53 protein-coding genes (1 of these 53 running past the window's edge) are annotated in these 57,671 nt (G+C 43.8%); 26 read left to right on the top strand and 27 right to left on the bottom strand.

The genetic code is table 11. The features are described from left to right. Window positions 1-877: 877 nt before the first annotated feature. Window positions 878-3,316: a TonB-dependent receptor domain-containing protein gene (locus tag LN893_RS01345; RefSeq protein WP_229967530.1), complete on the top strand. Its 2,439-nt coding sequence runs from the start codon at window positions 878-880 to the stop codon at window positions 3,314-3,316. Window positions 3,317-3,496: 180 nt separating this feature from the next. Further along, the gene (locus LN893_RS01350; RefSeq protein WP_229967532.1) at window positions 3,497-4,588 is read left to right on the top strand and encodes a COX15/CtaA family protein; all 1,092 of its coding nucleotides are present in this window, start codon (window positions 3,497-3,499) and stop codon (window positions 4,586-4,588) included. A gap of 42 nt (window positions 4,589-4,630) precedes the next feature. On the opposite strand, the gene LN893_RS01355 is transcribed toward LN893_RS01350, so the two are convergent. From LN893_RS01355 to LN893_RS01365, 3 genes are all read right to left on the bottom strand, one after another. Then, window positions 4,631-5,068, bottom strand: coding sequence for an acyl-CoA thioesterase (locus tag LN893_RS01355; RefSeq protein WP_229967534.1), 438 nt, complete (start codon window positions 5,066-5,068; stop codon window positions 4,631-4,633). A gap of 54 nt (window positions 5,069-5,122) precedes the next feature. Then, a complete protein-coding gene (locus LN893_RS01360) occupies window positions 5,123-5,560 on the bottom strand; it encodes a nucleoside deaminase (RefSeq protein ID WP_229967536.1) in 438 nt (145 codons plus the stop codon). Between the two features lie 195 nt (window positions 5,561-5,755). After that, window positions 5,756-6,472 (bottom strand): CPBP family intramembrane glutamic endopeptidase, encoded by a 717-nt coding sequence (locus tag LN893_RS01365; RefSeq protein WP_229967538.1) that lies wholly within the window; start codon window positions 6,470-6,472, stop codon window positions 5,756-5,758. 164 nt (window positions 6,473-6,636) lie between these two features. Between LN893_RS01365 and LN893_RS01370 the strand changes: the two genes are divergently transcribed. Beyond that, on the top strand, window positions 6,637-6,888 hold the full coding sequence (locus tag LN893_RS01370) for a hypothetical protein (protein ID WP_229967540.1): 252 nt from the start codon (window positions 6,637-6,639) through the stop codon (window positions 6,886-6,888). 86 nt (window positions 6,889-6,974) lie between these two features. Here the strand turns inward: LN893_RS01370 and LN893_RS01375 are convergent, their stop codons facing one another. Both LN893_RS01375 and LN893_RS01380 read right to left on the bottom strand, forming a co-directional pair. After that, on the bottom strand, window positions 6,975-7,520 hold the full coding sequence (locus tag LN893_RS01375) for a hypothetical protein (protein ID WP_229967542.1): 546 nt from the start codon (window positions 7,518-7,520) through the stop codon (window positions 6,975-6,977). Window positions 7,521-7,716: 196 nt separating this feature from the next. Beyond that, a complete protein-coding gene (locus LN893_RS01380) occupies window positions 7,717-7,992 on the bottom strand; it encodes a hypothetical protein (RefSeq protein WP_229967544.1) in 276 nt (91 codons plus the stop codon). A 169-nt stretch (window positions 7,993-8,161) separates the two neighbouring features. Here LN893_RS01380 and LN893_RS01385 point away from each other — a divergent pair, with 169 nt between their 5' ends. Beyond that, complete coding sequence (locus LN893_RS01385) at window positions 8,162-8,647, top strand: DUF4126 family protein (RefSeq protein WP_229967545.1); 486 nt, start codon at window positions 8,162-8,164, stop codon at window positions 8,645-8,647. 94 nt (window positions 8,648-8,741) lie between these two features. On the opposite strand, the gene LN893_RS01390 is transcribed toward LN893_RS01385, so the two are convergent. After that, the gene (locus LN893_RS01390) at window positions 8,742-9,809 is read right to left on the bottom strand and encodes a fatty acid desaturase family protein (RefSeq protein ID WP_229967548.1); all 1,068 of its coding nucleotides are present in this window, start codon (window positions 9,807-9,809) and stop codon (window positions 8,742-8,744) included. 414 nt (window positions 9,810-10,223) lie between these two features. Between LN893_RS01390 and LN893_RS01395 the strand changes: the two genes are divergently transcribed. Both LN893_RS01395 and LN893_RS01400 read left to right on the top strand, forming a co-directional pair. Beyond that, the gene (locus tag LN893_RS01395) at window positions 10,224-11,825 is read left to right on the top strand and encodes an alpha-amylase family glycosyl hydrolase (RefSeq protein WP_229967550.1); all 1,602 of its coding nucleotides are present in this window, start codon (window positions 10,224-10,226) and stop codon (window positions 11,823-11,825) included. A gap of 352 nt (window positions 11,826-12,177) precedes the next feature. Continuing rightward, on the top strand, window positions 12,178-13,536 hold the full coding sequence (locus LN893_RS01400; protein WP_229967552.1) for an ammonium transporter: 1,359 nt from the start codon (window positions 12,178-12,180) through the stop codon (window positions 13,534-13,536). A gap of 87 nt (window positions 13,537-13,623) precedes the next feature. On the opposite strand, the gene LN893_RS01405 is transcribed toward LN893_RS01400, so the two are convergent. Then, window positions 13,624-15,561: an ABC-F family ATP-binding cassette domain-containing protein gene (locus LN893_RS01405; protein WP_229967554.1), complete on the bottom strand. Its 1,938-nt coding sequence runs from the start codon at window positions 15,559-15,561 to the stop codon at window positions 13,624-13,626. A 401-nt stretch (window positions 15,562-15,962) separates the two neighbouring features. Here LN893_RS01405 and LN893_RS01410 point away from each other — a divergent pair, with 401 nt between their 5' ends. The 3 genes from LN893_RS01410 (at window position 15,963) to LN893_RS01420 (ending at window position 22,015) form a co-directional block, all read left to right on the top strand. Continuing rightward, the gene (locus LN893_RS01410) at window positions 15,963-16,514 is read left to right on the top strand and encodes a 2'-5' RNA ligase family protein (RefSeq protein ID WP_229967556.1); all 552 of its coding nucleotides are present in this window, start codon (window positions 15,963-15,965) and stop codon (window positions 16,512-16,514) included. Window positions 16,515-17,034: 520 nt separating this feature from the next. Next, window positions 17,035-19,242, top strand: coding sequence for a catalase (locus tag LN893_RS01415; protein WP_229967558.1), 2,208 nt, complete (start codon window positions 17,035-17,037; stop codon window positions 19,240-19,242). A 178-nt stretch (window positions 19,243-19,420) separates the two neighbouring features. Then, entirely contained in the window at window positions 19,421-22,015 is a 2,595-nt protein-coding gene (locus LN893_RS01420) for a M1 family metallopeptidase (protein ID WP_229967560.1), read from the top strand. A gap of 59 nt (window positions 22,016-22,074) precedes the next feature. Here the strand turns inward: LN893_RS01420 and LN893_RS01425 are convergent, their stop codons facing one another. The 3 genes from LN893_RS01425 to hslV all read right to left on the bottom strand — a co-directional run bounded on the left by LN893_RS01425 (window position 22,075) and on the right by hslV (window position 24,557). Continuing rightward, window positions 22,075-22,665 (bottom strand): outer membrane beta-barrel protein, encoded by a 591-nt coding sequence (locus tag LN893_RS01425; RefSeq protein ID WP_229967562.1) that lies wholly within the window; start codon window positions 22,663-22,665, stop codon window positions 22,075-22,077. A 173-nt stretch (window positions 22,666-22,838) separates the two neighbouring features. Next, window positions 22,839-23,810, bottom strand: a complete 972-nt coding sequence (locus LN893_RS01430) for a deoxyhypusine synthase family protein (RefSeq protein WP_229967564.1) — start codon at window positions 23,808-23,810, stop codon at window positions 22,839-22,841. Window positions 23,811-24,017: 207 nt separating this feature from the next. Further along, on the bottom strand, window positions 24,018-24,557 hold the full coding sequence (hslV, locus tag LN893_RS01435; protein ID WP_229967565.1) for an ATP-dependent protease subunit HslV: 540 nt from the start codon (window positions 24,555-24,557) through the stop codon (window positions 24,018-24,020). 406 nt (window positions 24,558-24,963) lie between these two features. On the opposite strand from hslV, the gene LN893_RS01440 reads away from it, so the two are divergent. Both LN893_RS01440 and LN893_RS01445 read left to right on the top strand, forming a co-directional pair. Next, the gene (locus LN893_RS01440; RefSeq protein WP_229967567.1) at window positions 24,964-25,680 is read left to right on the top strand and encodes a DUF4397 domain-containing protein; all 717 of its coding nucleotides are present in this window, start codon (window positions 24,964-24,966) and stop codon (window positions 25,678-25,680) included. A 106-nt stretch (window positions 25,681-25,786) separates the two neighbouring features. Then, the gene (locus LN893_RS01445) at window positions 25,787-26,386 is read left to right on the top strand and encodes a hypothetical protein (RefSeq protein ID WP_229967569.1); all 600 of its coding nucleotides are present in this window, start codon (window positions 25,787-25,789) and stop codon (window positions 26,384-26,386) included. An 88-nt stretch (window positions 26,387-26,474) separates the two neighbouring features. Here LN893_RS01445 and LN893_RS01450 read toward each other — a convergent pair whose 3' ends face one another. The 3 genes from LN893_RS01450 to LN893_RS01460 all read right to left on the bottom strand — a co-directional run bounded on the left by LN893_RS01450 (window position 26,475) and on the right by LN893_RS01460 (window position 29,300). Further along, window positions 26,475-26,756, bottom strand: a complete 282-nt coding sequence (locus LN893_RS01450; RefSeq protein ID WP_229967571.1) for a hypothetical protein — start codon at window positions 26,754-26,756, stop codon at window positions 26,475-26,477. 110 nt (window positions 26,757-26,866) lie between these two features. After that, window positions 26,867-28,552 (bottom strand): pyruvate dehydrogenase complex dihydrolipoamide acetyltransferase, encoded by a 1,686-nt coding sequence (locus LN893_RS01455; RefSeq protein WP_229967574.1) that lies wholly within the window; start codon window positions 28,550-28,552, stop codon window positions 26,867-26,869. Between the two features lie 103 nt (window positions 28,553-28,655). Beyond that, complete coding sequence (locus tag LN893_RS01460; RefSeq protein WP_229967576.1) at window positions 28,656-29,300, bottom strand: histidine phosphatase family protein; 645 nt, start codon at window positions 29,298-29,300, stop codon at window positions 28,656-28,658. 62 nt (window positions 29,301-29,362) lie between these two features. Between LN893_RS01460 and LN893_RS01465 the strand changes: the two genes are divergently transcribed. The 9 genes from LN893_RS01465 to LN893_RS01505 all read left to right on the top strand — a co-directional run bounded on the left by LN893_RS01465 (window position 29,363) and on the right by LN893_RS01505 (window position 38,229). After that, window positions 29,363-29,782, top strand: a complete 420-nt coding sequence (locus LN893_RS01465; protein ID WP_229967578.1) for a hotdog fold thioesterase — start codon at window positions 29,363-29,365, stop codon at window positions 29,780-29,782. A 4-nt stretch (window positions 29,783-29,786) separates the two neighbouring features. Continuing rightward, window positions 29,787-31,001, top strand: coding sequence for a chorismate-binding protein (locus LN893_RS01470; RefSeq protein ID WP_229967580.1), 1,215 nt, complete (start codon window positions 29,787-29,789; stop codon window positions 30,999-31,001). Window positions 31,002-31,288: 287 nt separating this feature from the next. After that, a complete protein-coding gene (menD, locus tag LN893_RS01475; protein WP_229967582.1) occupies window positions 31,289-32,986 on the top strand; it encodes a 2-succinyl-5-enolpyruvyl-6-hydroxy-3-cyclohexene-1-carboxylic-acid synthase in 1,698 nt (565 codons plus the stop codon). A gap of 113 nt (window positions 32,987-33,099) precedes the next feature. After that, window positions 33,100-33,567, top strand: a complete 468-nt coding sequence (locus tag LN893_RS01480; protein ID WP_229967583.1) for a DoxX family protein — start codon at window positions 33,100-33,102, stop codon at window positions 33,565-33,567. Window positions 33,568-33,674: 107 nt separating this feature from the next. Further along, window positions 33,675-34,499, top strand: coding sequence for a 1,4-dihydroxy-2-naphthoyl-CoA synthase (gene menB / locus LN893_RS01485; RefSeq protein WP_229967586.1), 825 nt, complete (start codon window positions 33,675-33,677; stop codon window positions 34,497-34,499). Between the two features lie 196 nt (window positions 34,500-34,695). After that, entirely contained in the window at window positions 34,696-35,805 is a 1,110-nt protein-coding gene (locus tag LN893_RS01490; protein ID WP_229967588.1) for an AMP-binding protein, read from the top strand. A gap of 61 nt (window positions 35,806-35,866) precedes the next feature. Further along, window positions 35,867-36,736, top strand: coding sequence for an NHL repeat-containing protein (locus LN893_RS01495; RefSeq protein ID WP_229967590.1), 870 nt, complete (start codon window positions 35,867-35,869; stop codon window positions 36,734-36,736). Between the two features lie 81 nt (window positions 36,737-36,817). Next, window positions 36,818-37,750, top strand: a complete 933-nt coding sequence (locus LN893_RS01500) for a DUF1835 domain-containing protein (protein ID WP_229967592.1) — start codon at window positions 36,818-36,820, stop codon at window positions 37,748-37,750. Window positions 37,751-37,821: 71 nt separating this feature from the next. After that, window positions 37,822-38,229 (top strand): T9SS type A sorting domain-containing protein, encoded by a 408-nt coding sequence (locus LN893_RS01505; protein WP_229967594.1) that lies wholly within the window; start codon window positions 37,822-37,824, stop codon window positions 38,227-38,229. Between the two features lie 75 nt (window positions 38,230-38,304). Here the strand turns inward: LN893_RS01505 and LN893_RS01510 are convergent, their stop codons facing one another. From LN893_RS01510 to LN893_RS01555, 10 genes are all read right to left on the bottom strand, one after another. Then, on the bottom strand, window positions 38,305-39,186 hold the full coding sequence (locus tag LN893_RS01510; protein ID WP_229967595.1) for a sugar phosphate isomerase/epimerase family protein: 882 nt from the start codon (window positions 39,184-39,186) through the stop codon (window positions 38,305-38,307). Window positions 39,187-39,308: 122 nt separating this feature from the next. Next, window positions 39,309-40,193 carry a hydroxypyruvate isomerase family protein gene (locus LN893_RS01515; protein ID WP_229967596.1) on the bottom strand — a complete coding sequence of 295 codons (885 nt, stop codon included), beginning with the start codon at window positions 40,191-40,193 and terminating at the stop codon, window positions 39,309-39,311. A gap of 33 nt (window positions 40,194-40,226) precedes the next feature. Next, the gene (locus LN893_RS01520; RefSeq protein WP_229967597.1) at window positions 40,227-40,898 is read right to left on the bottom strand and encodes a 3-keto-disaccharide hydrolase; all 672 of its coding nucleotides are present in this window, start codon (window positions 40,896-40,898) and stop codon (window positions 40,227-40,229) included. 82 nt (window positions 40,899-40,980) lie between these two features. After that, window positions 40,981-41,412 carry a c-type cytochrome gene (locus LN893_RS01525; protein ID WP_229967599.1) on the bottom strand — a complete coding sequence of 144 codons (432 nt, stop codon included), beginning with the start codon at window positions 41,410-41,412 and terminating at the stop codon, window positions 40,981-40,983. A gap of 23 nt (window positions 41,413-41,435) precedes the next feature. Next, a complete protein-coding gene (locus LN893_RS01530) occupies window positions 41,436-42,491 on the bottom strand; it encodes a sugar phosphate isomerase/epimerase family protein (RefSeq protein WP_229967602.1) in 1,056 nt (351 codons plus the stop codon). An 8-nt stretch (window positions 42,492-42,499) separates the two neighbouring features. Next, on the bottom strand, window positions 42,500-43,657 hold the full coding sequence (locus LN893_RS01535) for a Gfo/Idh/MocA family protein (protein WP_229967604.1): 1,158 nt from the start codon (window positions 43,655-43,657) through the stop codon (window positions 42,500-42,502). A 116-nt stretch (window positions 43,658-43,773) separates the two neighbouring features. Further along, on the bottom strand, window positions 43,774-44,349 hold the full coding sequence (locus LN893_RS01540; protein WP_229967606.1) for a gluconate 2-dehydrogenase subunit 3 family protein: 576 nt from the start codon (window positions 44,347-44,349) through the stop codon (window positions 43,774-43,776). A 137-nt stretch (window positions 44,350-44,486) separates the two neighbouring features. Further along, window positions 44,487-45,959 (bottom strand): Gfo/Idh/MocA family protein, encoded by a 1,473-nt coding sequence (locus LN893_RS01545; protein ID WP_229967608.1) that lies wholly within the window; start codon window positions 45,957-45,959, stop codon window positions 44,487-44,489. 33 nt (window positions 45,960-45,992) lie between these two features. Next, entirely contained in the window at window positions 45,993-47,672 is a 1,680-nt protein-coding gene (locus LN893_RS01550; RefSeq protein ID WP_229967610.1) for a GMC oxidoreductase, read from the bottom strand. A 505-nt stretch (window positions 47,673-48,177) separates the two neighbouring features. Next, a complete protein-coding gene (locus LN893_RS01555) occupies window positions 48,178-49,221 on the bottom strand; it encodes an NAD(P)-dependent alcohol dehydrogenase (RefSeq protein WP_229967612.1) in 1,044 nt (347 codons plus the stop codon). 211 nt (window positions 49,222-49,432) lie between these two features. On the opposite strand from LN893_RS01555, the gene LN893_RS01560 reads away from it, so the two are divergent. The 3 genes from LN893_RS01560 (at window position 49,433) to LN893_RS20935 (ending at window position 51,851) form a co-directional block, all read left to right on the top strand. Next, entirely contained in the window at window positions 49,433-50,257 is an 825-nt protein-coding gene (locus LN893_RS01560; protein WP_229967614.1) for an aminotransferase class IV, read from the top strand. A gap of 145 nt (window positions 50,258-50,402) precedes the next feature. Next, the gene (locus tag LN893_RS01565) at window positions 50,403-51,587 is read left to right on the top strand and encodes a carbon starvation CstA family protein (RefSeq protein ID WP_439651163.1); all 1,185 of its coding nucleotides are present in this window, start codon (window positions 50,403-50,405) and stop codon (window positions 51,585-51,587) included. A 12-nt stretch (window positions 51,588-51,599) separates the two neighbouring features. After that, on the top strand, window positions 51,600-51,851 hold the full coding sequence (locus tag LN893_RS20935; protein WP_439651164.1) for a hypothetical protein: 252 nt from the start codon (window positions 51,600-51,602) through the stop codon (window positions 51,849-51,851). A gap of 173 nt (window positions 51,852-52,024) precedes the next feature. On the opposite strand, the gene LN893_RS01570 is transcribed toward LN893_RS20935, so the two are convergent. The 3 genes from LN893_RS01570 to LN893_RS01580 form a co-directional block, all read right to left on the bottom strand. Then, window positions 52,025-52,744 (bottom strand): carboxypeptidase-like regulatory domain-containing protein, encoded by a 720-nt coding sequence (locus LN893_RS01570; protein WP_229967616.1) that lies wholly within the window; start codon window positions 52,742-52,744, stop codon window positions 52,025-52,027. 204 nt (window positions 52,745-52,948) lie between these two features. Continuing rightward, the gene (locus LN893_RS01575; RefSeq protein WP_255709837.1) at window positions 52,949-53,218 is read right to left on the bottom strand and encodes a ketopantoate reductase family protein; all 270 of its coding nucleotides are present in this window, start codon (window positions 53,216-53,218) and stop codon (window positions 52,949-52,951) included. A gap of 3 nt (window positions 53,219-53,221) precedes the next feature. Then, window positions 53,222-53,878: a ketopantoate reductase family protein gene (locus LN893_RS01580; RefSeq protein WP_229967618.1), complete on the bottom strand. Its 657-nt coding sequence runs from the start codon at window positions 53,876-53,878 to the stop codon at window positions 53,222-53,224. Between the two features lie 179 nt (window positions 53,879-54,057). Here LN893_RS01580 and LN893_RS01585 point away from each other — a divergent pair, with 179 nt between their 5' ends. Continuing rightward, window positions 54,058-55,161 (top strand): hypothetical protein, encoded by a 1,104-nt coding sequence (locus LN893_RS01585; RefSeq protein WP_229967620.1) that lies wholly within the window; start codon window positions 54,058-54,060, stop codon window positions 55,159-55,161. 70 nt (window positions 55,162-55,231) lie between these two features. Here the strand turns inward: LN893_RS01585 and LN893_RS01590 are convergent, their stop codons facing one another. Continuing rightward, window positions 55,232-56,428 (bottom strand): MFS transporter, encoded by a 1,197-nt coding sequence (locus tag LN893_RS01590; protein WP_229967624.1) that lies wholly within the window; start codon window positions 56,426-56,428, stop codon window positions 55,232-55,234. 124 nt (window positions 56,429-56,552) lie between these two features. Between LN893_RS01590 and LN893_RS01595 the strand changes: the two genes are divergently transcribed. Continuing rightward, window positions 56,553-57,614 (top strand): Gfo/Idh/MocA family oxidoreductase, encoded by a 1,062-nt coding sequence (locus LN893_RS01595; RefSeq protein WP_229967626.1) that lies wholly within the window; start codon window positions 56,553-56,555, stop codon window positions 57,612-57,614. Between the two features lie 46 nt (window positions 57,615-57,660). Further along, window positions 57,661-57,671: the 5' portion of a prephenate dehydrogenase gene (locus tag LN893_RS01600; protein ID WP_229967628.1), read on the top strand. The gene runs 832 nt beyond the window's last position; 11 of the gene's 843 nt are visible here — the first part of the coding sequence; the start codon lies at window positions 57,661-57,663; its stop codon lies off the right edge, out of view.

Below are 57,671 nucleotides of genomic sequence, written 5' to 3' on the forward strand. Positions count from 1 at the left end.
TAGGTTTATACGAACTAAGAACCTTAAGTTGACGGCATTGCGCGTTACTCCCCCTTCTACTCTATTATTAATTGCACCAAACGCTCACCATAACACCTTGCATATTCTGCCTTACGGATCAACATCTATTAGGTTGCAAAAAAATTATTTTTTTAGATAAAACCATTTAGTAATACCTCAACACACCTAATTGCTTAGCTAGCAACTTTTTTTAGAACATCATTTCAGAGAACTAGGTGCTTAGCACTTGATGTAATATTGTTTCTTTCATCTGTTGCTTTTTGGACATGTAAGGATTGGCAACGACTAGTTCTTATACCAACAAATTTTTACAGAATTACTTTTTTAAGTAATCCTACAATATGAAATTTTTGAAAGAAAAATTTTGAACAGAATTTTTATTGACTCATTTAAATTGTACTTATCTTTTAAAATAATATGTTAAAACACTAATCCACGTACTGAGCAGCTACTACATACACGCTGTGTTTAGAGTGAGGACTCTGATTCGCTTTTTACATCCTAAATAATTCTCTCCCTTTCTTCAAAAGAGAATTAAGATTTTCATATGAATAAGGCTATTCCCGAAGCTTCATCTGTGCTTGTAGCAAAACCCCATAGTCGGCAAAAATTTTTAATAGTTTGTCGATTATATCTCTGGATTGGTTGGTTTTAAACTCCAGTTCATCTAATGTCAGAAAAGGCCGAGCAACCATCCCCCACCAGAAAGCATCATAATGGTAAAAGTCAGGCAGATATGTTTAACAGCACTTAAATTTTTTAGACTTACATATATAAGCAACGCATTAGCCTACACAGTAAAACCATGAAAATAAATCCGATGCCTAATTCTACCACTCATTCACAAAATAAAACCATGAAAAACCTATACCATTTCCTCCTCAGCATAATTTTCCTATCTGTTTCCATGCAAGCTGCTTCTGCGCAGTCAGATCCTATGCTAACAGGTATCATAGTAGACGATAAAGCCCAGGGCGTGGGCTTTGCCAACATTGCTGTGTTAGATGCCAGTACTAAAAATGTGGTAACAGGCACTATAGCAGACATAGACGGCAAGTTTGAGTTAAAAGCACTGCCAAAAGGTAACTACCTGCTCAGCCTAACAGGTCTCGGCTATTTACCTACGCAAACAGAGGCTTTTGTAGTAGATGATCTTTCCTTTAAGAAAGACTTTGGCAAACTCATGCTAATGCCAGACGTGAAAACACTAAAAGAAGTGACTGTGCAGACAATGCGCCCTACCATTGTAAACGAAGCCGATAAAATGGTGGTGAGCGTGGAAGGCACTGCGCTAGCCTCTGGTAGCACAGCCTTCGAAGTGCTGGCCAAATCGCCTGGCGTTTGGGTAGACCAGGATGGGAATATTCAGCTAAATGGTAAAGCAGGTGTGCAAGTTATGATTAACGGAAGGCCATCCTACCTATCAGGTAAGGACCTTCAGAACCTGCTGCAAGGCATGTCCGCTGAAAACCTGAAAGACCTGGAGATCATCACGAATCCTTCTTCCAAGTATGATGCGGAGGGAGCATCTGGCATCATTAACATCAACCTGAAGAAGAACACCTTGTTTGGCATGAATGGCAGTGCTTATGCTGGTTACCAATATAACAAGTTAAGTTCTTACAATGCAGGAGCCGACATTAGCCACAAGAAAGGCAAGTGGAATTCATTTGGCAACTTGGACATGGCCAAACGGATGAACTACCGCGACATGACGATGGACAGAATCTTAAACGTTGATAACGGGAAAGTCTACCTCGAACAGGAAAGCTATGAAGAAGTTGAGCGTTATACTCCGAGCCTGCGCCTTGGAACAGACTATGATATAAACGATAAACATAGCATAGGTGCTGTGGCAAGGCTTAGCTATACCGACTATAACAATTTCTTTTTAACAGACTCTTACTTAAGAGATGGCAACGCAGCCAACGATTTATACATAGATGCCAACAACGCATCAGAAAGTGCTACTACAAATGGCACCTTTAATCTGCACTACACTGGTAAGCTAGATACAGTTGGAACCACACTATCTGCCGATCTGGATTATGCCCAGGTAAACAGCAAAGAACACTATAATTTTCTGAATACTATAGATAGCCTTGGTAACAACGCTCCTACTCAGCGTATGCTGCTCAAAAGCAACAACCCAAACAGATACAGCATTTATGCTGCTAAAACCGATTTTACCACTGCCGTAGGCAAAAAGAGTAAACTTGAAGTAGGTTTAAAAGCCAGCTATGTTGTCTCTGATAATGAACTACGCTTCTACAAATCGTCGGACGGTATAGATGTACTGGACCCTACAAGAAGCAACCACTTTATTTACAAAGAAAATATTTATGCCGCCTATACCAGCTTCTCAACCAAATTCGGGGAAAACTGGAGCCTGAAAGCTGGTTTGCGAGCAGAACAAACTGAATCTAGAGGAAGATCGGTTACCCTTAACCAAGAAACCAAAAGAAGTTACCTGGACCTTTTCCCTACTTTCTTTCTACAGCAAAAAGTAAGCGATAACTACCAGCTCAGCTATAAGTATAGCCGAAGGATTAACCGTCCTTACTACGAGTCCCTGAACCCGTTTATCTTTTTCCTCGACCCCTATACTTGGTCACAGGGCAACCCTTACCTGAGGCCACAGTACACAAACAATTTTGAAGTGACTCAGACTATAAAGCAAAGTTATAATCTGGTATTGGGCTATGCTGTTACAAAAGGCTTTATGGCCGAGGTGCCCACCTACAACAGCGAGGACAATACAACGGTGTTTCAGCAGCAAAACGTTGACGAAATGATAAATGCCAGCGCCACTTTGGTAGCACCAGTAAGCATTTCAGACAAATGGCAGATGAATAATACGGTTACTTCTTATTACCAGAAGTTCACAAAAGTTATAGATGATCAACCTGTACTAAATGAACAGTTTGCAGTTGTAGCACAATCTAATCAGAACATCCAACTCCCACACGGTATCAAAATGGAAGTGAATGCTGGCTATCAAAGTCCTACGGTTTACGGCTTGTATACTGTGGGTGACCAGTGGTGGGTTGATGCAGGTTTTAAAAAGTCTTTCATGAACGACAAGCTGGACCTGACGCTCAATTTCACCGATATATTCAGAAGCCGTTTGTTATTTGTAGAGACTGTACTTGACGGAAATGTAAACTCTATAAACCAATACCAAGGAGCACAAGGCGTAAGGCTGAATCTGCGCTACAGATTCAGCAAAGGCAAAGAGTTTACAACCAAAAAACGGAATGTTAACCTCGAAGAGCTAGACCGTACAGGTAATTAAAAACTTTAAATTTAAAATACAAAGAAGCCCTTGCTACAGCGTGTAGCAGGGGCTTCTTTGTATAAATCAGGAGCTAATATCTGTTCTGACAAATGACAAATGTCAGTATGTAAAAGAAGGTTCATCATCTGGAACCAAATGCTTGTAGCCGTACTTTGTAAGGTTATAGAGTTTAGTTTTATGCAACATAAGAATTTAGATAAACCCATAGTGCTGTGGCTGCTCAGCAGTGTGCTGCTCATCCTGGCAATGGTGGTTATTGGTGGAATAACAAGGCTGACGGGTTCAGGCCTTTCAATAGTGGAATGGAACGTTATTTCTGGAACCCTGCCTCCGCTTTCCGAAGCTGAATGGCTGATTACGTTTCAGAAATACCAACAGTTTCCTGAATACCAGAAGCTCAATACCACCATGACTCTTTCTGGATTCAAACAGATTTTTTGGTGGGAATACCTGCATCGGCTTCTAGGGAGAGCCATCGGTGTGGTATTTATACTGCCATTCCTGTACTTTCTGGCTAAAAGAAGAATTGCGCCGTGGTTGTTTAAAAGGCTCCTGTTTATACTGCTGCTAGGGGCAACCCAAGGGCTGATGGGTTGGCTTATGGTAAAAAGCGGCCTGGTAGATATGCCGCATGTGAGCCACTACAGACTAGCTGCGCACCTGTGCTTGGCACTTGCGCTTATCTCCACCATCCTTTGGACAGTGGCAGACGTGGTGCAGCTAAGGCCTAAGCAAAACGGCTCAACTCCAAAACTACAAATGCTTTCGAAGCTAGTGCTGGCTCTGCTCCTGCTGCAGATTATACTAGGAGCTTTTGTGGCTGGCCTGAAAGCTGGTTTCTACTACAACACCTATCCACTTATGAATGGCGAAATTTTCCCTTCGCAACTGTGGCCTTACCTTAGCTGGACAAGCCTATGGTCTCATGGCACCGTTGTGCAGTTTTTGCACCGCTGGATAGCTATTGTAGCCTTTGCAGCTATCGTGCATTTATGGCGGGTTTCGAGGCGTGGTAATCTTAACTACTATAGCCAAAACCTGATCACGCTGTTGCTGCTTACCACGCTCTTGCAGGTTGCATTGGGTATCACAACCTTAATGCTGGCGGTTCCTCTGGCTTTAGGAGTGCTACACCAGGTGGTGGCGTTTGTGCTTTTCTCAGTAGCTGTGTTGGCAACGCATAGCCTACGAAATAAGAATGTACAAAAAACACCTGATCCACTCTCTGCATTCCATAATCAACAGGAGAGGCAGGTGGCAATAAGGTAATCAAATCGGCAGTTGCTTTCAAGAAAGCAACTGCCGATTTATTTAGGCCGAGAGCTCTTCGTAGTCTTTGCTCTTTGTCAAGTGCGAAAACTTCTCAGCTAGATCTTCAGGTAATTGTGCCAGCTTTCTTTTTACAATGTCTATCCAGGCACCGTCAACGTTTACAACAGCGGCCTTTACGCCATCACCTCTGTAAATTTCGTGCCTGATAGACCAGCGGGAACCATCAGGCCTGCTTTTGGTTAGCTCCAGCGTCACTTTTATGTTATCGTTAATTCCTACTTCGCGCAGATATACCAACTCCTCCCGAAACAGGATTGGTCCGATCTGCAGTTTCTGGAAAACTTTAAAATCAAGCCCCAAGCTATCCAGTACAGCAATACGCGCTTGAGCGGCAAAGTCGGCATAGGCAGAATGACGAAGGTGCATGTTCGCATCCAAGTGCGACCACATCACCTTGCCTTCATAAGTGTTGTTCATAGTGTTTATTTATGTTATCTAATTTAACTTTTAGGATTTTGAAGCATATTTGCATTAAACACCTATATCCTCATTCCACAGGCTTGGCTTTTCCTTTATAAACTGCTGCATCAGGTTATAGCACTCTTCGCTGTCCACCACCTGCACATCTACACCTCTTGATTTCAGCAGTTCCTCCTCACCCAAAAATGTTTTATTTTCACCAATTACAACTCTCGGTATTCCATAAAGCAGCATAGTTCCAGAGCACATCGGGCAGGGAGAAAGAGTCGTGTACATCGTGCATTCCTGGTACACTGAGGCTGGCTGGCGTCCCGCATTTTCCAAGGCATCCATTTCACCGTGCAGCACTACGCTTCCTTCCTGCACACGCTTGTTATGGCCTCTGCCAATTATTTTGCCCTTGTGAACCAGCACCGATCCAATCGGAATCCCTCCTTCTTCGTAACCTTTTCTTGCCTCCTCTATGGCAACTTGCATAAATTCATCCATATCTGTTTTTTCTTTAAAAGCTTGAAGTTTAGGTCTAGAAGATAATATACAGATTTCTAAGCAGAGAAGGTACAGGTTCAAGATACATATATAGACATTCTGTATCGCAAAAGCCTCAATTACCTGAAAATGAAGCCCTAGTTTAACAAATTATTTCTGTGGTTTATAAAAAGCCATCATCTATAGCTTATCAGGTTACCGAGAAACCTTTGATTTTATCTTGCTTACTTTACCCACTTTAGGTTTCAATTTAGCTAGAAAAACAACCAGAATGACACTGAAAGCAATGATTGGAAGCCTTAGGTAAAGCATGCTTTCAAGGTTGCTCAGGTACATGGTGTGAATGTTGGTAACAGCTGTAAAAAAGCCACTGCCCTGCTCGTTAAAGACATGGTGCTGTATAAAATACCAACCCCAGTGCAAACCAATCGGTAAAGCCAGAGAACCCGTTCTGGAGTAGGCATAGGCAAGCATCAGTCCCCACAGCCCCATGTAAAACAACACCCATAGCATCAGTAAAGGATTGCCGAACACACCAAAGCTAAACCAGTGATACATACCAAAGGCAACCGCACTGAGCATGTTTGCTTTTCTATCCCCTAGAAGTGTGATGGCTTTATAAAGCAAGTAGCCTCTAAACAAAAGCTCTTCGTAGAAGACAGTTTGGAAGCTGTTGAACAAGTCACGAAAGACAATGGAATTAAGCATACTTTCATTTGGCAACCACACAAATTGCGCGACAAAGGCAAGCAGCAGTGCTAGTAATATTGCCAAGAAAGCCGTCACTAAGAAACCTAGTAAAATCTCAAAACCTCTTTCTACTGTAGGAGAAAGCCCTAGGACACGCAGGTTCTTCTTCTCCAGCCGAAGCAAAAGCCAGGAAGCGAGCAGTAGTAGGAAGTTTCCAATCATGGGTGCTATGAATGATATTGTGGCAGCAGCTAGTACCCTTTAAGTAAAACAAAAATTCAGTTTACTCCTACTCTTTCATCCCCTAGTTAAATCTCTTTCCAAAATAAGCATATCTTAATACAACCTATAACAGTATGAGAAGGAACTGAAAAATGTTTAGACAAATGAAGCAACGTGAAGTAACAGACGAAAATGCTACAACTTGGGTTTGTGTGCAGGCCTATAGTGGTGGTTTAGGAGGTGAGAAAACAAAAGATCAGGCTGAGAAATTAACTGAAGATACGGATGGCAAAGTACCTGTAGTTTGCACACCAGATGGTGGCGCGCAAAGCATCAGGCTAAAGCTGCCAAAAAACTGGCTGGAAGAACTGAACGACGACAGTCTGCTGAGGGCGATTTCCGCCGCTAAAGATTAACCATTTTGAAGAATAGTCTACAACTTCTGCTGTATAGCTCGCAGCAAAGTTCTTCTTCGTAAACAGCAGAATTTACTGCGAACTGTTTAGTCATGAGGTTTATTTATGTAGTCATAGAATAAACCCGCCGCAATGGCATAAACGCTGTGATGGAATACATCCGTCGCTATTTGCTTAGGTGTCCAGTTAGTTATAGGCTCTGAAGCATTGGCCGCAGGTAGTATAACCTGAGCAGCACCCCATACGGCTGCAAAATGTATTGCTGTGGCAGGGCATCCCGTAACGCCAGCAACGGAAAGTAATCCGCGGGGCATACCCCATGAAGTGCCGTACTGCCAGTGTATCATTTGCGTAAAGCGAGCAGTATGCTCCTCTTTTACTTCTTTGTTTGTTTTGTCAGGCGCAACAGGTTCGCCCTTCAATTCTGAAGCTTCCTCTTTATCGCTTGGTACAACTCCTAGTACCTGCCCAGCTACCGTTGCTGGAGATGAACTTTGCTGTCGCTTCGTAAGCTGCATCTCGATCATCTGTGAAATTGTAATGGCTGCCGTGCCCACTAGTCCTGCCAGTATACCTTTCCCGATGGCATCTCCTACTGTAGCCAATGCCTGCTGTACTTTGTCGTTTTTCATAGCTTATTTTGGATGAAGCAGTGTTAGTTGCCGCTGCTATATGTTATACATATTCAATCTTATACGGCAGTCCCTTAGCTTGTGGTTCTCCTTCCTCAGGTTAAACCTAAGAATCTCTTAACGCTATTCATAAAAGTTGGCAGACACTAAAGCAGGTTTTAGATTTTATATTCAGAAGGAAATACATATAGCGCAACTATTTGCCTATATCACATTTAAAGTACACTTCATCATAACCTGGCGCAGGCTTATCATCAATTCTGGCAATTCTGTCCAGCCTTATTTCTTCGCCTGTGGTAAGCACCAAATACTCCTCCTCTTCTTTTGTTACCAGCTCTTTTAAAGTAGCATGTCTGGTAAAAAACTCGTTTATGTCGCTGAAGAACTGGATACGTGCTGCGGCTCGTTTGGCTGCCAAGGCCTTTAGTTCTTCATGAAAAGTAGTATCAATTGGTTTATAGGAAGTGCTCATGTGTCAGAGTCTTTTATTTCTTAATTTCAAAATATTATCCTGGTGCTTATACGTGACCTACTGCGTATTATGATGCTTCACTTTAAAATAAGGTTTCTTTCTATGCCAGGTATACCTACAGAACAAAGGAAACTTTTAACGTATACAGGTATAGCTAAACAAGTATACTATGAAAACAAATATAAAAAATTATCAATGGAAGGCGCTTGGATTAGGCGCAGTGGCAGGTATGCGATCTTTGACAGCACCCGCTATTCTAAGTCATCAGCTAAGCTTGGCTCCAGCTGGTGGATTGCAGAACAGCCCGCTTAAATATTTACAAAAAGGACCCGTTGCTACGGGGCTTAAACTTTTGGCTGCTTCTGAAATGGCAGGAGACAAACTTCCTGATGTTCCTGATAGAATTACCTTAGCCCCCATCCTGTTTCGAACCGCAGCAGGTAGTGCAGTAGGTGCAGCCGTGTTTATAGCAAATCAGGATCGTGCGGTTACAGGTGCTGTATTAGGTGGCCTAGCCGCCATAGCAGCAACATACGGAAGCTTTTACCTGCGCAGGTTTTTAAACAGAAATGTAAAGCTGCCAAATGTTTTGTCTGGTGCAGTAGAAGATGCAATTACGATTGGTAGTGGTATAGTTGTGACTAAATTCAGCTAAAAACCTTCCTCTCCCGATAAACCCAAAATGGTAAAAACTATAAAAGCCGCTACAGCAAAACTGTAGCGGCTTTTATGTTGAACAAGGTTTCTCTCTATGCTCTAGCCAGATGCCTTAAATGAGCCACATGCGAGGCTACAGCTAAACGCATTTTGGGAAATTCGTTATAGGTAACGCCATAATCAGCACAAGCTTGCTTTATAATCTTGCTTATGGCTGGATAATGTATATGCGATATTTTTGGGAAAAGGTGGTGCTCAATTTGAAAGTTCAAACCGCCTGCCAACCAAGTAATTAATTTGTTATTTGTAGCGAAATTCGCTGTCGTTTTAAGTTGGTGAATCGCCCACTCGTCTTCTAATCTGTTCGTGTCGATTAAAGGAACTGGAAAGCTTGTTACCTCTACTGTATGCGCCAACTGAAAAACAATACTCATGACGAACCCTGCAAAAAAGCCGTAGAGCAAAAAACCTAACAGCCAAGGCAGAAAACCAACCATGAATATAGGTAGTACTACGAAGAACCCTGCATGCAAAGCCTTAAATCCCCAGAACGAAATATGATCATTCCGCTGCATTTTTTTAAGCGGTAGCGCTCCTACTCTTTTCGTAAAGTATTTCTGATAATCAGAGAAGAACACCCAATAAAAGAACAGCATGGAGTAAGCTAACCAAAAATACAGATGTTGGTAGCGGTGAAAAAACAGACGTTTTTGGCTTTCGCAAAGTCGCAACATAGGTCCTGCATCAATATCATCGTCAATGCCATCGACGTTGGTATAGGCATGATGGATCACGTTGTGCTTTGTGTTCCACATAAACACATTGGCTCCAAGTACATTTAGCGATAAGCCAGCCAGTTCATTTATCTTTTTAAACTTACTAAAGCTGCCGTGCGAACCATCGTGCATAATGTTAAAACCTATGGCTGAAGTTAAACCTCCCAGCACAATGCATTCCAGCAAAGCAAGCCACCCTACGGGCGTAAAAAATACCAAATGCACATATATACCAATCAAGCTTAGCGACAACACAATTGCTTTGGTGTATAATTTATAGTTACCAGTGGTAGGAATTTGCGCCTCCTCAAAATAAAGGTTGATGCGTTTTTTAAGTTCAGCGTGAAATGACTGTTGCTGTACAGAGAATTTTGGTGCAGCCATGCAAAAATATTAGGTATGAACTGTTAGTACTGCCAAAACTATGCCACAGGGATTTATTCAGCAGATATAGCAAAGTTAACGTAATAAATACCTATCTCGTTATTAAAATAGCTAATAAAACAGTGAAATTTTTTCTTCAGTACATGTCGCTAAATAACAGCCCCTAACGCTTAGAAGCCTTAGTTTGCTAGACAACGAGCTAATCTCATGTATATCATTGCTTTGATTAAACAAAATCAGGTACCAAAAACGCTTTACACTTTTCTTATAAACAAATGTTTTTTGTATCATTAAAAGCACCTAAATACAGGTTTTAACCAGTGCTTTCATCCATTCTAAGAAGGTAATATATCTATAGTAGTCTTCCTCCGTACATAAAACTGTTTTCCCGAAATAGTATTAACCACAAATTGAATGATGGAACAACAGTATCTCTGGTGGCAAAAAGAAGTTATATATCAAATTTACCCGCGCTCATTTCAGGATAGTACTGGCGACGGTGTAGGTGATTTGAAAGGTATTATAAGCCGTTTAGATTATCTGCAGTGGCTCGGTATAAAGGCTGTGTGGCTATCGCCTATATACCCTTCTCCAATGGCCGACTTCGGATACGATGTTTCAGACTATTGCGGCATACATCCGCTTTTCGGCACTATGGAAGACTTTGATGAACTGTTACAGGAAATCCATAAGCGGGGCATGAAGCTGATTCTGGACCTGGTACCTAATCACTCTTCTAACGAACATCCGTGGTTTCTGGAGTCAAAATCCTCGCGCGACAACCCTAAAAGAGATTGGTATATATGGAAAGATGCTGCTGAAGATGGGGGTGAGCCGAACAACTGGCTCAGTGTTTTTGGCGGTAGCGGCTGGGAATGGGACGAGCATACGCAGCAGTACTACTACCATGCTTTTCTGAAAGAGCAGCCCGACCTGAACTGGCGAAACCCTGAGGTGCAGGAAGCCATGATGGGTGTAATGCGATTTTGGCTTGAGAAGGGAGTAGATGGTTTTAGGGTTGACGTTATTTACCACATCATTAAGGATGATAAGTTTAGGGACAACCCGCCCAACCCAGACTACAAGCCTAGCATGTCTACTTACGAACAGCAACTGGCCTCCTATTCTACCGACCAGCCTGAGGTTCATGATATCGTTAAAATGATGCGTAACCTGCTAAATCAGTATGACGAGCGGCTGCTAATTGGCGAGATTTACCTGCCTATCCACCGCCTTGTAACCTATTATGGAAATGAGCTGGACGGCGCGCACCTGCCTTTCAACTTTGTGCTGATAAACATTGACTGGAACGCTACCAAAATAGCTTCTGTGATAAATGAATATGAGGGAGCTTTACCAGAGGGTGGTTGGCCTAACTGGGTAATCGGAAACCACGACCAGCCCCGCATTACCAGCAGGGTGGGCAACGAACAGGCGAAAATAGCTGCCATGCTGCTACTTACGCTCAGAGGCACGCCAACCATGTACTATGGCGACGAATTAGGCATGCGCGATGTACCAATTCCGCAGGATGAGGTGCAAGACCCGCAAGGGCTTAATATGCCCGACCTGGACCTTAGCCGCGATCCTGCCCGCACTCCCATGCAGTGGAACGATAGTGAGAATGCTGGTTTCACCGAAGGTAAACCTTGGCTGCGCCTAGCCAAAAACTATAAGCGTGTAAATGTAGCGAAGCAAAAAGACGATGAATATTCCATGCTCAGCTATTACAAGCGTTTAATCGAGCTGCGTCAGCAGGAACCAGCTTTGCATGTAGGCGCTTTCGAACCAGTCTTTACCAATAGCAGCATCATCAGCTATATCCGAAAGCATGAGCAAACGCAGTTCCTGGTAATACTAAACCTTAGCCACAAGCCTTGCAAGTTTGCACCTGAGCATCATCACTACAAAGGAACAGTCGTTTTAGCAACAGATCCAGAGCAAGAAGGAAGCACACTAGACAAAACCATTGCACTCGCTGGCGATGAAGGATTGATCGTTCAGCTGGATGCTTAATCATGAGAAAGGATTGATAAAATTAAAAATGTTTATAGCTGAGTATAAGGCAATGTGAATTGTCTCTTTATCATGTGGGCTCCTTTAGCTTTGCCTGAGCTTGTATATTTACAAGCAATGCTCAGTCAATAGATACTTCCCACGGCTGGTTTAGAGTAAGGCCGTTTATAACATATTTCCTGCTTCCTTAGCTTCAGCATAAGCTGTATACCTAACAAAGAACTTTATGAATGTGTACTTTTCACAAGAAGTGAATTTTTACTACTATTTTTATAATTTCTGATTCTGTTTTTTGATAATAATGAAAAGGTGTGTTAAATTTCGCTATTCAAGCTCTTAACTCACCTTTTATATGACTAAAAATCTATCTAAAATTCCTTTTCTCCTGCTGATGGCCATAGTAGTGGCTACGTTTTTTTTACCCTCTGTACCTAGCACGACAGAAAATGGAGAGATTAACGGGGCAGACACTGCCTGGATGCTGACTGCCGCCGCGTTAGTATTAATCATGACACCAGGCCTGGCTTTTTTCTACGGCGGCATGGTGAACAAAAAGAATGTTCTGTCTACTATGCTACAGAGTTTTATCTGTATGGCTGTTGTAACGGTTATCTGGGTGGTATTTGGTTTCAGCCTTGCCTTCGGAGATTCTATAGGAGGTATTTTTGGTGACCCAAGAACCTTCTTTATGATGAATGGCGTGATTGATGGTGCTCCATGGGTGGCCGCTCCAACTATCCCCCTAGTGCTGTTCGCTATGTTTCAGCTAAAGTTTGCCATCATAACACCTGCCCTTATCACCGGAGCATTTGCTGAACGTATTCGGTTCATATCATATGTTCTCTTTATCGGTTTATTTATCGTTTTCATTTATACGCCACTGGCACACGCCACCTGGCACCCCGACGGCCTTTTGTTTAACTACGGTGTATTAGATTTTGCAGGAGGTACTGTTGTACACATGTCGGCTGGCTGGGCTGCTTTGGCCTCTGCTTTGTACATGAAAAAGCGTAACGATACGAATCATGCACCTGCACACATCTCATATGTATTATTAGGAACAGGTTTACTTTGGTTTGGCTGGTTCGGCTTTAATGCAGGGTCTGCTATGGGCGCAAACTCATTAGCTGCGATAGCACTTGCTACAACTACAACAGCTTCGGCATCAGCTGCTATTGCCTGGGTATTTTTCGATGCAGTAAAAGGCCGTAAGCCATCTGCGATGGGTACTTGTATTGGTGCTGTGGTAGGCTTGGTTGCTATAACACCTGCTGCTGGTTTTGTTACCATTCCTCACTCTATCGCTATCGGTGTCATTGCTTCTATCATCAGTAACTTGGTAGTTGACTGGCGTACCAGAACAAATATAATAGATGACACACTGGATGTTTTCCCTTGCCATGGTGTAGGTGGTATGGTAGGTATGCTTTTAACAGGCGTGTTTGCAAACCAAGCCATCAATGGTGGCAACGAAACAGGCAATGGTTTAATTTTTGGAGAAACCACTTTATTCCTGGTGCACCTAATTGCATTAGTTGGGGTTTCTATCTTTGCCTTCTTCGGTTCGCTGCTCCTACTTAAAATAACAGATCTGATCACTCCACTGCGTGTAACACCTGCTGAAGAAGTAGAAGGACTGGATTTGAGCCAGCACGACGAAACTATGTCTTATGAAGAGATAAAGAAACCAGAGCATGCTGTAGCCTATTAACCACAGCTGTTCATCTTAGACTATACAAAAAAAGCGCCTCAGGAATAATCTCCTGAGGCGCTTTTTACTTGTACGAGTTGCTGAAACTTAATCAGCCAATTTTCCTTCTAAATCCTCAACCTCTAGCATAAGCTCTTCCCACTTCTCCTGTTTTGCATTCAGTTCTTTCTGAACAGTCTGAAATTTAAGCGAGGTTTCCTGTAGCAGATTTACATTACTATAAACTTTCGGATCAGCAATTTGAGTCTCGTAGGCTGCTAACTCCTGTTCCAGTCTTTGTATAGCTTTCTCAACCTCATTTAGCTTCTTGTTCGCCTGCTTCAACTGGTTGTTCAGCGCGTTATATTCAGAAGTATCTCGTTGCTGCTTTGGTTTAACCTCTTCCTGCTTTGCAGCAGGCGCGTTGACTGCTTCTTTTTTAGCCTCTTTCTCTCGTTTCTCCTGGAAAGCTTCATACTCGTGGTAAGTACCAGGATATTCCTTCAGCTGATAATCCTCGATGTACCATATTTTGGTTGCCACATTCTCTACAAAGTAGCGGTCGTGCGAAATCACGATAAAGGTACCTTCATACTGCTCCAGCGCCTGAATCAGTATGTTAACCGACTGCATGTCCAAGTGGTTGGTAGGTTCATCGAGCATCAGGAAGTTGGCTTCTGATATAAGCGTTTTCGCCAGCGCCACCCGCGACTTTTCACCTCCCGACAGCACCTTGATCTTCTTGAAAACAGTTTCGCCTGTAAAAAGGAAAGAACCAAGTAAGGTTCGCAGTTCTACCTCCGACTTGCCAGAACCTGCCTGCTGTAGTTCCTGTAGTATCTCGTTGTCTACTGAAAGCGACTCCAACTGGTGCTGTGCATAAAACGACATGATCACGTTGTGGCCCAGTTCACGCTTCCCTTTGATTGGCTCGGTACCCGCAATAATTCTTAATAGTGTAGATTTACCTTTACCGTTACCACCGACTAGAGCTATTTTATCGCCTCGCTCCACATGCACGTTGGTGTCTCTAAAAATGAGCTTATTGCCGTAGCTCTTACTCATGTGCTCCAATCGAAATATATGACGACCTGGCTGGGTGCTGAATTTAAAGCTAAAATTCACCTTAGCTGCATCAGGAGCTACGTCCTCAATACGATCCATGCGCTCCAGTTGCTTCATACGGCTTTGGGCTTGCTTTGCCTTGGTCGCCTTCGCTTTAAATCGTTCTATGAAGCGTTCTGTTTGCTTTATATGGGCCTGCTGGTTTTCGTAAGCTCCTTTTTGAATTTCATTTCGAAGTGCTTTCTCTTCTATATAAAAACTATAGTTGCCTGCATACACATTCAGTTTAGCGTTGGCTACCTCTACCGTTATATTGGTGGTTTTATCAAGAAACTCACGGTCGTGCGATACCACCACTACAGCACCTTCAAATCGCTCCAAATATGTCTCTAGCCATTTGATAGAAGGTAAGTCCAAGTGGTTAGTAGGCTCATCGAGCAAGAGTAGCGAAGGCTTTTGCAGTAGAATTTTTGCCAACATCACGCGCATGCGCCATCCACCAGAAAAAGAGGCTAACGGCTGTTGCAACTCCTCTGTCGTAAAGCCCAGACCTTCCAAAATGGCTTCGGCACTTGCTTGCATGGAGTAACCTCCAAGTGCTTCAAAACGCTCCTGCAGTCCCGCCAGTTTGTCAACCAACTCATCCCGATAATCAGTTTCAAACTCTACCAGAACCTTCTCTATCTCCTGTTGCAGAATTAGTGCCTCTTCAAAGGCTTGCATGGCTACCGAAAGTATACTTTCATGCGTTTCGTAACTCAGCAAATCCTGGTTCAGAAACCCAATAGTGGTTTCCTTACTCATTTGTATACTACCACTATCAGGAGTATATTCTCCTACAATAATGCGCAGCAGCGTAGATTTACCTGTGCCGTTTAAGCCAATTAAACCAATTTTATCTTTAGGTTTTATATGAAGGTTGGCATCCTCGTACATCGGGCGGCTGCCAAAATGGAAATTCAGGTTATTGATAGAAATCATGTGCTCTGGTAACTATAAGCTGCAATTTACTTAATTTTTTGCGCAAAGACAGGAGATGGCTACAGATATAGCTTATGTAAGCTCACACTCATATATTTTAAACGATGTATAAGCAACTTAAATAGTCAAACGCTAAGCATGAAGCAAGCTTGAAAACAAACTAATACTGGAGAAATTGATTATATTTAGTTGTAGAGTATTTGCCCCTACTAAACATTATGCCTGCCGCCACGTTTCATAGTTTTGTGTGTCAGCTTTGGGAGAAGCCTTCTTTCAGTAAATTTGATTTGTGCTTTACCCGATTTGATAGATAAAGATTATACAGCTAATGCCAGAGCTTTTCATGCTGAAAACTCAACGAAAAGGGGCCAATCTGTTTATTGGCTAAAACTAAACGTTTCATGATTGCAATTACATCGCTATTAGATCGGGTGCATTCTGATCGAGTTTTAGAACTTATCAACCAGTTAGAGACAAACTTCGGCTTGAAGGGGGTTAAAATTACGCCTTACCCACACCTAACCCTGATGATGGCAGAGGTACCAGATATTGAAGAGATGAAGACCTATCTGGACCAGGTCTGTTTCGAAACAGCTCCCTTCTCCATACGCACTACAGGTTTGGGTATCTTCCCTGGCGAGACTCCTGTGATTTTTATTCCTGTACTACGAACAGCCCAGCTTAACCAACTGCATGCCCGCTTGCACCGCGACATTGCCGAAATGAGTAGTGAAATGGGCGTATATTATAACCCTAATTTGTGGCTACCACATATTACACTGGCCCTTGGCGATACTTCGCCAGAAGTGCTGGGACCAATTCTAACCTTTTTAGGACAGTACAACTTTAATTGGGAGATTAAACTCGATAACCTTACGCTGCTGCAGAAATGCGGTGATTATTACCTAAAAGAAGAGCATTTTAAATTCGGTAGAGCTGAGCTGATCAGCTAAGAATTTGTTTAGAGCGAAACTTCAACGCAGCAAAAGGTCTACGTAACCTTACCCATAGTTTTGTAGCCAAATTTTTTTTCTTAGCTGCAAGAATTTGCTTTTCTAGTGTTTTACAGGCTTCAACACAGCATAATTCTTCCTCCTCTTTTTTATTTCACTTTCCAGTACAGAAATTCCGATTTGTTTCATAAAAAATGAAGGTGCATTTATTGGCTCCTATCAAAAACTTTACAAATCTGAGGGAACCCAATCTACTCATCTACAAGTTCCGCTTCCTTTATTAGTCCTAACCTATATTCTATTTTAAGAAGAAACAGCACATAAACCTATAGTAGATACAATTTGAATATTGGTTTAATTTTATTTTTTAGAGATTAAATCAAACTTTTCTAAAATTTGCTCCGTAACCTTCCTAGGAAGATACCCCCTATATATCTTACTGTTCTTCTGCATTTTATAAAAAGGCATCATTTTTTTAAGCTAAACTATACATACTATACCAAAGCATTATCTACAAACTATGGACAACGAAGAAATGAAAGGAAAAGGTGAGAAGTCATCTGTAAATGTAAACGAGAACAGCAAAAACGAGCAACTAGAGCAGTACAGAGCTGACGCAAAAGACCAGTATATGACAACGGACCAGGGTGTTCGCGTTAGTCATACTGAGGATTCACTGAAGGCAGGATCGAGAGGCCCTTTGCTGATGGAGGACTTCCACTTCCGTGAAAAAATGACTCACTTCGATCATGAGTCTATCCCAGAAAGAATAGTGCATGCTAGAGGTTCTGGAGCACATGGTTATTTCCAACCCTACGACGATACATTGAAGGAATTTACAAAAGCTAAATTCCTGACAGACCCCAACACTAAAACCCCCGTGTTTGTGCGCTTCTCCACAGTAGTGGGTTCCAGAGGTTCGGCCGACACGGTACGAGATGTGAGAGGATTTGCTACGAAGTTCTATACCGAGCAAGGTAACTATGATTTAGTGGGAAACAATATGCCTCCATTCTTTATACAGGATGCAAATAAATTTGCAGACCTGGTGCATGCTATAAAGCCAGATCCTGATAACGAAATTCCACAGGCATCTGCTGCACACGATACTTTCTGGGATTTTGCTTCCCTTATGCCAGAGTCCATGCACATGATTATGTGGGTGCTGTCTGATCGTGCTATACCAAGAAGCTTTCGGATGATGGATGGCTTTGGCGTGCATACCTTCCGTTTGATAAATGAAGCTGGCAAAGCGCGTTTTGTTAAATTCCATTGGCGCTCTAAGCTTGGTGCACACTCGCTTGTGTGGGATGAAGCTCAGAAACTGGCAGGTAAAGATGCTGACTGGTTGCGACGCGACCTTTGGGAAGCCGTTGAGATGGGCCATTATCCTGAATATGAACTTAGCGTACAAATTGTAGAAGAGGAAGATGAGTTTAAGTTTGACTTTGATCTGCTAGACGCTACGAAGCTAATACCCGAAGAACTGGTGCCATTAAGACCAATAGGTAAGATGGTACTAAACCGCAATCCAGAAAATTTCTTTGCAGAAACAGAACAAGTGGCCTTCCACCCTGGCAACTTTGTACCAGGTATTGATGTTACAAATGACCCTCTGCTACAAGGTCGCCTTTTCTCCTACATCGATACACAGTTAAACCGCTTCCATAGTGCAAACTTTGGGGAGTTACCAATAAACAGCCCTCTTGCTAGAACACATAATAATCAAGGAGCTGGGTTTATGCGCCACACCATTAATAAGGGTAAGGTAAATTATTGGCCAAATACCCTTGGCGGAGGCTGCCCTATGATGGCCCCAGAAAACATGGGCGGCTATGTGCATTATATGGAGAAAGTTGATGGCAGAAAGATACGTGCCCGCAGCGAAAGCTTTAACGACCACTATAGCCAGGCTACGTTGTTCTGGAACTCCATGACAGAGCCAGAAAAGAAACACATTGTGAAAGCCGCTCATTTTGAACTAGGCAAAGTGATGTCGAAGGAAATACGGCAGCGCATGTTAGGCCACTTCTCTAAAATATCGATGGAACTAGCCGAGATGGTGTCTGAAGGTATTGGTGTGGAGGTGCCGAAAAACTTCAATCAGGAGTCTACAGGCAATTATGAAAACAACGAGGCTTCTAAAACAATGAAGAAAGGAAAATCTGTAAAGGAAACGCAGTTTGTGAGTATGGAGAAAAACAAAATTGAAACAGCCGTTTCAAGAAAAGTAGCCATACTACTGGAAGACGGATATGACTACTGCGAAGTAAAACAGGTAAAGGATGCACTAGAGAAAGCTGGTGCCAGTGCCAAAATCGTGTCTAAGTTCCATGGCATGCGCAAATCTAGCACAGGCGAAGAACTGGAAACAGACAAGAGCCATATTACAACAGGCTCCATAATGTACGATGCCATTTATATTCCTGATGGAGAAAAGAGTATAGAAGCTCTCTTAAAAGAAGGTGATGCTATTCATTTTGTAAACGAAGCTTTTAAGCACTGCAAACCCATCGGCACCTCAGGTGGCGGAATCAGACTTCTTGAAAAAGCCGAAGTTTTAGGTGTTGAGTTTGCAGATAAAACTTCTGGTAATGTAATATCCAATAAAGGTGTGGTAACAGCAGGAAGCGACGCTGAGGCTAGTGAGTTTACGGCACAATTCATCGTGGCTATTTCCAAGCATCGCCACTGGGACCGTGAAGAAAAAATGATGGTTCCAGCTTAAGAAGTACCATATACTTAATAAAGCTTTTCCATTTCAAAAAGTTGTTTGTGATTAATTGTACTGTCGGAGCCGCAACATTGCGGCTCCGACTTTTTACTGTGCACCCAATGAGTTGACAGGTTTTCTAATGCTCAGGCAAATAATGTATCTTTAGTCTTTGTATACATGTTGTCTTAAAATGATCAAAAAGATAAACCTCTATTTACAAGCCAGTGCATTTACTCTTTCTCTGGTTTCTTTCGCTGCCTGTCATAACAAGCTGGTTTCAACTACTCCTGCTGTTCCCATAGAAACTGGCGTTTCTCAGGCCTTAGCGGAGCATCGGGCACAAGTACTGTCTCAGGTAGCTTATAAGATAGATCTTGATATTCCAGTGCAGAAAGCGGCACCGATTCAGGCGAATGAAACTATCAGCTTCATCTTACAAGAAAACAGAGATCCTTTACAAATCGATTTCAAAGAGCAGCCTGACCACTTACAAAAGGTTTGGGTAAATGGAAGAGAGGTCGCCATCGTTCATACAAAAGAGCACTTGGTTATTTCGCCTCAGCATCTGAGAAAGGGAAAGAATGAGGTAAAAATTCAGTTTATAGCAGGGGATTTATCATTGAACCGCAACGAAAACTACCTCTACACCTTGCTGGTGCCCGACAGAGCCCGCACTGTTTTCCCCTGCTTCGATCAGCCAAACCTAAAGGCAACATACCAATTATCGTTGACTATTCCAGAGGATTGGATAGCAATTGCCAACGCGCCATTACAGGACTCTGTACTGGCAGGTCAGCGCAAAACCTATCATTACGCCAACTCCGATACTATCAGCACTTACCTTTTCTCGTTTGCGGCAGGAGAGTTCAAAGCTGTAACTAGACAGTTAAATGGCAGAACCATGCGCTTCCTGCATCGGGAAACAGACGCTGAAAAGCTGGCGCATAGCCTGGAGCCGATATTTCAACTTCACGCCGATGCCTTGTCGTTTATGGAGGATTACACGGGTATACCCTACCCTTTCCAGAAGTTTGATTTTGTAGCCATACCTGATTTTCAGTACGGCGGCATGGAGCACGTCGGGGCTATACAATACAAAGCCTCTTCCCTATTTTTAGATGAGGGCGCTACCAAAGACCAGGAAGTATCGCGTGGGAACCTGATTGCCCATGAGACCGCCCACATGTGGTTTGGTGACCTGGTAACGATGAAGTGGTTTAACGATGTGTGGACAAAAGAAGTGTTTGCCAACTTCATGGCTGATAAAGCCTCCCAAACAGCAGGCGTAGTATCTAACAACGATCTCAAGTTCCTGATCGACCATTTTCCAGCGGCCTATGGTGTTGACCGCACGGCAGGTGCCAATCCAATCCGTCAGCCACTGGACAATTTACAGGATGCGGGAACGCTTTACGGCAGCATCATCTACCATAAAGCACCCATTATGATGCGCCAACTGGAAAGGCTGATGGGAGAAGGCGCTTTTAGAGCAGGGCTGCAAGAGTACCTTAAAACTTATGCTTTCGGCAATGCCACCTGGCCAAACCTAATTGAGATACTGGACAAAAGAACGGAAAAGGACCTGCAGGCATGGAACAAAGTATGGGTAAATGAACCAGGTCGTCCAACATTTAACTATGAACTAAAAACAGAAGACGGTAAATTATCAAACTTCACCATAACCCAACAAGCTGAAGATGGTTCTGATCGCCTCTGGCCTCAGTTGTTCGAAATTGCCTTGGTATACAAAGATCGTGTAGAGGAGCTAACTGTAAACATGGATGAAAAGCAGGAGGTTGTTGCAGAGGCTGTTGGTAAAGAAAAGCCGCTGTTCGTGCTTTTCAACTCCTCGGGGCAAGGCTATGGCCAGTTTCCAATTAGCCAGGAAGGTTTAGCTTTGGTATACACATTGAAAGATCCTGTAATGCGAGCTTCAGCTTACATCAACCTATACGAAAGTATGCTGAACCAAAAAGACATCTCGCCTGATATCTTGTTGCTGAACTCCTTAACCGAACTAGCAAGGGAGCCAGAGGAGCTAAACCTGAAACTGCTGACAGGACAATTGAATGAAGTATACTGGAAATTTATTCCGACAGCTTCTAGAGACTCTATCACAACATTTGTTGAAGAAAAGCTGTGGCAAGCTGTGCAGAGAAGAGAAGCTGCTAACGAAAAGAAACTGCTCTTCAAGGCTTACCAGAACGTAGCCCTCAGCCAAAAAGCACAGGACAAACTATACCAGATATGGGAGTCACAACAGGCTCCTGATGGCGTTAAACTTTCTGAGGATGACTATACTTCTCTGGCCTTAGCCATGGCAGTTCGAGACTATAAAAGCGACATTCTGGTAAAACAACTAGCACGCATTAAAAATCCTGACCGCCAGAAACGCCTGCAGTTTATCATGCCAGCTCTTTCTGCTGATGTAGCGGTACGTGATGCCTTCTTTGCCTCACTTAGCAAGCAGGAGAACAGGGAAAAAGAGGCATGGGTGGCAGCGGCCCTAAGTTACCTGCACCATCCGCTTCGCGCTGAAACCTCTGAAAAATACTTGCAACAAAGCTTAGAACTGCTGGAAGAGATACAATTAACTGGCGATATCTTTTTCCCTACCAACTGGCTAATGGCCACCTTCAGCTCTTACCGCAGCCCAGGTGCCGCAGAAACTGTAAGAACATTTTTAGAGCAGCACCCAAGCTACAACCCAAAACTGAAAGGGAAGATTTTACAGGCAGCAGACGATGTTTTTAGAGCAGAAGAACTGCTCGAGAAGCAAAATTAACTTCTCAACCTATAATTATTCTATAGCTGGCTTCTGTATTTTAAGACAGCTTTGATATATTAAAAAGAGGCGCCAACTGTAATTGAAAGATTACGGTACTTGCCACCTGAATTGTTGTTATTCATCACTTCAGTAAAACCATGACTATACATTAGATCCGCTTCTAATATCCACAAGTTTATGCCAATACCAGCATTTAGTGCAAACTGTGCTTTCGTAATATCGTCCCTTCGTATACCGATTGTATTGTCTGCTACACCTAATGCATAAGCGAAAGATGGCCCAGCCATATAGCGCATACCTGACAAAAAGCTGTTATTTGCTTCAGTCTGGATGCCGAATAAAACTGGCACACGCAGATAACGCACCCTTAATGCATCTCTGTCTCTTGTTGCTGGCTGCATAGTCCTAATGAGATTTACTTTATTTGTAACGAAGTCAAGGCCTGGCTGTACATAAAAAAAATCTCCAATTCTGCCGTATACACCAAATTCGGTTCCTACAGCCGCATCAGATTCCGAGACAGTGGCATCATTACTCAAATTTGCCATATTAAGTCCTATTTTAGCGCCCAAACGAAGATTATCGGTTTGCGCCTGCGCTCCTACATATGTAAGTAAAGCGATAAGTATGATGAAGATTCTTTTCATGTATATTTTTTATAGTTTATACTGTTATTTCAGAATTTTAACTCAATTCTTAAGCAGAAACTTTATCAGCATATACTTATTTAGAATTTATGAGCCATAAAAAAGCAGCAGCTGGAAAACCAACTGCTGCTTTTTGCTTTATAGTACAGAATCTAACTTTTAGTAGCTAGAACCTACATATCTAGTACAATCGCGAAGATCAAAGGCGCTACAATTGTAGCATCTGATTCGATCATGTATTTTGGAGTGTCTTTTCCTAACTTACCCCAAGTAATCTTCTCATTTGGCACAGCGCCAGAATAAGAGCCGTAGCTAGTAGTAGAGTCAGAGATCTGTGCAAAGTAGCCCCAAAGCGGAACGCCTGTGCGCTGCAAATCCTGGTGAAGCATTGGTACCACGCAAATTGGGAAGTCACCTGCTATACCACCGCCAATCTGGAAGAAACCGATTTTAGATTCTTCTCTAGCAGTTTCAGTATACCAATCAGCTAGTTGCATCATATACTGTATACCAGTTTTCATGGTATGCACATTCTTAATATCACCGCTGATAACGTGACCTGCATAAATATTACCAAGGGTTGAGTCTTCCCATCCTGGGCAAATGATCGGCAGGTTTTTCTTGGCTGCTTCTAACATCCAGCTGTTCTTTGGGTCGATTTGGTAATACTGCTCCAAATCACCAGATAATAGCATTTGGTAGAAGAACTCGTGCGGGAAATAAGCCTCTCCTGCTTTATCTGCTTTCTCCCAGTACTTCAACACCACGTGCTCCAAACGGCGCATCGCCTCTTCTTCTGGTATGCAAGTATCTGTTACACGGTTTAAGTGACGGCTTAATAAAGCTTCTTCATCAGCAGCAGAAAGCTCGCGGTAATGCGGTACACGCTCATAAAAATCGTGGGCAACCAGGTTGAAGATATCCTCTTCCAGGTTGGCACCAGTACAAGAAATAGCATGCACTTTATCCTGACGAATCATCTCGGCCAGAATAATACCTAATTCAGCTGTAGACATGGCGCCTGCCAATGTAACCAGCATTTTACCACCTTCGTTAAGGTGCGTTTTGTATCCTTCGGCAGCATCAATTAAAGAGGCCGCGTTAAAGTGTTTGTAGTGTTTCTTTAAAAAATTTGTTACTTCCATTTTCATTGGTTTAAAGCCTGCCCCAATAGGACAGCTTGAGTCCGCAAGTTATGAATTATTATGATTTATACTTTACGGAGCATAAACTGCAGCAGTTCAAACCAGAAAGGCCTGGCGAATTCCTAATGACAGAATATCATCCTTTTCATTCGAGTACATAACAAGTATGGGGCCATAAAATTCCACCACTACAAAAAATATTTTACCCTAAACAGGCTTCTCTATAACCAAATTATGGTTGGTGTAAATACAAATATCAGCAGCTATCGTTAAACTTTCGCGTACCATTTCTTCGGCAGTTAAATGTGGCGCATGCTTCTTCAGAGCTAAGGCAGCAGAGTGGGCAAACATACTTCCAGAACCAATGGCAGCAATTTGACTGTCTGGCTCCAGCACATCACCTGTACCAGAGATGATCAGCAATTCTTCTTTGTTAGCTACTACCATCATTGCCTCTAACTTGCGCAGGTACTGGTCTTTGCGCCAGTCTTTTGCCAACTCAATGGCAGCACGTTTCATGTTGCTGTTATAGGCATTTAGTTTCTCTTCGAAACGCTCTAACAATGTGAAAGCGTCCGCAGTTGAACCGGCAAAACCTGTTACCACTTTACCGTCTAGCAGTTTGCGTATTTTCTTCACATTGCTTTTAGCAATGTGCTTGTCCATGGTTGCCTGTCCGTCGGCTCCAAGAGCTACTTCTCCGTTGTGGTAAACGCCTAATACCGTAGTTGATCTTATCTTCGTCATGAATTATCTGTTTTATCTATTCAGCTTATCGTTATACTTTCTTTTCTTCTGTAAAACTACGTTATCTCCAAAGAAAAAGCCAAAGCAGTAGAATGCGCCATATTGTCTGTTTATTAGAGGAAGTAAAGTTGCGTTAGTTGCTACACCATTTTTGAATGCTTATTTAAAGCAGCTTAAATATAGTAGTATCAGTACATGCAACCATTGTGACAGCATTAGGGTCAGTATTATGTATGATGCAATAGTAGATCAGCTGTTTTACTGGCTAGTTATTTGATTAAAAAGCAGCATAAGAACTATGATCTTCTTTTATTTGCTATCTGCATGATAAAAGAAGGCAGTACTAAAGGGGCATAATAGCCTTTTCTTTTAAATTCATTTTAATATTTTACATCAATTCCATCCCATGAAAAAAAGTTTTTCCAGCTTTTCATTAAAAAAAGTAACCCTTATGTTATGCGGCGCTTTAGCGCTGACATTTACAGGATGTATAGACAAAGAAGAAGAGGCTTCGCCCATCTATCCTGCTGTAGCTTCTGTTTATCATGCTTCTCCAGATGCACCCGACTTCGACGTTTACTTAAATAACTATAAAATAAATACGCAGGCTTTCAAGTACTCGAACTACGCTTCGTATTTCAATATTGGGTCAGGTTCAAAAAGTTTAAAGTTAACACCTTTTAATGATGATAATGCGCTTCTTGACACCGCTATCACTTTCCAGCAGGACCAGGCGTATTCACTCTTCGCAACAAACGCGGTGCAGAATCTGGAACTTTTAGTGGTGAAAGATAGCCTTGTCGTACCTAATGGAGGAAAGTCTAGTATCCGTTTTATTCACTTGTCCCCTGATGCCCCTGCAGTAGAAATAAATGCAACAGGTACATCAAGCACAACATTGGAATTGGGTGCAGCTTATAAAGAAAACACCGCCTACAGCGAAATAACATCTAACACTTACGGCTTTGTAGTTCGCGATGCCGCAACAGATGAAGAACTTCTGACAGTACAGAATATCAGTTTGAGTTCTGGAAGAATTTACACCTTTGTTCTTCGTGGCTACACTACGCCTCCAGAAGGAAATTCCAATACGCTAAACCTGCAGGTTGTCACCAATTACTAGAGTATTGCAATACGGTAGCTTGTTTTGTTTGATAGTTAACCTTATTTTTAGTTAAGCAAGCTACTGTAAAACTATCTATACAAAATCCTCAACAGCCTAACCTTCTATGAAGACCTGTACTACCTTTCGACACCTCAGCCTCGCCATCATTCTTGTTACCCTTCTCAGTTCTTGTAAAAAAGAAAAAGTAGGCGTAGTAGCCATGTCTGATTCTACGAAAGCGTGGTTGCATGAAACGAACGGGAAAATTAGCTTTTCAACGTTTGCAGGTGACCAGCAAGAACTTACTGTGAAGGTGAAAGAGGAGGTGAAAGTTCGGCCTCCTTCATTTGGAAATGGCTATGAAGAAGTCCAGACGCGGGAGGTATTATTCGAAGCAAATCATTCGAATCTGAAGATTTTGATAATGGCTGAGCGTAGTTTTGTTTATTTCAGAAGCACTGCTCCATACTACCACGATGATACTTATGCTGCACTATTTACCAGTAGCAATCCTATACAGGAATATGTAAACGAATACAGAGTTGCTGCTGAGCTTATAGATAATGTATCGCTCGGTGGTAAAAATTACGACCGTGTAGTTCATATCCGTTTTCCTTACTATCCAGATTTTCCAGATAGCTTGCGCGAACTTTTCTATAGTAAGCAAGATGGTCTGATAGCATATACCACCGTTGACAATAGAATGTGGTATCTTGATGAATAGTAATTGAAGACTACGTTTAGGCATTCAAGTAAAGGCCGTCGGTTGTTTCGGTTAACTCAGAAAAAGTCGGACTGATAAAAGGACCAACTTAATACAATTTACTTAATTGCGCTTCCCCGTATTCAGAAACTGAAAGAATGATGCTGTATGACACTTCATCGGATTCTGCAAGTTGAACGCTACCAGATCCGTTACTGACAAGGACAACAGAAACAACAAGCTCATCTGCATGAAAAGTCTTGAAAGACTCAACAGATGACAGAACCTTAACAAGAGATTTGTCTTTTACCTGCGCTACCTGAGGCTTTAGATTTTGCCCAAATGTGAGGGGGGAATGCAAGAAGAGAGCTACTAGAAACAGATATTTCATATCACATCATTTAGATCAACATCATCATGTCTGAAGATAATTAAAAGTAGCAAGCATAAAAAAGCCTCTCCGTTTCCGAAGAGGCTTTTCTTTATTTATACTGAAAGGAATTAAACCAAGATTCTTACTGGGTTCTCCAACAGGTTCTTGAATGTTTGCAGGAAGGCAGAACCCACGGCTCCGTCTACCACGCGGTGGTCGCAAGACAACGTAACTTTCATGATGTTACCGATCTTAATTTCACCGTTCTTCACCACAGGTACCTGCGAAATACCACCTACTGCCAAAATACAAGCATTTGGCGGGTTGATGATAGCTGTGAACTCGTCTATGCCGAACATTCCTAAGTTAGAGATAGAGAACGTGCTACCTTCCATTTGCGCAGGCTGCAGTTTCTTGCTCTTCGCCTTGCCACCTAAGTCTTTTACTTCCGCAGAGATAGCAGAAAGCGACTTGAAGTCAGCGTTTTTCACAACTGGTACCAGCAGGCCTTCTTCTACCGCTACAGCCACACCAATATGTACGTGCTTGTTATAACGAATCTTATCGCCTAACCATGATGAATTAACAGCAGGGTGCTGACGTAAGGCAGCAGCAGCAGCTTTAATCACCAAGTCGTTAAAAGAGATCTTAACAGGAGAAATTTCATTCATGCTGGCACGAGCTTCCATCGCTTTGTCCATATCAATAGACATGGTCAGGTAGAAGTGTGGAGCAGTAAATAAGCTTTCACCCAAACGACGCGCTATTACTTTACGCATCTGAGATACATTTACCTCTTCGTAGTCTTCTGTAGCAGTACCAGGCATAATGCTTGGAGCCGGCGTTGCAGCTGGACTAGCGGCAGCTTGTTGTTGCGGTGCAGCAGATGGCGTGAAGCTTTCTACATCTCGCAGTACAATACGGCCACCTTCGCCAGAACCTTGCACCTGAGAAAGGCTGATGCCTTTTTCCTGTGCTACTTTCTTAGCAAGCGGAGAAGCTTTAATTCTTCCGCCTTCATCTGTTGTAGAAGATGAAGTTTCTGTTGCGCCTGGCACAGTGGTATTTACTGCACTTTCGTTCATAGAAGACGCTGCACGAGACTGGATATCTTCATCTGTCTTCGCGTTCTCCTCACGTGAATCTAGGTTAGCTTCGCCACCACCGCTTAACAAAGCCTGATAGTTAGCACCTTGCTCACCGATTACGGCAATTACAGCATCAACTGGTACAGAACTTCCTGCGTCTACACCAATGTGTAGCAACGTTCCGTCTTCGTACGCTTCCAGTTCCATTGTAGCTTTGTCTGTTTCAACTTCAGCCAGTATGTCGCCAGACTTAACTTTGTCGCCCACTTTCTTCAGCCACGAAACAAGCACACCTTCTGTCATGGTGTCGCTCATTTTTGGCATGCGGATAACAGAAGCCTTGATGTTGCTGGTATCTACTTTAGCACTTGCAGCAGGAGCCTCTTGCTTGGCAGGAGCCGCAGCTGGTGCCTCTTCTTTTTTCTCTTCCTGAGGAGCAGCAATGCCACCGCCTTTTGCTTGGTTCACCAAGTCAGAGATATCATCTCCTTCTTTACCAATGATAGCGATTACTGCATCAACTGGTACCGAGTCGCCTTTTTTAGGACCGATGTATAAAAGAGTGCCATCGTTGTAGGACTCTAGTTCCATGGTGGCTTTATCAGTTTCTACCTCTGCCAGTACGTCGCCAGAGCTAACCTTATCACCAACACTTTTGAGCCAAGATGCAATTACCCCTTCGGTCATCGTATCACTCATCTTTGGCATTCGAATAACTTCAGCCATATTATCTTGTTTTATGTCGCCTAATTTCGTCTAATGTATCGTAGCCCAAAATTAGATTTAAAAATATTTTATTCAAACTATACTTGTTATTTATTGTTGGCGCTTAGCCTTTCGTTTGTGCATCTTCGTTAAATTTAGCCAGATGCTCCACATCGCAGTAGCTCTTTACCTGAAACATAGTCCCTGTATAGTCAAGTCTGTAGAGGCACAGATTCTGGTGCTCAAACTCCTCCATGCAGCTTAATGGATAATTCAACAACACACAAAGCAGAATACGCATCGCGCGGCCATGCATACAAATTAAAATTGTTTCTTCTTCTGGTCTGCTCAATATTAGATCTACCACAGGCCTTTGCCGTGCAGCCACTACCTCAGGGCTCTCCCCTCCTTCTATGCATACACTTGTTTCGCCGTTAGTCCAGCGTTGCAGCATGTCAAAGTAATAGGCATCCTCCTCTGGCGTCATGCGTGTGCCCTCACGTGTACCCCAGCTTATTTCGTTCAGCCCCGCATGTTTTTCGTGTGGAATACCCAAATCAATAAAACCCTGCACCGACTGCACACTGCGCTGCAAGGCAGAAGTATAAACTTTATCGAAGGGAACATCTTTGTACTGCTCAAAAAACAGTTCTGCCTGGCGCTGCCCTGTAGAGTTAAGCACAGAATCGATTCCACTGCCTTGTACTACGCCTCTAAGGTTATAGTCGGTCTGTCCGTGGCGGACAAGGTATATTTTCTTAATACTCAAAATTCTTCTACTTTTGTCTTGTTATCATTTCTATTCCGCAATAAATATAGGAATCGCAGCGTATGCATAAAAACAATAGTACGGTAGAGCGTGTAAAAGAGTGGTGTAAAAATACCATGATGGAGCATATTGGCATCGAAATAACTGAGATTGGCGATAAATACATCTGTGGTAAAATGCCTGTAGACCATCGTACACACCAGCCGATGGGCCTTTTGCACGGAGGAGCTTCTGTTGTTCTGGCAGAGTCTTTAGCCAGTATGGGAGCTGCCTTGCAGGTAGACCTGGAGAAGAAAGCCTGTGTGGGCCTGGAAATAAACGCCAACCACATGCGGGGCATACGAGAAGGCTGGGCATACGGCAAAGCTTCGGCTATACATGTGGGGCAGACAACGCAGGTTTGGGAAACGAAAATTACAAATGAGGCGGGCGACCTGATCTGCATCAGCCGCATGACGGTAGCCGTGATCGACAAAAAATAAAACTATGGCACAAGCATCTGCCCCTGAAGAAGCGGCAAGAGGTGCAGCAGCACACAACTATACCTTAGAACAAACTATTCATACGGCCCTTAAGCTAGGTAAAGCAGTAGCCGCCTGGCGGCTACCCAATACATCCGAAGCTCACGTAGCAGTTTCTTTACAGGACAAGTATACGACGACACCACCTACATTAGAGAACAGCCCCTTCGGTTTCCTCTTCTGCCCTTTTCAAGAGTCTGAATCAATGCAGAACCTTTTCATAAAAGCTGATTTATACTTCAGTCAGGTAGCAGGTATTCATAAAGCTGCCACCGATGCGCCTGCACAAGAAGTGGCAGAATTTGAAAAGGCGCTGACGCAGGATGATAGTAATTCAACCTGGCACACCTCCTCTTCTAAACAATCTCATGAGCAGCAATCGGATGAGTATTTTCAGCAAAAGGTAGCGCACGCCGTTAGTGCTATACAGGCTGAAGAGATGGAGAAAGTTGTTCTATCTCGATCAAACATTGTAGCCCTTCCAAAAAATTTTGACTTGGCCGCAGCTTTCCAGCTTATGTGCCAGAAGCATCCGCGAGCTTTTGTTTCTGTAGTTTCGGCACCTGGTGTGGGCACTTGGGCTGGCGCTTCCCCAGAAATTTTAGTTAGCATTAACGAGCAGCAGATTTTTCATACTGTTGCCTTAGCAGGCACACAGCCTGCTACTGAAAGTGTAGCAGATGCCATTTGGCGGCAGAAAGAAATTGAGGAGCAGGCCATGGTGGAGCGTTATATTCTGCTTTGTTTTAAAAGCCTGCGCCTGCGTGAGTATACAGAAGTTGGCCCTCGCACCGTGATAGCCGGAAACCTAATGCACCTCCGCACCGACTTCAAAGTTGATTTAAAAGAAGTAGATTTTCCGAGCCTAGGCACCGAAATGCTGCGACTGCTGCACCCCACTTCTGCCGTTTGCGGTTTACCGAAAGCACCTGCCCTTAAGTTTATACTGGAACATGAAGGTTATAATCGCAGCTATTACAGCGGTTTTTTAGGGCCAGTAAACAGCAAGGCTGGAACACATCTTTTCGTGAACCTGCGCTGTATGCAAATTTTACAAGAGCAAGCCATTATCTACGCTGGTGCTGGCATTACCGCCGAATCGGATCCAGCCAAAGAGTGGGTGGAAACACAGCATAAGATGTACGCCATGCAACATGTTTTAGAACTGATTCAGGATTAAAATTTGAAGATGAGGATATTTGAAGATGCAAAAATTGGAGATGTGGAGATGTGGAGATATGAAAGATAATGAATGGTTTGGAAAATCTGAATGACTACATGCTCCTTGTAGAAGCCTCCGCCGTTGTTGCGTGTTTACACCAACAACTCCAAGCACAGCAGGAGTAGCAAAGAGCCCTCATTTCTCTCAAACATATTATGGTTGTTGGTCAAAAGACGCAACAACGGCAACCGATCTTGCACAATCAATATTTAATCATTCAAAATCCAGTTATTCAAAATTAACTTATGATCATACAGCCTGTTGTAAATATAGCCGAGATTTGTGCTCAGAAAGGTGTGGAGCAGGTAGTACTGTCTCCTGGTTCGCGTTGTGCGCCTCTGACCATTGCTTTCGCAAGACACCCGAAGCTGAATGTGCGGACAGTAACAGATGAACGTGCCGCTGCTTTCATTGCTTTGGGCATGGCCCTTACAACAGGAAAACCAACGGTACTAATTTGTACTTCGGGCACAGCGGCGCTTAACTATGCGCCAGCCGTGGCAGAGGCTTATTTCCAGCAGGTACCTTTACTAATTCTTACCGCCGACCGTCCTCCTGAATGGATAGACCAACTGGACGGGCAGACGATTCGGCAGCAAAACGTATATGGGCAGCACATAAAGCAGAGATATACTTTTCCAGTAGATTTTTCGCACAAGGATGCCGTTTGGCATAGCGAACGCATGGTTTCGGAAGCTTTAAACGAAACTGTGGCTTTTCCTGCTGGGCCTGTGCATATCAATATACCGTTGCGCGAGCCTTTCTATCCTGCCCCAGGCGAGGAAATAAGCTTTGATGCGCAGGTGAAAGTAATTGCGGAAGAGCCTAATTCCTATGATCTTAGTGCGTCTCAACTGCATAAACTTCAGCAGGAAATACAGCAGTACAAACGAATTTTAGTAGTAGCAGGTCAGGATATATATAACCCCCAACTACTGCAAAGTTTAGAGGCATTTTCGGAAGCTACAGGTGCTGTGGTGGTAGGTGATATTATCAGCAATATTCAGGATCTGCCGTCGGTGGTACGGTACCAGGATGCGCTTCTCTCCTGCCCTGACGAAGAAAAGCTGAAAGCTTTCCAACCTGATTTACTCATCACCTTCGGCAAGTCTATCATTTCTAAAAGCCTTAAACTGCACCTGCGCAAATACAAACCAAAGGGGCAATGGCATGTGCAGCCAGCTGGTCAGGTAGCAGATACTTTTCAGGCTTTAACAAAGATTGTGCGCTGTGCTCCAGAAAATTTCTTTTCTACTTTGGCTGGTAGTACAGAAACTGATGCAACGTATGCGAAAGCCTGGGCTGAAATGAATGCGATAGCAGGCAATTTCTTACAACAGTATTTGTCAGACGCAACGTATAGCGAACTTTCTATTGTGGCAAAAGTGGTGGCAGCATTACCCCAACACAGCAACCTAAATCTGGCCAACAGCATGGCAGTGCGCTATGCAAATATCATTGCGCTACAGCCTGAGCAACAGGTGCAAGTATACGCCAACCGCGGCACCAGTGGCATAGATGGCAGCAATAGTACGGCTGTTGGCTGCGCCCTTAGCAGCCAACAAATCACCACATTAATCACAGGCGATCTAGCTTTCTTTTATGACCGCAACGGTTTATGGCACAACTACCTGCCGCAGAACTTGCGCATTGTGCTTTTAAACAATCATGCAGGCGGCATTTTTAGATTAATAGATGGGCCAAAGCAACAACCTGAACTGGAGCCGTTTTTCGAAACTAAACAAACTTTAAGTGCTGAAAACACAGCCAAGGATTTCGGCATGAACTATAAAGCCATCAATTCTTTAGAAGAACTGGAACAGGTCCTGCCTTTATTTTTCTCAGAAAAAGAAGGTGTAAGCATTCTCGAAGTCTTTACCGATAGCAAAGAAAATGCAGCTTTGTTTGCCACCTATAAACAGGCGTTAAGAAAGGCATTTTAAACCTCTGTTTAGAAGAAGCGAGACATTGTTAGTTACCGCTCACTTAACAAGTGTTGTAAATATTTCGTATCTTAAACAAATAGCTATATATGTTTCATTTAAAGCTTTTTGTTATGGATATTCTTCACCACGCGCAGCAAAAGTCACGAGTTTCCAGTGCTAATAATCCTGTATGGATGGATGCTCTCCGAATTGCTCTGGGGCTATTCCTCTTCATCAAAGGGGTGCTGTTTCTTCAAAACACTGTAGATGTTTTTGCCTTACTCAGCATGCAAACTGACGCCGAGGATCTGAGAAGGGCAAACATGTTTTTCAGCTTCGTACATATGATCGGTGGTTTGATGATTGCCTTTGGTGCACTTACACGCCTGGCGCTTCTTTTACAGATTCCTATACTTGTTGGAGCAGCGTTATTGGTAAACCCTCAGAATGGCTTCTACCTCGAAAACACCGAACTTTGGCTGTCTTTTATTGTGCTTGGCCTGCTACTCTTTTTCATGATTATTGGCCCAGGCCGCTACTCCGTCGATAACCTGGTGCTGCGCCCGAGGCCCGAGCAAGTGGAAGAAAATTCATTTTAGAGCTCCCTGTACCTAAAATTGCCTTTTTACTTAGAACAAATGCGGCAATATCGTACTTTTACATGGAGAGCGGTATTGCCGCATATGTTTAACTGACGATCGTTTAAATGGAAAGTAAGTATAACTGGACCACATTAAAAGAGTACAAAGAGATTCTTTTTCAATTTTATAACGGCATTGCTAAAATCAGCATCAACCGTCCGCAGGTACACAATGCCTTTACCCCACGCACCGTAACAGAAATGAGCGAAGCGATGGAACTGGCGCGCCAGAACCCTGATATAGGTGCCATCATTTTAACTGGTGAAGGCGGAAAAGCCTTCTGCAGTGGCGGCGACCAGAGTGTACGCGGACACGGTGGATACATTGGTGAAGACACCGTACCACGCCTGAACGTGCTAGACCTGCAGATGCAGATTCGCCGCATACCAAAGCCAGTAGTGGCTATGGTGGCAGGTTGGGCCATTGGTGGTGGACACGTATTGCACGTGGTATGCGACTTAACCATTGCTGCTGAGAATGCACGCTTCGGACAGACGGGACCTAAAGTTGGTTCATTCGACGGTGGTTTCGGAGCATCTTACCTGGCACGCATTGTTGGTCAGAAAAAAGCCAGAGAAATATGGTTCCTTTGTGACCAGTACGACGCGCAGGAAGCTAAGGAAATGGGCTTGGTGAATAAAGTTGTGCCGTTGGAGCAGCTAGAGGAAACAACAGTAGCCTGGTGCGAGAAAATGCTGGAGCGCAGTCCGCTGGCGTTACGTATGTTGAAAGCATCGTTTAATGCTGAGTTAGACGGTCAGGCTGGTATACAGCAACTGGCAGGTGATGCTACGTTACTTTACTATTTATCAGAAGAAGCCAAAGAAGGTAAGAATGCTTTCCTGGAGAAGCGCAAACCCGATTTTTCTAAGTACCCGAAATTCCCTTGATATACTAGGCAAAAGCGGGTCTAGAATCAGCAAATAAATATACAAGATGAGCAGGGAAGATACTATACTTTTCTGCTCATCTTGTTTTACAACCAAAGCTCCTTTTGAAGTTTCTAACCAAACATATTCAGCAAAAAGTTAATATATTTCGTAGTCTGATAAAGCAAGAAACAATCAGCAGCAAAATTCAGATTCTATGTCAGAAAAGCACCTCTTTCTCAATGGCAAAAAATTTTACTACGACGAGCTGGTAAACTACTCATTCAGAAACAGCATTCCTTTAAACGGCTATGAAAGTAAAACACTGGAGTTTTGCCGCAACTGGCTCAATGGCGTGCAGGAGTTCCCGATGCAGACTTCAGGCTCCACAGGCCCCCCTCAAACCATAAACCTGACAAGAAAGCAACTGGAGGCAAGTGCCCGCCGCACCATTAAACTACTGAACCTACAAGCTGGCGACACCATGCTGGTGTGCCTGAACACCGAATATATTGCAGGCATTATGATGCTAGTCCGCGGGTTTATAGCAGACATGGCAATGATAGTAGTTGAGCCAAGCAGCCATCCGTTTTCAGAGGTACCAGCCGAGGTGAATATTGATTTTGCCTCTTTTGTACCCCTGCAACTACAGACAATGCTGGAGCAAACGCCCGATCTGCTCCCACGACTTAACCAGATGAAGGGCATGCTGGTAGGTGGCGCACCTGTTAGCACAACATTACAACGCGAGCTGCAACGTGTTACCGCTCCTGTTTACCACACCTATGGCATGACGGAAACTGCCTCACATATTGCGGTTCGATTGCTGAACGGCCCTGATGCAGCAGCCTATTATACTGTTTTTGATGGCATAAAAGTAGGAATAGATAACCGTGGTTGCCTAACCATAAGAGGCGATGTGACAAATAATGAGGAGCAGAAGACAAATGATATCGTGGAGCTCCTCACTCCCACCAGCTTTCGCTGGGTTGGCCGAGCCGATAATACCATTAACACGGGTGGCGTTAAAGTGCAGCTGGAAAAAGTAGAAGTAGCTATTGCCGAAGTACTAGCCAATACTCAAAATAACCGTCGCTTCTTTGTGAATTCACAGCCAGATGAATTCTTGGGCGACAAACTAATTCTCATCATAGAAGGTGAAAAGTTAACACCAGAAGAAGAAAAGCAGCTGCTACAAGAAGTTCGATCTAGATTAACCAAATTTGAAATGCCACGCGTGGTATATTATTCACCAAAATTCTCTGAGACTGCCACAGGTAAAATTTCAAAGCAGCGAACGATGCAGAAGCTTGGCCTACCCACCTAATTCAGCCATTACAACAGGTGTTATCTGTAACCGTACACATGTATAAATCAAATTTGAAATCATGAAGAAATTGTTACTACATGTCTTTATTGCCTCGCTATTATTAACATTTGCTAGCTGCAGTGGTTCACGCAGTTCCAGAGCCCCCGTCACTCTTACAGAGGCTTGGTCAACAGACAACACTCTTCGCACCCCAGAGTCTACTGTTTATGACGAGAATCGAGACATACTGTATGTAAGCAACATCAACAAAGTATCAGAAAACCGTAAAGACGGAGATGGCTTTATTTCCAGAGTCTCTACCAGCGGAGAGGTAGAAGAATTATATTGGGTCTCAGGCCTAAACGACCCGAAGGGGATCGCGCTTTACAACAACGTGCTGTATGTGGCAGATGTAGATGAGGTAGTTGCCATCTCTACACAATCTGGGTCTATATTGGGCCGCTACAGTGCAGAAAATGCAGGTATGTTGAATGACATAGCTATAGACAATAACGGTACTGTCTTTATTTCAGACTCGAAAAACAAACATATATACCAGCTACGCAACGGACGTGTAAGTATGTGGGTAGAGAACACGAACAACGAAAGGCCTAATGGTCTATACTTGGAAGGCAATCGGATGGTGGTAGCCTTTTCTAGCAACGGCGATGTGCAGCTGCTGGACCCAGAAACAAGACGTTTCACTAGTTTTACGAACGGTGTAGGTGCGGGAGACGGCATAGCTGCTACTGGCGACGGTAATTATTTTGTATCGAACTGGAACGGTGAAATATTCTACATTAACAGCGAAGCCAGGCAATGGAAGGTACTAGACACGAAAGACCAGAAGAAAAACACAGCCGACATCACTTATTCACCAAGGCTGGGACTACTTTTAGTACCTACCTTCTTTGATAACCGTTTAGTAGCGTACAGAATAAATTACTAAGAAATAGTATCAAATTAAAAAGGCAGCCCTAAATCAAGGCTGCCTTTTTAATGATGTAAGATTAAACTGGATGTACGGCAAATGAAAAAACTCTCCACGCTACACATACTTAATGGAGATGCCTCTCTTAAAGCTTTCAAAGAGGCATCTATACCTGGGCACGTAATGGTTTGGCGAGAAGTACTTTCTGAAGGACCTGCTATTGATGCTTTACCCGAGAAGGAATTTTGGGAACGGCGCCAAAAGTTTATTTCTTCCGCTTATTCAGTTCCTGAAACTGACTATAAAGAAAAGGTACTGGATGAGTTGCAAAAACTAGAGACAGCTTCCTCATTCTTTGAGGTAGTACTGTGGTTCGACAGGGATATGATGTGCCAGATAAACCTATTATACATCCTGCACCGCCTGCACCAGAAAGCACCCAATATTGTTTCGATTTGTTCGCCACCTGCTGGCCAATCCATAGCTTTAAAACAAAAAGAGGAACTAGGGCAGCTTTTCGAGAACCGACAGCAATTTAACGCAGAAAGCCTGGCACAGGCACATCAGTTATGGAAGCTTTATGCTGGGCCTAACCCACTTCAGCTTCAAGCGTTTGTTCAAAAACAAGAACTCGTTTTTCCTGCCATGCAACAGGCACTTCGCCTGCACTTCCAGCGTTTTACTTGTTGCACCAATGGTCTAAGCTCGCCACAACAGCTACTACTACAGCTAGTTTGCCAAGGCTACGACACTGAAGAAAAACTCATGCAGCAGTTTTGGAAAGAAGCTCCTGGCTACGGATATGGCGATTGGCAAATTCAATTACTTGTTTCACAGTTACAGCCAACGCTTATTATACAGCAGGCTCCATTTAAGCTGACTACCGAAGGAACAGCTGTGCTGCAGCAACAGAGCGTATATACAGCATGGCTAGGCACAGGAATGTGGCTGGGTGGCGTAATGTTAAAACCAGATACCCCTTGGTGTTTTGATGCTGAGGAAGGTATACTGATAAGCAGAATAGAAAAATAACGATTAGCTAAAAAGATTGGCCCCAAAAATGCATTTAAGGAGCTATACCTATACTTTAACCGAGAAGACCTATGATGAAGACGACGCAAAAGTATGTACTGGCTCTTGTTGCAACCATTCCGTTAGCCGCTTTTTCCATTACAGCATCAGCCCAAACAACACCTGTACCTCCTCAAATAAACGAGCACATTATAATTGCAGCTGAACGTGATTACGATGCTGGTTTAGAAACACTTTCAGGAATTAATCTGCACCCTGCAAAAAAGGGAACATTCCAGCTTGATTTTGATCAGCCCTTGAAGGAGGACGGTGTACTGGAAATTTCTAATGAGGCTGGTCAGTTAGTATATCAAAAGCCTGTTAGCAACACTAAAAAAGCTAGGAGTTACAACGTTGGGAAGTTAAAACCAGACACTTATCTTATTGAAGTGAAAACCACCGATACCACTTACTGGACACGTTTCAGGATTGGAAAATAAATGAATGTATAGATACCTAACACAAAAGCGGCTCCTGCCATAAGAGAGGAGCCGCTTTTGGTTTTTTTGCTAAGACTACAACAGGTTGTTTTTTACATAACTGCTGCTTTGCGAGATACTTTCATAAGGATCCATGGCAAAGTTTTCCTGCTCTACGAAAATTCGCTTCACGCCAGAAACATCTGCCTGCTCAAATATTGGTTTATAATCGATTGTTCCGCTTCCTACTTCTGTGTTCAAGGTGCGGGCGGCTTTGTCCATGTCTTTTACATGCCACATCACGTATCGGCCCACATTTTGCTTAAACATAGCGATAGGATCTTTTCCTGCTCTTACCACCCAGTATAAATCTAGTTCAAACTTTACTAGTTCGGGGTCTGTTTCAGAAAGCAATATGTCGTAACCAGTGGTGCCATTATGGTTCTGAAACTCAAAATCGTGGTTGTGGTAAGCCAGTTTCATGTTTCCCTCCTGGCACATTTGAGCCGCTCTGTTAAGCCTTTCAGCTACTTTTCTATAGTCGTCTGCGCTCTGGCGAAGTGGTTCGATAATGTAAGGCGCCACAATATACTCCTGCCCTATAGCAGAACCACCGTCAATGTAAGCCTTGATAATGTCTTCGTTGCCGCTTCTGATAAATTCGTTAAAATCGTAATGTCCGCTTGATGATTTCAGTCCGTTGTCATCCAAAATCTGCTTGAAATCCTTTGGCGCCACCCCAAAGAAATGGCTTTCGGGAGAGTATCCATAAGTTTCAACATCTTTATATCCTGCCTCCGACACTTTAGCTAATACACCTTTTACATCCTTACCTATGTACTCCCTTAAGGTATAAAGCTGTAAACCAATTTCACCTGTACTGCCAGCCGACTCACTACATCCGATAAGAGAAGGAGCTAAAAACAAACCAGCTGAAACTAATCCAGCCTGTTGTATAAATGATCGTCTTGTTGTCATTGTTTATATTTTGATACGGTTTTATGTAGTAAACTTAAACTTTATGTAGAGCATGGTATTTTGAAAAGGTTAGCCATGGCTGTTGTTGAACTAAAACAGATCATGCAGTTTAGTCAGATTGATCAGACATCACAAATTTGAACGGCTTGTCTGAATGAGGCAATTTTATCTTTATGTGCAGGCAGAAACTCGTGGGCAACATATCCTTTGAAGCCTGTTGCCAATATTGCTTTCATAATAGCAGGATAGTTTAACTCCTGCGTGTGGTCTATTTCACGACGACCTGGCACTCCAGCCGTGTGGTAATGCGCAATGTAAGGATGATACTCCTGTATAGTACGGATCACATCCCCCTCATCAATTTGCATGTGGTAAATGTCGTACAGCAGCTTAAAGTTATCTGATCCTAATCTTTTAGCAAGTTCGGCTCCCCACTTTGTATGATTGCACTGGTAGTCGGGGTGGTTAACCTTACTGTTAAGCAGTTCCATCACGAGTACTACGTTATGCTTTTCGGCTAGCGGCATAATTTGCTTCAAGCCCTCCACGCAATTTCGCAGGCCTGTTTCATCGTCTTTGCCATTGCGGTTACCACTAAAACAAATCAAGTTTTGATAGCCAGCCTTAGCTACCATCGGAATCATGTCAGTGTAATTCTTTATGAGTACTGCATGATGTTTGGGATCATTCCAGCCTTCACTAAGACCGATTTCAGCCCCATTACACATCGTGGAGACTAAACCATACTTCTGCAGTATAGGCCAGTCACTTGGCCCCACAAGATCTACCCCTACCATACCTAAATCTTTAGCGGCTTTACACACCTCCTCCACAGAAAGGTCATTTAGGCACCAACGGCAAACAGAATGATTGATGTTACCCTTCGGTTTGTATGCTTCAGACTGATTTTTAGAGCTAAAAGATGTTAAAAGCCCTGTAGTGGTAACGGCTGCAGCACTTGCTAGCACACTTTTCACAGCTGTTCTCCGATTATGTTTTTGCGCCATAAAGCTATTTTAAAATTTGTAGCACTTTCTACGCTAGAGCCTCTTAATCATGATGTTTTTAAACCACACGTCATCGCCGTGGTCTTGCAGGGCTATCTTACCTGTTTTATAAGTGCCAAAGTCTGGCATAGAGCTGAACTTACTTTCTGCCACCATCTTTTTCCAGTTATCGTCCCAAAGCGTTGTGGTTACTACCTTAGTACCATTTAGGTAAAGCTCAAGTAAGCCATTGTTGCTGATAATCTCAGCCTGGTTCCACTCTCCTGCTGGTTTTACTGTTTCTTCGCTGCTAGAAATTAAGTCATACAAATCACCAGCGCGATGCTTAGGTATTTTAGCATCTGGATGACCTTCATTGTCCAACACCTGCATTTCCAGCCCCGTCTCCCAAGTTTGCTGATATTGCGCAGGTTCATCTTTCAAATAGAAGATGATGCCGCTATTGCCATTCTGCGAAATTTTCCAATCCAGTTTCAGGTGAAAATTCTCATAAGAATCATCAGTCAAAAGATCGCCACCCTCCTTTGCTGAAGCAGCGTCTAATCGAAGAACGCCATCTTCCACTTTCCAGGCTTCGCCAGCAGTGCTTTTCCCGTAGCTGTGCCAACCAGTCAGTGATTTCCCATCAAACAAAGAAATCCAGTTACCTTGCGCAACAGCACTAGAAGCGATTATATTTTCTGGTTTGTCTGTTTCTGAACTCACTGTTGTTTTGTTACATGCTGAACCAGCCAACATAATGAATGGCTAGCACTACTGCAGGAAAAGCCCTTTTGCTGTGCATGAATTATTGATTCAAAGACAAAATGTACTTAGCCATTTCGTTAGCATCTTCCTTACTAAGATCTGGATGCGGAGACATAGGTATTTCGCCCCAAACGCCGCTACCACCTTTAATAATTTTCTGTGCCAGGTAGTCTACATTCTGATCATTTAGCTCGTATTTTTCAGCAACCTCGTTATAGCCTGGACCAACTAACCTACCTTCAGCTTTGTGGCAAGAAAGGCAATCCGAATTAGCTATTAGCTTTTCACCTTTTTCGTAAGGATTTTGCTCGGCATCTACCACAGGCTCAGGCTGCTGTTGTTCAGGAGCAGTTGCTGTTGTCTCTGTGGCCCCACCGCCTTCGTATACATCTTCATACTCAGAAGAATTACTATTGCCACCGCATGCAGCCATAAATGCCACACATGCTGCAGCCAGGAATATTTTTTTCATGTCAGTTTTATCATTTATAAGTTTTACTTTATGCCTAGTATGGCTTTATTGAATGCTTCGTCGGCACCTGCAGAAGCAAAGTCGTCAAATGCTTTTTCTGTCACTCTAATAATGTGGTCCTGGATGAACTGAGCACCTTCACGGGCACCATCTTCGGGATGCTTAAGGGCACACTCCCACTCCAACACTGCCCATCCTTTAAAATCATAAGCTGTAAGCTTACTAAATATAGACTTGAAATCAACCTGGCCATCGCCTAAAGAACGGAAGCGACCTGCACGATCTACCCAGTTTTGGTAGCCGCCGTATACGCCCTGCTTCCCAGATGGATTGAACTCCGCATCCTTTACATGGAACATTTTAATGCGCTCATGATAATGATCGATATAGGAAAGGTAATCGAGGCACTGCAGCACAAAGTGAGACGGATCATACAGCAGGCAGGCACGCGGATGGTTATTTACCTTCTCCAGGAACATCTCGTACGTCACGCCATCGTGTAAATCCTCTCCTGGGTGAATCTCATAGCACAGGTCTACGCCAGACTCATCGAAAGCATTAAGTATAGGCAACCAACGGTCAGCTAATTCTTTGAAGCCAGTATCTACCAAACCAGCAGGACGCTGTGGCCATGGATAAACCGTGTGCCATAAAAGGGCTCCGCTAAAAGTGGCATGAGCATTCAATCCTAAGTTCTGCGATGCCTTAGCCGCATACTTTAGCTGCTGCACAGCCCACTCTGTTCTGGCTTTAGGGTTATTGTGGTACTGCTCAGGGGCAAAACCATCAAAAAGTTTATCGTAAGCAGGGTTTACAGCAACAAGTTGGCCGTGCAGGTGTGAGGATAGTTCGGTAATTTGAAGCCCCAGGCCTTCCACCATACCCTTTATTTCATCGGCATAAGTTTTGCTTTCCGCAGCTTTCTGAACATCAAAGTAATTGCTGTTCCAGGTCGGAATCTGTACTCCTTTGTAGCCAAGGCTTTTGGCCCATTTGCAAATGTTTTCTAGTGTATCAAACGGAGCCTGGTCGCCCAGAAACTGAGCCAGGAAAATAGCTGGTCCTTGTATAGTTGTCATAGTTTAAATTAGATTTTAAAGTCGATCCATTTTTGTTCGGATTTGCCAGAGGCAATCACGTTTTCGATAAAGGCCATGCCTCGCACGCCATCCTGTATTCCTGGGTAGTCCTGCCACTCAGGCTGCGCTACGATGCCTTCTAGTTTGGCCTGCACGCACAGTGCAAAATTGCGGTACAGGTTTGCAAAAGCTTCTAAGTAACCTTCAGGGTGACCAGCAGGTGTACGGGTGTTATGCTGAGCATAGCTACTATTGTAACCTCCGCCTGTACGTAAAATCTCTGCAGGACGATCGAGCCATTTGCATAAAAGCGTATTGGCATCCTCCTGTTTCCATTCCAAGCCTCCCTCTTCGCCGTACACTCTTATCTTGACGTTATTTTCTTCGCCAGCCGCTATCTGCGTTGCAAACAGCACACCAGTAGCCCCGTTGTTAAACTTCAGGAAAGAAGCGCCGTCATCATCCAGTTTACGTCCTTCTACTACTATGTTGATATCGGCACAAAGCTGCGTTACTTCCAGCCCTGTCACATACTCCGCCAGGTTGAAGGCATGCGTACCGATATCGCCCATAGCACCTGCGATACCGCTTTGGCTCGGGTCAGTTCTCCAGGAGGCTTGCTTATTATCGCCACCCTCTTCAAAAGTGCTCAGCCAGCCTTGCGGATACTCCACATAAACTTTGCGAATTTTACCGAGCTTACCAGAGGCTACTAGCTGTTTTGCCTCTTTCACCATTGGGTAGCCAGTGTAGGTGTGCGTAAGGCAGAATAAATTGCCTGTTCTTTCCACTACGTTTTGCAGTTCAAGGGCTTCCTCCAAAGAGAAAGTCATGGGTTTGTCTAATACTACATGGAAGCCGCTTTCTAGAGCCAGTTTAGTGGGCTCGAAGTGAACGTGGTTTGGCGTAACGATACTGATAACCTGTACCCGCTCATCCACAGGAAGCTGCTGCTCTTTCTCAAACAATTCCTGATAAGAGGCATAGACCCTCTCTGGCTTTAGCCCCAGCAGTTCGCCGCTGGCCTTAGACTTTTCTGGATTGCTACTGAAGGCGCCGCAAACAAGGTCGTAAGCACCATCAATTTGTGCGGCAATGCGATGCACAGCGCCAATAAATGCGCCTTGGCCACCGCCAATCATGCCTAATCTTAGTTTTTTGTTCATAGTAAAGTGTTCATCAGAATATTGATTTTTGAAAATAGGATTATGCTTTAACATTCCCAAACTCAAAACCAGATTCTGTTGGTGTAACAGTAATTAGGGTTTAAAAGATTTTCTTCTTAAGAAGTGGCCCATGCCCTGTCTCCTTTTTTGTAGGGCATGCTACCGTCGTAGCGGCCTGGTACTGCCACGTGCCGAAGCGCCTGAGTAGCCCCAACTTCAGAGGTGAAGAAGCCAAGCAAGGTCAATTCTTTCATCATTCGGAAGTAGTGGCTAGGTTCCTCTGCTTTTTTTGTATGCATGTACGCCTTCTGCTCTTGATCTAAGCTGGTGAGGAGCTCTTTGCGTTGCTTAGCATCGCATTTTAAGAAGCTTTTGCCGTACTTTTCTTCACAAGCCTCCTCTAGTTTGCCTAAGCCCTCTGTGAATACACGTTGCTCTGCAGGAGTGTAGCAATCCTTAACCATAACGGCCATAAATGGCCCCACCTCAGCGGCTTTGGCACTAGGTGTGTTTGTTTCAGGAAGTATAGTGTCGGCTATTTCATCTAACATTAAAACCTGCTCCTGCTTGAAAAGATCTTCAACATTTACCTGCTGCCTGTTGGGCGTACAAGCCACCAGTAAGTCGGCTCCTACAATAGTACCGCCCAGTAACCAGGCAACTGCCGACATGGCTTCTCTTCTATTCATCATAATAGTATACAGTTTAACAATAGCTGCAATTCATGGTTTAAAACTGCTGCATCGGCTTTCCTTTAAAGCTTAGATGCATAATGGAACAGTTAAGTAATTAAGTATTATCCTTAGTTTCAGAACTTGATAAATTAAACTTAAACTCCTAAGCTCCAGCCACTGCGGTAGTCACGTTTCACAAACTGGTTTACTTCGTCTAAGTTTGTTACCCGCATGTTTTCGTTATCCCAAAGCAGTTTTACATAACGGCCAGGGTAGTCAAAACCTTCTCCGTTTTCTCTCGCTTTCCGAATATCAAAACCACGAATAGCCAGATTTGCCATCAGCAAAGCTTCAGTCAGCGGACCAGCTATTTCGAAAGGAGAACTGACCTCCATGTTGCCATGCCCTGCTATACAAGCCTCTACCCATTGCGCATAATGTCCTTCGGCACCACCTGGTACGCGCACCACTTGGTGCTTTTTCTTAACTTTAAATTCTTCTGTGCGAGCAGTGGGCAATAGTCTAGGATTTGCGCCATAGGTACTGGCCATCATCTTACCTTTTGTACCGATAAATAACGTACCGTTGCCGCCATCACCAAACTTTTCGTTGGGGCCAAGTTCTTCTGGTCGTTCAGGCTGAATGCCTCCGTCCATCCAATGCACCGTAACAGGGCCTTTGGTTTTATCTGTTTCAGGAAAAGTTAACGTAACGTGACTTGAGGGTGGGCATGCTTCAGGGAAATAGCCGCGTTTAAACTCATCTACATACACACTTCCAACACTCGCTTGCACATCGGTGGCATATTTTAAACCAAGTACACTAAATGGTGCTTCCAATAGATGGCAGCCCATATCTCCTAGCGCGCCTGTGCCGTAGTCCCACCAGCCGCGCCAATTAAACGGCACCAGCTTGTCTACATACTCTTTATAAGGAGCTGTTCCTAACCATAAATCCCAATCCAGCTCTTGCGGAACGCTGCCTTTAGAGGTTGGCCAGGCAATGCCTTGTGGCCATACAGGGCGGTCGGTCCAGGCGTAAATGGTATGTACATCGCCGATGGCCTTGGAGCCATACCATTCCTTCAGTTGTCGCACCCCGTCGCCAGAAGCGCCTTGATTACCCATTTGGGTTACAACTTTGTAGCGTTTAGCAGCCTCGGTCAGCATTCTGGCTTCGTAGATGTCGTGCGTCAGCGGCTTTTGTACATACACGTGTTTGCCCAACTGCATAGCAGCCATGGTTTGTACGGCATGGTTATGGTCTGGCGTAGAAACTGAAACAGCATCAAAATGCTTGGCTTCCTTCTCAAACATTTCGCGCCAGTCTTTGTAATATTTTGCTTTCGGGAATTTGGCTCTTGTAGCTGCTGCTCTACGATCATCTACATCGCAGAGAAAGGCAATATCGGCTTTACCTGATTCAAAAAAACTGTTTAAGTCAGTAGCGCCTTTGCCACCTACGCCTATACCAGCCACGGTTAACCTGTCGCTGGGAGCGAGAAAACCTTTGCCTCCCAGCACATGGCGTGGCACAATCATAAAGCCTGCAGCTGCCAACGCACCCGTTTTAAGGAAGGTTCTCCTGGAGTTGCTGTTGGTGTTTAGAGTCGGTTTTATTTCAGACATACTTGAATGTTGCTATCGGAATAACAGGTAAGGCTATACATTCATTTTTTTCATTTCACTTACGACATGGTCTACCGCACGGGCTGTTAGGGCCATGTACGTCAGCGATGGGTTCTGGCAAGCCGCAGAGGTCATACAAGCACCATCTGTTACATACACGTTCTTCGCATCCCACACCTGGTTCCACTCATTCAGGACAGAGGTTTTTGGATCTCTTCCCATTCGCGCTGTTCCCATTTCATGAATACCCATACCCATGGCATACTCAGAATCATGAGCTTTCACATCTTTCAAACCAGCTATCTCCAACATTTCTCTGGCATCTTCCATCATGTCTTTGCGCATCTTCTTCTCATTTTCCTTTATCTCGCAATCTATCGCCAGCACCGGAAGCCCCCACTTATCTTTTTTCTCTTTGTCTAAAGTTACTTTATTATCATGGTAAGGTAGCGTCTCACCAAATCCCGTAATGCCCAACGCCCAATCTCCTGGCTCGGTTAAAGCGTCTTTGAAGTCTGCGCCTATGTTCATTTCGGCAATTTCTCTGCTCCACCCATCACGACTGGCCCTACCCTGGTAGCCAAAACCGCGTATATAACCGCGCTTCTCACCGTTCATGTTTCGGAAACGCGGTATATATATGCCATTCGGACGGCGGCCATAGTAGTACTTATCCTCATAGCCCTCGGCTATACCTGAAGCGCCTACTCTAAAGTGGTGGTCCATCAGGTTATGCCCTAGTTCACCGCTGCTGCTGCCTAAGCCTCCTTCCCACACATCAGTGGCCGAGTTCATCAAAATCCAGGTGGTGTTGAGCGTAGATGCATTCAAGAACACTACTTTAGCAAAGTACTCGTAAGTCTGGTTTGTCTCAGCATCAAGCACCTCCACGCCTTTGGCTTTTTTGGTGTCTTTATCATAGATAACTTTTGTTACTATAGAATGCGGACGAACCGTTAAGTTACCTGTAGCCAAAGCCGCTGGCAATGTGGAGGATTGTGTACTAAAATAGCCTCCGAACGGACAGCCAAGGCGGCATTTGTTGCGGTATTGGCAGTTTGTTCTGCTATGAATAGGCGAAGTAATGTTTGCAACACGGCCAATAATCATGTGCCTGTTGCCTTTGTAGTGCGATTTTAAGCGGGCAGCCACATCTTTCTCAACGCAATTCAAATCCATAGGCGGCATAAAATCACCATCGGGCAAATGCGCTATACCTTCTTTTGAGCCGCTTATACCAGCAAAACGCTCCACATGGCCGTACCACTTTTCCAGGTCCTTGTAACGGATAGGCCAATCCACGGCCACACCATCTTTGGCGTTTGCATCAAAATCTAAATCGCTGAGCCTGTAGCTCTGGCGCCCCCACATAAGCGAACGGCCACCCACATGGTAACCACGGTACCAGTCGAAACGCTTTGTTTCTGTATAAGGGCTTTCCTTTTCATTTACCCAAAAATCCAGGTTGTTTTCAGATAAAGCATAGTCTCTTTTTAAGACAGGATAATCTGCAATCATTTGTTGGGTACGGCCACCTCTATGGGCGTATTCCCAAGGCTCTTTAGTGGCATTCACATAGTCTTTTACATGTTCTATGTTACGGCCTCGCTCCAACATAATGGTTTTTAAGCCTTTCTCTGTTAATCCTTTAGCAGCCCAGCCTCCAGAGATACCCGAACCTACAACAATAGCATCATAAACATTCTCAGCCATATCAAATTTATTTCTTGAGATAGATCAATTTTGAGCAGTACAATTTCATTGACTAGTATTTATAGTGGCTAATGTTATGTCAGCATATAATGTTAAAACACTAAACCTAAATAACACTTTCGCTCAACCAGCATCAGTTTGTTCTCTTAAAAGAATGTAAAGTATGTGTGGAATTCCACCGGGTAAAAAAGAAGCCTATGTTAAGTAGTTTTCGAGCAGCTGCCTCGGCAGGTCAAAAAACGCATACGACTAATTAAACTTTTAAGTTCGCAAACTTAGGTGAGCACACACTTTTATGTTAGCCAATATATAGCTATATCCTATAATACCCAAATTAATTTTACTTCTTCTAAGCTAATTCTTATTTCAGATAGCCAACGATAATTACATCCCAAACCACTTAGTTTTGATAGAGGAGCTTTACACAATGATGATTGTGTATAAAAAAGAAAGGGCCGCAGCTATATTAGCCACGGCCCTTTCTTAAAAATAAAGAAAAGTTCTTCTACAGTGTTTCCATGTCGATCACGAACCTATATTTCACATCGCTGCGCATCATGCGGTCATAGGCTGTATTTATTTCATCCATATTGATTACTTCCACATCAGACATAATATTATGCTCGGAACAGAAGTCCAGCATTTCCTGCGTCTCAGCTATACCTCCTATCAAAGAACCCGCCAAGCGACGGCGCTTACCAATCAGGCTGAAGCCTGCTACTGGCGACGGCTCTGGTGGTGCTCCTAACAAGATCATGGTGCCATCACGCTTCAGCATGGAAAGGAACAGGTTATAATCGTGCGGAGCAGACACCGTGTTGATAATAAAGTCGAAGGTGTTATACAGGCTTTTTACTGTTTCTTTGTCTTTGGAAACAGCGAAGTTATGCGCTCCTAAATCACGGGCATCTTTTTCCTTATCAGGCGATGTGCTTAATACAGTTACATCGGCACCTTTGGCAGCAGCAATCTTAACGGCCATGTGGCCAAGGCCGCCTAAACCAACTATACCTACCTTGTGTCCTTGGCCAATTTTCCATTGCATTATAGGAGAATAAGTGGTGATGCCTGCGCACAGCAATGGTGCCACCCGCGACAGATCCAGATTCTCTGGTACTTTTAAAGTATAATTCTCGTCTACCACAATCTGCGAAGAATAACCGCCGTAGGTTTTAGTTGTGCCGTCTCGTTCGGTGCCATTATAGGTGCCCACCATGCCTTTTTCGCAATACTGCTCCAGCCCTTCCTGGCAGCTGGGGCAAGTACGACAGGAATCTACGAAGCAACCTACGCCTGCCAGATCGCCCTCTTTAAATTTGGTCACCTTGCTTCCTACTTTTGTAACAGTGCCTACAATTTCGTGCCCAGGTACAAGCGGGTACATTGTTCCACCCCACTCGTTGCGCACCTGATGCAGGTCAGAGTGACATACGCCACAGTAGCGGATAGCAATCTGCACATCATGCTCCCCCACTTCACGACGGTCCAGGTTAAACGGTGCAAGCGGATCGGTAGCATTATATGCTGCATAAGCTTTAGCTTCAGCCATAGTTTTATTAGATTAGGTTTAAAATTTAAAAAACGAGAATGACCGAACTTGGTTAAGCTTTATCTGAAATAGGTCTTGCGATTCAACTACAAGGAAGCTGGTAAGAAGACTAAGGAAGGAAGAATTACCTACCATTAATTACACGAGTGGCCGCATACCTCCAAAAAACTTTATACCTTTCTAACCTTTTAACTTTCTAACTCCAGAAGCTGTGTTTCTGCTATATAATAACCAACTGCTGCACGAAGAGGAACTGCGGCTACCTATTACGAACAGGGCCTTCCAGTACAATGATGGTTTTTTTGAAACGATGATTGTGCAGGATGGGAAAATACGTTTCTGGCAAGACCACCTGGGCCGTATGGCAAAAGCTACACATGCACTTAAGCTTCAATTGTCTTCAGGTTTAGAAAATTTCGAGGCACTGGAAGAGCAACTGCTGCAACTGGCTACCCAAAACAATTGCCAGAACTATGGCAGACTGAAACTGAAGGTATGGCGTGGTGGAGCAGGTTTGTTTACACCAGAAACAAATACCACAGAATGGCTCGCTACTGTGCAGCCTGCCACTGCCCCGAAACATGAACCTATTCATATTGGAGTAGCCCATTCTGTGCATACCAGTTTCTCTCCTTTTTCCCACTTCAAAGGCCCTAACAGCCTGCTATACGTATTGGCTGGTACAGAGAAAAAAGAGACAAAGTATGATGACCTGCTTCTTTTGAATGATCGTAAAGAAGCTTCGGAATTGATATCTGCTAATTTGTTCTGGTTTAAGCAAGGTATACTTTATACCCCTGCGTTGGATACAGGATGTGTGAATGGTATTGTGCGGCGGAATATTCTGAGATGGTGCAAAAGCGAAGGCATCAGCGTAAAAGAAACTTATGCTGAGCCTCCTGAAATAATAAATGCCGAAGCTGTTTTTGCAGGAAATATAGCAGGGCTCAGGCAGGTTAGTAAGCTGCAGGATGCAGAAATGACTACTGATGCTACCATAGTGACAACGATACGTGAGGTATTGAAATTAAAATAAAATTCTTCGGGTGTTACAACTGCCTAAAAGCACTAAACCTTATGCTATTTATTTTAAAACATTACGTCCTTCTGTTTCATTTTATGTAATCCGATGTAAGAGATAAACCTTTCATGTGCCTTAGAATTTATCTTCCCTTATTTATATGATTTCATTTTTCCTTTCCATACTAGCCCTCCTGCTCGGTTACTTGTTGTATTCCAAGCTCATCGAGAAAATATTTGGAATAGATACTGCCCGCCCAACACCAGCCACTACCATGGCTGATGGCGTGAATTATGTACCTCTGCCACAGTGGAAAATTTTCCTCATCCAGTTCCTGAATATTGCGGGCCTGGGGCCAATCTTTGGTGCTGTGGCAGGTGCCATGTGGGGACCATCGGCTTTTCTGTGGATTGTGCTGGGTTCTATTTTTGCGGGTGGTGTGCACGATTACTTTTCTGGAATGCTTTCGCTGCGGCACAACGGCGAGAGTGTAACAGAAACTACAGGCCGTTACCTAGGCACAGGCATGAAGCAACTCATGCGTGTGTTTACAATTATCCTGATGATCATGCTGGGAGCTGTGTTTATTATGGGGCCTGCCAAAATTCTGGATGGCATGACACAAGGCATTGGTGGAGGTACAACCATGTGGGTATGGATTATCTTTGTCTACTACATACTTTCCACGGTACTACCAATAGACAAACTAATCGGAAAGCTATACCCTGTCTTTGGCGTGGCGCTGCTGTTTATGGCTGTCGGTATTATGGTGGTAATGTTTGCACAAGGCCTGCCTGTACCTGAACTTACTCTAGCTAACCTGACAAACATGCATAGCAGTCCAGAAAAATTCCCGCTTTTCCCGATGCTATTTGTTACAGTTGCCTATGGCGCTATTTCAGGCTTTCATTCCTCACAGTCTCCTATGATGGCCCGATGCATGACGAACGAAAAACAAGGCAGAAGCATTTTTTACGGTGCTATGATAACGGAAGGTGTGGTGGCTTTGATTTGGGCCGCCATCAGCATGAGCTTTTTCGGTGGCGTGCGCGAGCTGAACGATACGCTTGTGGAGCAGCAAGGCAATGCGGCATATGTGGTCAGTATAATCTCTAATTCCTTACTCGGTAAGATTGGTGGCATTTTGGCGCTCTTAGGAGTTGTAGCTGCCCCTATTACCTCAGGTGATACTGCCTTCCGAAGTGCCCGTCTTATAGTGGCTGATTTCACGAAACTGAAGCAAACTACTTTCAAAAACAGACTACTGATTAGTATACCATTATTTGCAGCAGGATATAGCCTCACCTTAGTAGATTTCGGTATAGTTTGGCGCTACTTTGCCTAGACAAACCAGACCTTGGCAACAGTCGTGCTTTGGATGATTACCGCCTACCTGATACAGGAAAGAAAACCATACTGGGTAACGTTGATACCTGCCGTATTTATGTCTGCCGTAGCTACCTCCTATATATTGGTGGCGCCAGAAGGTTTTAGTTTGTCTACTAATGTTTCTTATGCAGTAGGCATTGCCGTGGCTCTCATGCTGCTGGTAGTCACACTGATAAAAGCAAGTAAGAGAAAAGATAAGCCTCAGTTGGAGGCTGTATGATCAAGACTGAAGCTCCAAAGATATCGTTGTTCTACAGAAGCAGGCCTTATTGTTTGGCACCGCTGTTGTTATGTAGCAGGCTTAGTACAAGCGGACACTTACGCAAGGGATATAGAGCAGTTTGATTTTCAAGCTTTATAGCAGCCACGCCAGCCCTTAGTAGAAAAGACTTTTTATTCGCCACCATACCTGTTTACAGGATTGCTGTGCACTATTACAACCTCTCCTGACAACACATTTGAATCCTCCTTAAGTAAGATATCACCAAGATTAACAACCGTTTGTTCATTTAAATCTATAGGCACTTCTGTCCTCTCAAAACCAATATAAGAAGTATCAAGCGTTAAGTTATCCGTTTTATTTATTGAAAGCCAGAAATAGCCATCCTTATCCGTTAGAGCACCTTTTGTTGTGCCCTTTACCGTTACTGAAACTCCTGGCAAGGGCTCTTTTGTAGCATTATGAACTACTTTTCCCTGTATAGTTACCAAAGAATCGGCCGCGGCGTGTGTGGCATCTTTTGAAACTATACTTGTTGAGTCTTTCTGGAGAACATTTACGGGTTGTTGTAGAGTGGGCGTACTGACTGCCGTTGCCACAGCAGGGACCACCAAAGCCGCAGCCGTAGCAAAAAAGGCTTTAACTGCTGATAATTTTAAAGGAGAAGCAGATAGTTGCAGCGGGTACTGCTTTAACTGGTCTTCACGAAGCCTCCCACAAAGTCGGCCGCTGTATTCTCTCATGAATTCTAATAGTTGCTTATCGGTATAATCAGTAAAATCAACCACTTCTTTAGAGCAGGCAGAGCAATACCTACCTTCTTGCGTAGGCTCCATTCCACTCCAGCTTTCACCGCATGGCTTGTTTATTTTTATCCTGATTTTATCGGCCATACATGAAACATAGCATTTTCATTTGAATTATAAAAGCCTGAACTTCAATATTATGGTTATTATCCTGTACTTTAACTTAGAAGCTTTACGTGCCTTAGCCTCTCTACTACTGGCACTTTAGGTGCACTGCCTAGCTATCGTGTAGAGTGATTGTTGCAGCCGTAATTCTTCAGTTACTTTCCGCTAGGCTATCAAACGTTAGACTTATGGTTTCTTCAGCGTTTCATAAATTTTTCTGTAAGCAGGTGTGGCAACTCCTAACTTCTCTCCCTCCCGCACAATGTAGCCTGTAAGGTTTTCGAGCTCTGTTTGGTTATTATTTTGATAGTCGCGGTGCATAGAAGAAGTAGTTTCTTTCGGAAACTTATTCAGGAGCTGGATGTTCTTCTCTACAATATCTTCAGGTAAACGAATGCCTTTTGCCTCGGCAACTGCCTTTAGCTCCCTTATCAGCGTGCGAAGTTGGTTTGCCAGTTCTTAATTACGCAGTATATTACCTGCGGGCACATTGGTACTAGAAGTAAAGCTACCTAGTGGCGAAATGAAGGAGAACTTCTCCCATACTTTATCCTTGATGTCTTCATATAGCTCGTTGTGTATGCCAGCCTCATCGAACAACTGCCTGATCTGTGCCAAGTCCTCATTTCGCAACCCAGGATTTCCCCACACGAGGCGGTTCAGCTTGCCCTGCACCTTTACCTCGCCTGGTGCTGCCACACTGGATATGATATAGGTGCAGCCCCACAAAAGTTTACTTTTTGGGTAAAGCTGGCTTAGATACTCAATGCTTTCAACGCCATTGAGCAGCGGCAGCAAATAGGTACTCTCATCTATACTTCCCTCTAAAGCTTTTGCTACGGTGTTCAGGCTGTAGCTTTTCACGCAGAACAGAATCAGGTCGAGCTTTCCCAGTTCCTCCAAGTTATTCGTTACCAGGTCTGGTTTAATAGCTTCTCTTGTATCAGCATAATCAAGTACCAGACCCTGTTCTGCTATTTTAGCTTTATGATCTCCCCTGGCAATAAAAATGATTTCGTGGTTTTCAGATGACGCATATTGCTGTGCTAGTTTAGCGCCGTAAAAACCTCCTACGCCTCCTATTCCTACTACAGCAATTCTGAATTTCTTTTGCATGTTGCTAATTTTTGACCAATACTACTGCTAAGCATACTCTAATAAGCATCAGTGGGTTATTAGAAACCGCAAGTATATTCATAATTTAAAAAATAATATTTATATTTAAAGTATAAGTATATATTTCCTGATTTCGGTAGTAGCAAACAAATAATTGTTCATTTCACAGATGTTTTCACATGAAAAGATGGCTTACTTTTAATTTCTTGCTTTGCTGTGGATTGGCACTTAATGCACAGGCACAAGCCAAATTTAAAATCGGAGACAAGGTTGAGGTTTTTAGTTCGGGCGACGCAGCACATGGCATTGTGGTGGGCGCCTACCGAGACACAGACTTTGGTTACGGCACCTATCAGGTACACCTGGATGGAGAAAAATATTGTAACAACCACGCCTTGGATACCCGCGTGAGTTCGAGTTTTGTGCAAGCACGCTTTCAACCAAATTCCGAAGTACAGTTTGCTGTTGGTAAGACTGCCGAAGTGCGTCGCTGGGACGGGAAAGTGTACACTGGTCAAATTGTAGGGAAAGACGAAAACAAATATCAGGTTAAGTACAGCCGCGACGGCATGGAATCCAGCGAGTGGTTTCATGCTTATAACATGCGGAGCACTGCCAAAACAAATGCAACAACCGCTCAGACGAAAACAAAAACGAATCCTGTAAACCCGAATTTATCAACTGTAGCCTCCTGGCCTGGACAAAAAGTGAAAGTAGGTGATCGCGTAATGTATGACGGCCTCGGTTTTCTTGTAACCAAAGGCTGGGGAACTGTCATCGGTATTGATCCTGAAAAGCGGCTTTATACAGTTAAAGACGAGAAGGATGCATCTTTAAGATATTCGTACCCTTGCTACCAGGTACTTAATCCGTCTTCAAAAATCGACAACAGCTTTTTTGTAGGAAAATGGGAGGTGCACGTTGGCGGTGCAACCTCTACTTTTACAAAAAACGGTGATTTATATCGTCGGTTTAGTGGCGGAATGAAACTCCCCCCTCTGGAAATAAAGGCAAATGGCACCTACACATGGGTGACGTTAGACGGAAAGGTAGTCCGTGGCAAATGGGTGAATAGAGCGGGTGTGCCAGGCATTGTGCTGTTAAAAGCTTTAGATGGCCTAGACTACACTCTCTACGAAAAAACAGAAGCATTCGCGACTACTGAAAACACGCGTGATGAAATAGGTTTGCATCACCTACCCAGCAGTACGGGTTACTTTCAGGCCTATCGTATGGGAGCAAATAAAAGTGAAGTGCTGGCAGGCCGCAATTTTAAGAAGTAAAGTCTGCACCCTCTCCTTCTCTTATACATTATAAACAAATAAAGTAACCGTAACAAATAAGGCAAATGCCTTATTTGTTACGGTTTTGTTTTAAAAAACGCAGATGTACCAGTAAGGCCAAAGAAGATAGAACCAGTCCTACTACTACCACCCCATTCCATTGCCAATGCTGCCAGGCCAGGCTAGCTAAATAAGTACCAGCGGCCCCACCCATAAAATAGGTTACCATATACACCGTATTCAGGCGATTCCGTGCTTCTGGTTGTAGCGAAAACACAAGGGTCTGGTTTGCTATATGCGTAGCTTGCACGCCTAAGTCCATTAATATAACTCCGATTACTAAACCAATAATACTACTGCTCGATAGGCCGAAGATAATGAAGGAAACCACGATCAGCAGAATAGTAATGGTCGTGACCGCAAAGGCATTGCCTTTGTCGCTGATGCGGCCCATAAGTGAAGCACCCAAAGCACCAAAGGCACCGACCAAACCGAAAGCTCCCGCCACATCGCTGCCTGTGTAAAAGGGCGGCCCCTCCAGCAGGAACACCAGCGTTGTCCAGAAGGCACCGAAGCAGGCGTAGCAGAGCGCTCCGCGCATTGCGGCCAGCCGCAGCAACGGCTCCTCCTTTGTTAGCTGTACCAAAGACCTCATCAGGCTTTTATAATTGCCCTTATAGCTAGGCTCAATTTCGGGAAGCAGGAAGAATAGAGCTGCCCACAGCACGAACATCATACCAGCCGCAATCAAAAACATAGCGCGCCAGCCAAGATGTTCCCCCACAAAACCACTCACCGTTCTGGAAAGCAGGATGCCGATGAGCAAACCGCTTACCACAAAACCCACCGTTCGGCCCCGCTCCTCAGGCTTAGACAGATGCGCTGCCATTGGTATCAGAAGTTGCGGAATAACAGATGTCGCTCCTATCAAGAAGCTGACTACTATAAGCGAAAAGATGTTGGTGGTAAAGGCTGCTAGCAACAGCGATATTATAATGAGCACAAAATCGATCATTATCAGCCGCTTGCGCTTCAGCATATCGCCTAGTGGAATCACGAAAAACATACCCACGGCATAACCGATTTGTGTTACCATGGCAATGGAGCCAGCCTTTGCCTCTGTTACGCCAAAATCTGCAGATATTTTGCCCAGCAAAGGCTGGTTATAGTATAAGTTAGCTACCACCATGGCCGAAGCAATAGACATCACCCATAGGTTTAGCCTTGTTAAAGTAGGCGTAGTGGCAGAGGAAACGGAATTTTGCATGCTGAAAATACTCATATGTTAACCGCAAAAGTACGTAAGCAGCTACTTAAGTTATAACACAAAGGCATCTTATTAAGATTTGTTTGTTACTTTAGCTCTTATACATCCAAAAAATCATCGAACTATGAGTAAAACTATAAAGGTTGGATTAGTTGGTTACGGCATGGCTGGCAGAGTTTTCCATGCGCCTTTCATCACAAATGTAGAGGGTTTTCAGCTCAAGAAAATAAGAGAAACACGCGAAGAAAACATCAGCGTGGCTACCTCTCTTTACCCTGATACAGAAATTGTGAACGATACGCAGGCTATTTTGTCTGATGAAAACATAGATTTTGTAGTACTCGCCACTCCAAATTCCACCCACTATAGTTTGGTTAAAGAAGTCTTGCAGGCAGGAAAGCACGTGCTTGTAGACAAACCTTTTACGGCCACTACTGCCGAGGCTGATGAGTTGATAGCACTGGCGAAAAAGCAAAATAAATTGCTGACGGTATTCCAAAATAGACGCTGGGACAGCGACTTTAAAACTGTAAAAAAAGTAGTGGAAAGCCAGCTGCTGGGCAACCTGGTAGAGTATGAGGCGCACTTTGACCGTTTCCGTAACTTTATTAAACCAGATACCTGGAAAGAAGAAAATCATGCTGCCTCAGGTATAGTTTACGACTTATGCTCACACCTGATAGACCAGGCGCTCTACCTGTTTGGACTGCCACAGGAAGTTTATGGAGACCTGCGCGTGCAAAGGCAAGGCTCCCACGTTACTGATAACGCAGAAATAGTGTTGTATTACGATCAACTGAAAGTAATTCTGAAAGCTGGCATGTTAGTGAAGGAGGCTGGCCCGCATTTCAGGCTGCTTGGCGACCAAGGCTCATTTACAAAATACGGAATGGATGTGCAGGAAGAGATACTGAAGACAAACCAGTTGCCAAAGCATACGCCAAACTGGGGTGCGGAGCCTGAAGAATTGTGGGGTAACATCAGCACCAACATAAACGGTGTAGAAGTAAGAGGCAAAGTAGAAAGCGAAATCGGCGACTATACAGGTCTGTACCAGAATGTGTATAAAGCGTTAGTAGGCGAGGAAGAACTGGTGGTGAAACCAGAGCAGGCACGTGATGTGGTACGGATTATAGAACTGACAACACTGAGCAGCCAAGAAAAGCGAAGAATAGCCTTTAGCTAATCTTTCATGCTTTTCGTAATTTCGGCTCCGAAACAAGAAAACAGTCATGGTAATTTG

Origin of the sequence: Pontibacter harenae (assembly GCF_020907245.1) — a bacterium.
Classification (GTDB): Bacteria; Bacteroidota; Bacteroidia; order Cytophagales; family Hymenobacteraceae; genus Pontibacter; species Pontibacter harenae.

Bases quoted from the DNA above. Each gene is read 5' to 3' on its own strand.
- LN893_RS01345 (WP_229967530.1), top strand. From the start codon at position 878: ATGAAAAACCTATACCATTTCCTCCTCAGCATAATTTTCCTATCTGTT.
- LN893_RS01350 (WP_229967532.1), top strand. From the start codon at position 3,497: ATGCAACATAAGAATTTAGATAAACCCATAGTGCTGTGGCTGCTCAGC.
- LN893_RS01355 (WP_229967534.1), bottom strand. From the start codon at position 5,068: ATGAACAACACTTATGAAGGCAAGGTGATGTGGTCGCACTTGGATGCG.
- LN893_RS01360 (WP_229967536.1), bottom strand. From the start codon at position 5,560: ATGGATGAATTTATGCAAGTTGCCATAGAGGAGGCAAGAAAAGGTTAC.
- LN893_RS01365 (WP_229967538.1), bottom strand. From the start codon at position 6,472: ATGATTGGAAACTTCCTACTACTGCTCGCTTCCTGGCTTTTGCTTCGG.
- LN893_RS01370 (WP_229967540.1), top strand. From the start codon at position 6,637: ATGAAGCAACGTGAAGTAACAGACGAAAATGCTACAACTTGGGTTTGT.
- LN893_RS01375 (WP_229967542.1), bottom strand. From the start codon at position 7,520: ATGAAAAACGACAAAGTACAGCAGGCATTGGCTACAGTAGGAGATGCC.
- LN893_RS01380 (WP_229967544.1), bottom strand. From the start codon at position 7,992: ATGAGCACTTCCTATAAACCAATTGATACTACTTTTCATGAAGAACTA.
- LN893_RS01385 (WP_229967545.1), top strand. From the start codon at position 8,162: ATGAAAACAAATATAAAAAATTATCAATGGAAGGCGCTTGGATTAGGC.
- LN893_RS01390 (WP_229967548.1), bottom strand. From the start codon at position 9,809: ATGGCTGCACCAAAATTCTCTGTACAGCAACAGTCATTTCACGCTGAA.
- LN893_RS01395 (WP_229967550.1), top strand. From the start codon at position 10,224: ATGATGGAACAACAGTATCTCTGGTGGCAAAAAGAAGTTATATATCAA.
- LN893_RS01400 (WP_229967552.1), top strand. From the start codon at position 12,178: ATGACTAAAAATCTATCTAAAATTCCTTTTCTCCTGCTGATGGCCATA.
- LN893_RS01405 (WP_229967554.1), bottom strand. From the start codon at position 15,561: ATGATTTCTATCAATAACCTGAATTTCCATTTTGGCAGCCGCCCGATG.
- LN893_RS01410 (WP_229967556.1), top strand. From the start codon at position 15,963: ATGATTGCAATTACATCGCTATTAGATCGGGTGCATTCTGATCGAGTT.
- LN893_RS01415 (WP_229967558.1), top strand. From the start codon at position 17,035: ATGGACAACGAAGAAATGAAAGGAAAAGGTGAGAAGTCATCTGTAAAT.
- LN893_RS01420 (WP_229967560.1), top strand. From the start codon at position 19,421: ATGATCAAAAAGATAAACCTCTATTTACAAGCCAGTGCATTTACTCTT.
- LN893_RS01425 (WP_229967562.1), bottom strand. From the start codon at position 22,665: ATGAAAAGAATCTTCATCATACTTATCGCTTTACTTACATATGTAGGA.
- LN893_RS01430 (WP_229967564.1), bottom strand. From the start codon at position 23,810: ATGGAAGTAACAAATTTTTTAAAGAAACACTACAAACACTTTAACGCG.
- hslV (WP_229967565.1), bottom strand. From the start codon at position 24,557: ATGACGAAGATAAGATCAACTACGGTATTAGGCGTTTACCACAACGGA.
- LN893_RS01440 (WP_229967567.1), top strand. From the start codon at position 24,964: ATGAAAAAAAGTTTTTCCAGCTTTTCATTAAAAAAAGTAACCCTTATG.
- LN893_RS01445 (WP_229967569.1), top strand. From the start codon at position 25,787: ATGAAGACCTGTACTACCTTTCGACACCTCAGCCTCGCCATCATTCTT.
- LN893_RS01450 (WP_229967571.1), bottom strand. From the start codon at position 26,756: ATGAAATATCTGTTTCTAGTAGCTCTCTTCTTGCATTCCCCCCTCACA.
- LN893_RS01455 (WP_229967574.1), bottom strand. From the start codon at position 28,552: ATGGCTGAAGTTATTCGAATGCCAAAGATGAGTGATACGATGACCGAA.
- LN893_RS01465 (WP_229967578.1), top strand. From the start codon at position 29,363: ATGCATAAAAACAATAGTACGGTAGAGCGTGTAAAAGAGTGGTGTAAA.
- LN893_RS01470 (WP_229967580.1), top strand. From the start codon at position 29,787: ATGGCACAAGCATCTGCCCCTGAAGAAGCGGCAAGAGGTGCAGCAGCA.
- menD (WP_229967582.1), top strand. From the start codon at position 31,289: ATGATCATACAGCCTGTTGTAAATATAGCCGAGATTTGTGCTCAGAAA.
- LN893_RS01480 (WP_229967583.1), top strand. From the start codon at position 33,100: ATGGATATTCTTCACCACGCGCAGCAAAAGTCACGAGTTTCCAGTGCT.
- menB (WP_229967586.1), top strand. From the start codon at position 33,675: ATGGAAAGTAAGTATAACTGGACCACATTAAAAGAGTACAAAGAGATT.
- LN893_RS01490 (WP_229967588.1), top strand. From the start codon at position 34,696: ATGTCAGAAAAGCACCTCTTTCTCAATGGCAAAAAATTTTACTACGAC.
- LN893_RS01495 (WP_229967590.1), top strand. From the start codon at position 35,867: ATGAAGAAATTGTTACTACATGTCTTTATTGCCTCGCTATTATTAACA.
- LN893_RS01500 (WP_229967592.1), top strand. From the start codon at position 36,818: ATGAAAAAACTCTCCACGCTACACATACTTAATGGAGATGCCTCTCTT.
- LN893_RS01505 (WP_229967594.1), top strand. From the start codon at position 37,822: ATGATGAAGACGACGCAAAAGTATGTACTGGCTCTTGTTGCAACCATT.
- LN893_RS01510 (WP_229967595.1), bottom strand. From the start codon at position 39,186: ATGACAACAAGACGATCATTTATACAACAGGCTGGATTAGTTTCAGCT.
- LN893_RS01515 (WP_229967596.1), bottom strand. From the start codon at position 40,193: ATGGCGCAAAAACATAATCGGAGAACAGCTGTGAAAAGTGTGCTAGCA.
- LN893_RS01525 (WP_229967599.1), bottom strand. From the start codon at position 41,412: ATGAAAAAAATATTCCTGGCTGCAGCATGTGTGGCATTTATGGCTGCA.
- LN893_RS01530 (WP_229967602.1), bottom strand. From the start codon at position 42,491: ATGACAACTATACAAGGACCAGCTATTTTCCTGGCTCAGTTTCTGGGC.
- LN893_RS01535 (WP_229967604.1), bottom strand. From the start codon at position 43,657: ATGAACAAAAAACTAAGATTAGGCATGATTGGCGGTGGCCAAGGCGCA.
- LN893_RS01540 (WP_229967606.1), bottom strand. From the start codon at position 44,349: ATGATGAATAGAAGAGAAGCCATGTCGGCAGTTGCCTGGTTACTGGGC.
- LN893_RS01545 (WP_229967608.1), bottom strand. From the start codon at position 45,959: ATGTCTGAAATAAAACCGACTCTAAACACCAACAGCAACTCCAGGAGA.
- LN893_RS01550 (WP_229967610.1), bottom strand. From the start codon at position 47,672: ATGGCTGAGAATGTTTATGATGCTATTGTTGTAGGTTCGGGTATCTCT.
- LN893_RS01555 (WP_229967612.1), bottom strand. From the start codon at position 49,221: ATGGCTGAAGCTAAAGCTTATGCAGCATATAATGCTACCGATCCGCTT.
- LN893_RS01565 (WP_439651163.1), top strand. From the start codon at position 50,403: ATGATTTCATTTTTCCTTTCCATACTAGCCCTCCTGCTCGGTTACTTG.
- LN893_RS01570 (WP_229967616.1), bottom strand. From the start codon at position 52,744: ATGGCCGATAAAATCAGGATAAAAATAAACAAGCCATGCGGTGAAAGC.
- LN893_RS01580 (WP_229967618.1), bottom strand. From the start codon at position 53,878: ATGCAAAAGAAATTCAGAATTGCTGTAGTAGGAATAGGAGGCGTAGGA.
- LN893_RS01585 (WP_229967620.1), top strand. From the start codon at position 54,058: ATGAAAAGATGGCTTACTTTTAATTTCTTGCTTTGCTGTGGATTGGCA.
- LN893_RS01590 (WP_229967624.1), bottom strand. From the start codon at position 56,428: ATGCAAAATTCCGTTTCCTCTGCCACTACGCCTACTTTAACAAGGCTA.
- LN893_RS01595 (WP_229967626.1), top strand. From the start codon at position 56,553: ATGAGTAAAACTATAAAGGTTGGATTAGTTGGTTACGGCATGGCTGGC.